Genomic DNA, 57,209 nt, shown 5'->3' on the forward strand with positions numbered 1-57,209 from the left:
ACCTGTACCCGTTATGCCACTCACAAGAAGAAGGGGTTTGCATGAATAGCCTGAACGCCTCACTGCACCACGTCGATCTGCTGGATGCCGAGCATGACGCTGAATATTTCGAATACAGCAAGGCCGCGAATCCGATCAGTGCCGGGTTGATTTCGCGTATTCCTTACCAGAACTTTCCATCCTCGCTGTATGACACTGGCCCTAGCCGTCTTGTCCCTTTAGACCTGAGTGAGGCGCTGGGCTGCGAAGGGCCGGCAACCGGGCCGGGGCTGCTGGCGAATTTTATCCGGCTCAATGCCGGTGACCACCTGACCTTAGCCCCCACGGCGACGTCCCAGGTGTTGTATGTCATCGCCGGACGCGGTGAGTTGGTGCAAGGCAATGTGGCGTTTGAATGGGAAAAAGGCTGCTTTATTGCCGTGCCGGGGCTGGAAGAGCTGCAACTGAGTGCCCATGAAGACGCACGTTTTTATTACGTTCACGATGAGCCACTGTTGCGTTATCTGGGCGTCACGCCCACCCAACAGCACTTCAGCGCCACGCTGTACCCGGCCCAAACAGCCAACGCCAAGCTGCGTGAGGCGGCGGATGACCCACGGGCGCAGGACCGGAGCCGGATCAGTATCTTGCTGGGCAATCGGCATTTTCCCCAGACACGCACGGTGACCCATGTGTTGTGGGCGATGTACGGGATTTTGCCCACCGGTTCAGTGCAAAAACCCCATCGCCACCAATCCATTGCACTGGATTTCATCATTGATTGCCCGGCCGGGTGTTACACCCTGGTGGGCACGGACATCGACGAGAACGGGCAGATCCGTAATCCGACCCGGGTCGACTGGGCGCCGGGCCTGGCGTTTGTCACGCCGCCCGGTTACTGGCATGCGCACTTCAACGAGTCGGACGATGAGGCCTTTCTTATTCCTATTCAGGACGCAGGCTTGCAAACCTACCTGCGGGCGCTGGATATCCGTTTCAGCTGACGCTCAGAGCTGCCAATAGGCCGGGCTGCCGACCCGCTCGACCATGAAGTCGATGAAACAGCGCACCTTGGAAGACACGGTGCGCTTGGGCGGGTACACCAGCCACAGCGACGCAGGCACGTGCGTCGCTTGTACCTGCCACTGCGCAAACCATTGAACCAGCGCGCCCGAGGCCAGTTGCCCGGCCACCAGCCAGTCGGGCAAGCACGCCACGCCCAACCCTTGTTCGACCGCCCGCAACTGCGCTTCCAGGTCATTGATCCGCAAAGGCCCCGCCACCGCCACGCGCTGCACCCCGTGGGCAAAACCTTCTGCGGGCACGAAAAACACCTCATCCGGCAGATTGCCATTCAATAACACGCCACTCAGCTCTTGGGGCGTTGCCGGCGGCGCGTGTTGCCGGGCATAGGCCGCACTGACGCACACCAGCGTGCGCTCATTGGCCAGCTTGCGCGCCTTGAGGGAGGAATCGGGCAAGACCCCGATGCGCACGGCCAGATCGACCCCCGCATTGATCAGGTTCACGTGGTGGTCGTCCAACGTGAGGTCCAGTCGGACTTCGGGATGGCGCGACATGAACTCACCGAGTACCGGCAGGATGTGCTGGCGGGCGAACGCCGGGGGCAGATTCAGTTTCAACAGGCCACGCGGGTGCTGATTAAGCGAAGACGTTGCCTGTTTGGCGTGGTCCAGCGCGTCGAGCACGCGCAACGCATGGTGCAGGAACGTCTCTCCGCCTTCGGTCAGGCGCAAGGTACGGGTTGAACGGTTGAACAAGGCAATGCCCAGATCCTGCTCAAGGTCCTTGATGTAACGCGAGACCGTCGAGGCTTTGATCGACAGTTTTTCGGCTGCCCGGGAAAAATTATTGGCCTGTGCCGCCTCAACAAAAGCACTCAGCGCTGCGAAATAGTCCATGTCAGGCCTGCACTAAGGAAAAGTCGCCCAAGGCTATCAGATTCACCCGTTGGATCGCGCAAACCGCCGGGAATTTCGGGTTGACCCTTCGGGGTATCGACTATATGGTGTGCCAAGAAACACAAAGACACACTACATGATGTGTTTTTAGCGTTTGACTCACTCTATTCCACGAGCCTGTTCGTGGCCGTACCCGCCTCCTCCGCAAGGAAACCCCTATGTTGAATTGGGACAGTTCTGACAACGAAGCCTCTGGCACATCAGCAGTGCGACCCGCCTCGCCTGCGCTGGATGCACTCAACCGCGTCGGCGATCAGGAGGCGGCCAAAGCACGTCAGGCGACAGCTAACGATACACCCGCCACGCTGCGCGCCAAGGCCGCGCTGAACCAACTGGACATCGCAGAAGGCCTGGCCGAGCTGGAAGGCGCCTCTGCACGGGTAGCGGTCGATGAAAAACGCATGATCAACTGCCGCGCCGACCTCAATCAGTTGGTGCCGTTCAAGTACGACTGGGCCTGGCAGAAGTACCTGGACGGTTGCGCGAACCACTGGATGCCGCAAGAAATCAACATGACCGCCGACATCGCCCTCTGGAAAAGCCCTGAAGGGCTGACCGATGACGAGCGCCGCATCGTGATGCGCAACCTGGGGTTCTTTTCGACGGCCGACTCGCTGGTGGCCAATAACCTGGTGCTGGCGGTGTATCGGTTGATTACCAACCCCGAGTGCCGGCAATACATCCTGCGCCAGGCCTTTGAAGAGGCGATTCACACCCACGCCTACCAGTACTGCATTGAGTCGCTGGGGATGGACGAAGGCGAAATTTTCAACATGTATCACGAGATTCCCTCGGTCGCGAAAAAGGCCACCTGGGGTTTGAAGTACACGCGTTCGATCTCCGATCCGACGTTTGAGACCGGTACGGTCGAGAACGACAAAGAGTTGCTCAAGAACCTGATCGCTTACTACTGCGTGCTGGAAGGTATTTTCTTCTATTGCGGGTTTACCCAGATCCTGTCCATGGGGCGGCGCAACAAAATGAATGGCGTGGCGGAGCAGTTTCAGTACATCTTGCGCGACGAGTCCATGCACTTGAACTTCGGCATTGATGTGATCAATCAGATCAAACTCGAAAACCCGCACTTGTGGGACGCCGAACTTAAAGATGAAGCCGCGCAAATGATCTTGCAGGGCACGCAACTGGAAATCGAATATGCCCGCGACACCATGCCTCGCGGCGTATTGGGCATGAATGCGGCCATGATGGAAGACTATTTGAAGTTCATCGCCAACCGCCGCTTGTCCCAGATCGGCTTGAAAGAAGAATACCCCGGCACCACCAACCCGTTCCCGTGGATGAGCGAAATCATGGACTTGAAGAAAGAAAAGAACTTCTTCGAAACCCGCGTCATCGAGTACCAGACGGGCGGCGCGTTAAGCTGGGACTGAGCCTATCGGCCCGGTGAGGCCCTCACTTTTTTCAAACTGATACTTATGTGTAGCCAGAAAATCAAAACCCCGTGCGTGGGGCTGTGCTCAACGGTTTTTGGTGACCTTGTGTGCAGGGGATGCAAACGTTTTCACCATGAAATTGTGGGCTGGAACGGGTATTCGGAAACGGACAAACAAGCCGTATTGTGGCGGCTTGAGCACTTGCTCGACCGTGTTACCCAAGGGTTGGTGGATGTGTTCGACGAGGCCTTGCTCAAGGACCAACTAACCCGGCGCAGGATTCAACTGCGACCTGAGCATTCCATTTATTACTTGGCGTATCAGGTGATTTGGCGCGGTGCGGACACGATCAAGCGCATCGAAGACTACGGCATACGGCTTGCGCCGCAAATCCGGGGCATGTCGCTGGTGGACGTTCGGGCTTTGATCGACAAAGAGTTCTTTGTGCTGTCCGAGATGCATTACCAGCGCATCCAGACGCAGGCGCTTTAACACGCGCGGCAGACAGTCAAGACGGTGGGCGCCAGTTGGCTGGCACCCACCGTTGAGGCGTGTGTCAGCCGCCGATGACGTTAGACAGCCTTACCGGCTGCAGGTCGAAACGGTCTGCCAGAAACGGCGTCACGTCCAGCGGCAAAGGCTCATTGCGCACCAAGGCGTCGAGCATGACGCCGGTGATGGCTGACGTCAGGATGCCCGTGCGAAAGTGACCGCAGGCATTCAAATACCCCTCCACCCCCGCCATCGGCCCCAGAATCGGCAGTTCATCCGGCGAGCCCGGGCGCAATCCAGCCCAGGTGCGCTTGAGGTTGACGTCCTTGAGTTCCGGTATGCAACGCATGGCGCCCTGCACCAGACCGCTGATTTCCGGGAAGGTGGTGGTGACGTCGAAGCCTTTGTCTTCGGTGGTGCTGCCGATCAGGATTTCACCGTTGTCCTTCTGCGCCAGGTAGCAATCGCTGGTGGTCAGGCAGCCGTTGAGCAACTTGGGCATGCGCTCGGTGAGCACAATCTGGCCCTTGACCGGGGCCACCGGGATGCTCATGTCAGTGGCCATCACGCTCAATTCGGCCGCCCACGCACCCGCCGCGTTAATCAGGGTTTTGCTGTGGAACACCCCTTCATTGTCGGTGCGCACGCCGATGACTTTCGAACCCTGGCGCAACACGCCGGTGACGTTGGTGTTGAAATACAGGTCCACGCCATTTTGGCGAGCGCCTTCGGTGTAGGCGTCCGTGAGGCGGAACGGGCTGACCTGGTGGTCGCACAGAAACTCCAGTGCGCCCAGGGCATCGTGGCTGACACTCGGCTCCGCCTCGCGCAGCGCGGCCTGGTCGAGCCAGCGCACTTCATGGGCCAAATGCGGAATATGGGCGACGATGTGCTCGGCGTAGAGGCGGTCTTCGTCGTCATAAATCACGTACTTGAGCCCCGTGCGCTCGAACTTGAAGTCCATGCCGTGTTTTTCTTTGAGCTCCTCATGCAGGCCCGGGTACAGCGCGTTGGACTGCAAGGCAAAGTCGAAAAAGCAGTCCGGCAGGATGTGCGGCGTGCTGGAGTCCACCACCACTGCAGAGCCCTGGGCTTCACGCTTGCGTTCGGCGGACATCATGCGGAAAAAAATCACCCCGCAGCCCAGTCCCACCGACTCGCCGATGGCCCACAGGCCGCCCGCCGAGGCGCGGCTGGCATTGCCGGGGCGCTTGCAGTCGATCATGGCGATTTTCAGGTCTTTGCGGCGCGACAGGTGATAGGCGATTGAGGCGCCGATCACCCCGCCACCGGCGATGACTACGTCATAGGTCTTGATCATGTCAGGCATCCTTGCAGGCATTGGTGAAGGCCGAAAATGGCACGGGTTCCAGCGGGAAGCGCGGGCGCAACCAGCCCACATCCTGGCGCCCGGTGGCGTCGCGCAGACGGTCGCTGCAATAGCCGACGCACATGCGCCCCTGGCAATCGCCCATGCTGACCCGGGTGCGCATTTTCAATCCGGCCATGTCTTGCACTCCCTGACTCAGGGCCAGGTCGATGTCGGCGCGGGTGACGTGCTCGCAACGGCACACCACCGTGTCGGCCTGTGGCAAGTCAATCTGACGGGTGCCGCGCTGGGTGTAACGGTCAATCCCGCCGCGAAAGCGCACGATGGTGTTGAGCTTGCTCAGGTAGGCCCGCCGCTGATCGAGGGCCTGCTGTTCGCTGAGCACCTCGCGCTGCATCAGGATCGAGAGGGCCGCGATGCGTCCGGTCAGCATGGCAGCTTCACCGCCACGCAGGCCGGTGACGTCCCCTGCCAGGTGAATCGCCGGCTGGCTGCTTTGCTGCCAGCTGTTGGCGGTGGCCGCCAGATAGCCGTCCACGTTGTAGGCGTGTTCGAGCCCCATTTGCTGGGTGAGCTGGGTACGCGGAATGAAGCCGTAGCCCACCGCCAGGGTGCGAGCTGTCACTGTCTGAGCCTTGCTCAGGTCTGCCTGCCAGTGGCTGTCGTAGGGCGCCACCTTGACCGCTTGCACCTCACCGTCGCCCATGGCCTCAACCACCCCCCAGCCATACCGCACGGTAATGCCATGGCGCTTGAGGTACACCAGCATGCTCAGGCCATCGAGGAACAGTTGCGGCTGATTGAGCAGCGCGAGGCTTTCTTTGGCGATGCGGCCGAACTCACAGGCTTCATACACGCCGGCCACTTCCACGCCCGCCGCGTGCAATTGGCAGGCGACCAACATTAACAGCGGCCCTGTACCGGCTATCAACACCGGGCCTTTGGGCTTGACCACACCGCTTTTGATTTGCAGTTGCAGACCGCCGAGCATGATCACGCCGGGGGTGGTCCAGCCCGGAAAAGGCACGCTGCGCTCATGGCAGCCTGCCGACAGCAGTAACTGCGGGAAGGCGATTTCCTGCACCTGCTCGTTAGCATCCAGCAGTTGCAGGCGCTGTACGCCCTGACCGCCAATCACCCGATGGTTGAGCCGCACATCGACATGCCGGGCAATCGCGGCGAATTCATCATGCAACGTGTGCAGGGCTTGCTTGTAACGCTCGCCCAAATAGTCGAGCTCCACGCCTTCGCGCAACGGCCCGCGATAAACCACACCGCCCAGGCGCGAGGCTTCTTCCAGCAAGGTGCTCTGCACACCGTGCTGCGCCAGTTCAATGGCAGCCGACATGCCGGCCGGGCCACCACCGACGATCACAGGATTAAGGCTCATCGGGCTTTCTCCTGTTCTGCGACCCGGTTTTGCCCGGTTTCGACCTTCATGCCGGGGCGCACCACGGTCTGACAGGCCCGGCGTTTATGCCGCCCGTCAATATTGACCAGGCAGCAATAGCACACGCCCATGCCGCAATAGGCGCCGCTGGCCTGACCATGGTCGTTGGCCGACACCTGACGTACGCCGACGGCGTTCAAGACACTGAGTACAGTCTCGCCTTGCGCGGCGCTGACCGCCTGGCCATTGAGCAGGATGGTCATGTCCGCCTGCATTAAAGGTTGAATGTCGTACTGCCGGTTCAAATCATCCATTTTCTTATGTTGTCCTTTGTATGAACTGCTTAGCGCGGGCCTCCGGGTGTTAGGCAGCCAGAGGTCTTGGTCACTGGGAACCAAGACCGGAACGTTAGACGATTCGTAAAAATAAGCATTGATGCAGGCCAATAGATCCGCTCCATTTTTCGAATTTGCGACGGAAAGCCCTTACACTGATGGCCCTTTGCTTGTTGGCACGCTCCATGGACCTCGATCTGGCTCGCACCTTCCTTGAGATTGTTCGCTACGGCAGCCTGGCCAGCGCTGCCCAGAACCTGCATGTCACCCAGACCGCCGTCACGGCGCGGGTGCAAAAACTCGAAAGCCTGCTGGGGGTGACGCTGTTCATCCGCAACCGCGCGGGGGCCAAATTAACGCCCGAAGGCGAAGCGTTTGTGGTGTATGCCAACCAGCTTCTGCACACCTGGGAAGCGGCACGGCGCGATTTGCCGCGCCCCGAAGGGCTTGACCAGGTTCTGCATATCGCAGGCGAGGTCAGCCTGTGCAACCCGCTGATCCTGAGCTGGACCCAAGCCTTGCGCCAGCACCTGAGTTCCCATGCCGTGCGGGTGCAGATTCGCGATGGCGAGCATTTGTTGCGGCAAGTGGAAATGGGCTTGCTGGATGCCGCGCTGGTGTACCGGCCTGCTTACTGGCCCGGCGTGCAGGTGGAACAGTTGCTGGAGGAAAAGCTGATCCAGATCCGCCGCCCCGCGAGGCCTGATCCCTATGTGTACGTGGACTGGGGGGAGGATTTCCGCCTTCAGCACGATGCCGCCCTACCGGAAAAGGCGCGGGCTGCCGTCAGTTTCAACCTCGGGCCGGTGGCGCTGCATTACATCCTTGAGAACGGCGGCAGTGGCTATTTCCGCACGCGGGTGGTGCAAAGCTACCTCAACAGCGGCGCCCTGGAGCGGGTGCCCAAAGCGCCTGAATTCAGTTACCCGACCTATCTGGTGTACTCACGCGAGCGCGATTGCCCGGCCTTGCAACAGGCGCTGGAATTGCTGCGCGACATCGTCAAGCTGGACGGCGACTGGTCCCAGCGCTGGGGGCCGGAAGTCTGATCCGGCCTGCGCCAGGATGAAACCTGCGGCACCTGAAACCTTTCAGCTTTGCAGTCGCGGCGCTATCCCTTAGGCTGCTGCAACGCGCAATAACAATGACAACACAGGTGACCCATGTCCGACCTCACCCGCACCGACGCTGGCTGGATGGCTTGCCAGACCCATCATCAATGGCTGCATGATCAGGGCCGACGGCTGGTGGACTTCGCCCGGGCCGCCCGGGTGACGGATGGTTTTACCAGTCTCGACTCCTTTGGCCAGCGCCCCGATCACGCCTTGGCCGACACCATGACCACGGCACGCATGGTGCACAGTTTCGCCCTCGCCCACCTGCAAGGTTTACCTGAATGTGCCCAACTGATTGATCACGGCCTGGCGGCACTGGCAGGGCCTTTACGCGACGCCCGTCATGGCGGTTGGTTCGCCACCGCGCACGCCCACGATGGCAACACCCGCAAGCAAGCCTATCTGCATGCCTTTGTGGCACTGGCCTTCAGCTCGGCCGCGGTGGCTGGCCGACAAGGGTCTGCCGAATTACTCGGGGATGCCGTGGAGCTGCTGGAAGACACGTTCTGGAGCGAAGCCGAAGGCGCGTTGCTAGAGTCTTTCACCGGTGACTGGAGCGCGTGCGAAACGTATCGCGGTGCCAACAGCAACATGCACGGCGTCGAAGCCTTTCTGGCGCTGTCCGATGTGCTGGACGAAAACCTGTGGCTGGACCGCGCCCTGCGGATCGCCGAGCGGGTCATCCATGTACAGGCCGCTCAAGCCGGGTACCTGCCGGTCGAACACTTTGATGAGCACTGGCAACCGCTGCCCGACTACAACCGCGACCATCCGGCCGACCCGTTCCGCCCCTTCGGCAAAACCCCGGGCCATGCCTTCGAATGGGCGCGTCTGTTGTTGCATCTGGAAGCGGCGCGCACACGACGTGGCATGCCGACACCCGATTGGCTACTGGACGATGCCCGGCAGTTATTTCACAGCGCATGCCAGCATGGCTGGAATGCCGACGGCCAGCCCGGCATCGTGTACACACTGGATTGGGACAACCGGCCGGTGGTTCGCGAACGTCTGCACTGGACCCTGGCCGAAGCCTCGGCAGCGGCCGCTGCGCTATGGCAGCGCACGGGGGAAGCGGAATATGAGCAGTGGGGTCAACGCTTCTGGGATTTTATCGACCTGCACCTGATCGATCGGGAGCACGGCAGCTGGCATCACGAACTGGACCCGCACAACCGGCCTTCGGCCCGTATATGGCCGGGCAAACCGGACCTCTACCACGCGTATCAGGCTACCCTGCTGCCGCGCCTGCCGTTAGCGATCAGTCTGGCCTCAGCCCTGGCACAACAACCCGGACGCCAGCACGCCCAAACCGACTAAAAAAGCCAACAGCGCGTGTTGCAGGGCTTTATGCCGGGAGAAGAAGGAACGCCCGTCCAATGCGCGCTGCACCAGCTTGAGCAGGTCGGGGTCGGCCGCGGGCGTGCGCGGGTTGAACCGTTGCACATTGGCGACGCGCAGCCATGCAGCGAGGTGCTTGGGATTTTCAGCCAGCCAGGCTTTAAACACCTGACGTTCCGACGGGCAGGCATGACCGGATTCAAGCAACAACATCCAGTCAACAGCCGCACGGGTAATGGGGTCAACGCTGCTTTTGCTCATAGGGACTGTGCCACTCGAACAATTCATAAAGACAACCGGACTCAAATAGTAATAAGTCGCATTATCGTGATATCAAGCTGAATTGCAAGGTGACACAGGCCTCACCGGCATGACAGACGCATCCGCGTTTAGCCGCCTGCGCGGGTCAACGTCCGCCGGCCATGTCCACAAAGGTGCCGGTGGCGTAGGACGCTTTGTCGGACAGCAGCCAGACGATCGCCTCCGCGACTTCTTCCGGGCGCCCGCCCCGACCCATGGGAATCATGGATTCGAGTTTGCTGACCCGGCCCGGATCTCCGCTCAGCGCGTGGAAGTCGGTGAAAATGTACCCCGGTCGCACCGCGTTGACGCGGATACCCTCACCCGCCAGCTCTTTTGACAGGCCAATGGTGAAAGCGTCCAGTGCGCCTTTGGACGCCGCATAGTCGACGTATTCGCCCGGCGACCCCAACCGGGCAGCCACCGACGACACATTGACGATGTTGCCGCCCTGGCCGCCATACCGGGGCGACATGCGCAGCACCGCGTGCTTGGCGCACAGGATCGGGCCCAGCACATTGGTTTTGAGGGTGTGCAGCACGCGGAACTCGGACATCTCTTCAAGCCGCGACTTGTGCCCCACCGTACCGGCATTGTTGACCAGCGCCGTCACCGGCCCCAGTTCCTGATCCACCCGCAGGAACAGGCTGATGACTTCGTCTTCATTGCTAACATCGGCCCGCACGCTGATGGCCTGCGCGCCCAGTGCCCGAACCTGCTCCAGCACCTCATGGGCCGCCGCGTCGTCCGCCAGATAATTAATGCAGATTTTGTAACCCTGCCGGGCAGCCAGCAGCGCCGTCGCTGCGCCAATGCCACGGCTGCCACCGGTGATCACGATGACTTTGTCCATAAATACGCGTTCCCCATTCACGGTGTAAACCTGCGGCCAGAATAACCGGGCGTTACGCCTTTGTCAGTTCGCGGCGTCAGGAGCCGCGCAGGTTTGCTGAACGCGGTGGATGTCGGACATGAACTGTTGCGCAGGCTTGGGGTGCCCCAACAGGTAGCCCTGCAACGCATCGCAACCCAGCGTGGTCAGGAAACTTTGCTGGGTGTCGGTCTCCACCCCCTCGGCCACGATCCGCAAGCCTAATGCCTGACCCAACGCCACAATGGCCGACACAATGGCCGCATCATCACTGTCGTGTTCCAGGTCGCGGACAAACCCGCGGTCGATCTTGAGCTCGTTGGCGGGCAAGCGTTTGAGGTACATCAGGCTTGAATAGCCGGTGCCGAAATCGTCGATGGACAGGTCGACGCCCATCAGGGACAGCTGCTGCAACACCGTCATGCTGGCATCGGCGTCGTTCATGGCCGTGGTTTCGGTGATTTCCAGGGTCAGGCTATTAGCCGGTAATTGATGTCGGGCCAACGCACAGGCCACGCTGTCGACCAGCCCCTTGTGACAAAACTGCAACGCCGAAAGATTCACCGCCACCCGCCAGTGGCTGTAACCCTGGTCGAACCACACCCGCATCTGGCGACAGGCTTCGTTGAGCACCCACTCACCGATAGGGATGATCAGACCGGTTTTTTCCGCCACGTCGATAAACGCATCCGGCATCAACAACCCTTGCTGCGGATGCTCCCAGCGCAACAGCGCCTCGGCTCCGATCGGCTGACCGGTGCTGGCATCCATCTTGGGCTGATAATGCAAACTGAACTGCTGCTGCGCCAGCGCCTGACGCAAGTCCTGGAGCAATTGCAATTGCTTGCGGGCATTGGTGTTCATCGACACCTCGAAAAAACTGTAGCCGTTCTTGCCTGCACCTTTGGCGTGGTACATCGCCGCGTCGGCGTTCATGAGCAACTCTTCAGCCGTCACGCCATTACCGGGGTACAGCGCAATGCCGATGCTTGCGGAAATTTGCAGTTGATGCTCATCCACCTGAAACGAGCGCGACAGCAGGCTGACCTGCCGCGCAGCCACCTGCGGCGCGTCATTGGCCTCGGTCAGTCGCACCAGCATGACGAACTCGTCGCCACCTATGCGCGCCAGCGTGTCCTGACCCCGCAACTCTTGACGCATACGCAGCGCCACTTCGCGCAGCAAGCGATCGCCCAAGTGATGACCAAAGGCATCGTTGACGGGTTTGAAGCCATCCAGGTCGATGAACATCAACGAAAAACAACCGCCCTGTTCCGCCACTTTGCGCTGGGCCTGCCCGATGCGGTCGGCCAGCAGGATGCGATTGGGCAAGCCGGTCAAGTTGTCGTGCAAGGCCAGTTGGGTCAGCTCTTCATTGGCCAGGGTCAGGGACTGCGCCAACGCGGCGGTCCGGGCGTCCAGTCGGGCATCAAAGATCGAGGTCAGCAGCGCGATGGTCATCACCGCCAGGCTTGCCACCAGCACCAGATTGTCCAACCCTTTGGCGCTCAGCCCGTTCAGGGCTGCGCCGCAAAAACTGCCCTCAGGGAAGCTCGCCGCCGCCATGCCGGTGAAATGCATGCCAACAATAGCCAGCCCCATGACCACTGCGGCCCCGGCCCGGGCCAGACGCACATAGGGCGTTTGTTGACGCAAACGGAACGCTATTATCAGGGCGGCCGCCGACGCCGCCACGGCGATCACCAGCGATAAACCAAATAACGCAGGGTCGTAGTCGATCCCCGGCTGCATGCGCAACGCCGCCATGCCGCTGTAGTGCATGGCGCTGATGCCCGCGCCCATGATCAGGGCGCCATAGAGCAGTTGCAGCGCCGGCAGCCGCGGTTGACTGACCAGCCACAAGGCAAACCCCGATGAAAGAATCGCCACCAGCAACGACCACAGTGTCAGCCCGAGGTCGTAGCCCAGCTCAATGGGCAAAGACAGCGCGAGCATGCCGATAAAATGCATCGACCACACACCAAACCCCATCGCCAGCGCACCGCCCCCCATCCATAGGTAAGCGGCACGGCCGCGCGCCGTGGCGATGCGACCGCTGAGGTCAAGGGCGGTGTAGGAAGCAAGAATGGCCACACATAAAGAAATCAGAACCAACGCGGGGGAGTAACTTGCCAAAACATGGACCTTCTGCAGAGCGCTAGCCGAACGGCATCCATGCACCGTGAAAAGTGCGCGATTGTACTGATTCCACGGGCAAACGCACGTACAGACATAGGCTAAATGCCAGCATCTGACGAGCTGGCACCGTCCCCCCTTCCGATCAGTCGCGAGGAGCCATTTCGTGAAGCCGGAAATCACACTTGGCATGCTCGATATAACGCGCCACCGCAGCCGATTTTTCAAAGCGCCGGTGGATCAGCGACAACCACGACATAACCTCACAGCCCTCGATCGGGCGATAGACCACGCCGGGCAAGTGGATGTGCCCGACCACCGAGGCAGGCACCACCGCCACCCCCTGCCCCAGCGACACCAGCGCGATCACCGCCACCAACCCGCCGGGTTGCGGGCCGAGCCTGGGGGCGAAACCGCCTTGACGGGCGACCTGCAACGTCCCGCTGATTTGCTCGGGCAACACAAACGTTTCGTTTTGCAGATGTTCGGGGCTGATGACCTTTAAACGTGCCAGCCATGCGTCTGCCGCCAGCGCCAGGACAAAACCTTCCGCATTCAGGCGAACCGCCTCCACCCCGTCGGGCAACGCCATGGGCGAGCGCACGTAGCCAATATCGAAGCGGCCTTCAGCCACCATCGTTGGCAAATTCGCCATCGGCGCTTCGCGGACCGAAATGCTGACCTCGGCCGATTCGCGGCAAAAGCCCTGTACTTGGCGCTGTAAAACCCCGGAATAGACTGCCGACGCGACATACCCCAACTCGATATGCCCGGTCTCGCCGCGACCAGCCCGCTGTGCGTGGCGCCCGGCCCGTTCGAACTGACTGACGGTGGCTTGCGCCTCGGGCAATAACGCCTCGCCGGCCTGGGTCAGGCTCACCTGACGTTGCTCGCGCACAAACAGACGCACCCCCAGCTCGGCTTCCAGATCCTGCACTTGCCGACTCAGGGTGGGCGGCGCAATGCCCAGCACCTCGGCCGCTCGGGTGAAATTGCGTTGCTGCGCAACCGCCAGAAAATAGCGGAAATGACGTATGTCCATGGATGCATTAGCTCATAGGTAATGAAGTCTCGGCCGACGCCTAACCGACCCGCCCCGGCACAGCGTTACCCTGTGCCGACCGTCACACTAGAGAGCCGCTTCTATGTTCGTCAAATCAAGACCTGCCGTGCCGCTCAGTCACTTCGCGCAGCCGCTCGTCTGCTGCATTGCCTCTCAGGCAATCCTGCGGTTGCCTCGGGAGCCCAGACCATGAAGCCTGTCAGCCCGCGCCTGACCCTGCTGACCGCTTCCGGGGTGTGCTCCCTGATCGTGCTCGACACCAACATTGTGGCCGTCACCCTGCCGAGCATCGCGCAAGACCTGGGGGCCAACTTTGTCGACATCGAATGGGTGGTCAGCGCCTACATGCTGGCCTTCGCCGCGCTGTTGTTACCGGCCGGGAGCATCGCCGACCGCTATGGCCGCAAAAAGACCCTGCTTTGGGGCCTGTGCATTTTCATCCTCGCGTCCATCGGCTGCGGGGCCGCGCCGACCACCCTGCTGCTGGACATCGCCCGCGCCGTCAAAGGGGTCGGCGCCGCGCTGCTGCTGACCTCGGCACTGGCCTCGATCGGCCACGCGTTTCATGACGAGGCGGAACGCGCCAGGGCCTGGGCATTTTGGGGCGCGTGCATGGGGGTGGCCATGACGGCCGCGCCCACGTTGGGCGGCCTGATCACCGAATACCTGGGCTGGCGCTGGATTTTCTACCTCAACCTGCCGGTGGGTCTGCTGCTCATGGCGTTGGTCAACCACGCCATTGCCGAATCCCGGGACCCGCAATCCGCGCGGCTCGACCCGTGGGGCAGCCTGGTGTTCAGCGCCAGCCTGTTATGCCTGATATGGGGCTTGATCGAAGCCAACCGCATTGGCTGGAACAGCCCGCTGACCTATGCACGGATCGTGGGCGGGGTGCTGCTACTGGGGTTGTTTGTGTGGGTCGAGTCGCGGCAAAAGCGCCCGATGATCGACCTGCAACTGTTCCGCCACCCGCGCTTTATCGGCGCCCTGCTCGGCATGTTCGCCTACGCCGGTTGCGCACAGGTGATGATGACCCTGCTGCCGTTTTACCTGCAAAACGGGTTGGGGTTCAGCGCCGTACACGCGGGGCTGGGCATGTTGCCCTTTGCTGTCACCATGTTGATCGGCCCGCGCATCGGTGCCCGCCTGGCCAGCCGTTACAGCCCGGCCACGCTGATGGCGACGGGCCTGACACTGGTGGGCTGTGGCAACCTGCTCAGCGCCTGGGCCGTGGAGCACGGCGGCTATCTGAGTTTCGCCCTGACCACCGCCGTGACAGGCGCAGGCGCCGGTTTACTGAATGGCGACACGCAAAAAAACATCATGGCCTGCGTGCCGCGCGACCGTGTCGGCATGGCCTCGGGCATGAGCACCACCATGCGTTTCAGCGCCATTGTGCTGGCCATTGGCGTGCTCGGCGCGTTGCTCGGCAGTCACACCGAACAGCACCTCAATGCCAGCCTTGCAGCCGATGCCCCGCAATGGAAGGATCACACCCACGCCATCGCCTCACGGGTCGTGGCGGGAGACCTGCACGGCGCCGTGAGCGCGTTGCCGCTGTCAGTCCAACCCCGGATTCAGGCGCTGGCCACGCAGGCTTTTGTGAACGGGTTCAGCGTGGTGTTATGGGTCGCCGGGTGGCTGGGGTTACTGGGCGCACTGGTGGTGGGGACCTTGATGCGTCAGCCGATCCCGCCACTGGCGCTCGTCACCCGCCCGCTTTAGAGCCCTTGCACGGGGTCAGGCAGACGGAAAAAACCGCCCTGCCTGACGCCCCGCTGAACATGAAGAAATATTAAGAAACGTTTCAGCTTTTTGCGGGCAAAATGTGCCATCGCCATGACGGCTTATCAGGTGACGGTATGACCCGCATTTTGACCATTGAAGACGATGCCGTAACGGCGAAAGAAATCGTGGCTGAATTGAGCAGCCACGGGCTGGATGTCGACTGGGTGGACAATGGCCGCGAAGGCTTGGTACGCGCCGTCAGCGGCGACTACGACTTGATCACCCTCGACCGCATGCTCCCCGAACTGGACGGGCTGGCGATTGTCACCACCCTGCGCACCATCGGCGTCAGCACACCGATTTTGATGATCAGCGCCCTCTCCGATGTCGATGAACGCGTGCGCGGGTTGCGGGCCGGGGGCGACGACTACCTGACCAAACCCTTCGCCAGCGACGAAATGGCGGCCCGGGTTGAAGTCCTGCTGCGGCGCAAAAGCCCGGCCGACAAATACGAGACCTCGTTGCGCGTGGCCGATCTGGAACTCAACCTCATCACCCGTGAAGCCAGCCGCGCCGAGCACCCGCTGAGCCTGCTGCCCACCGAGTACAAGTTGCTGGAGTTCCTGATGCGCAACACCGGGCAGATCCTGTCGCGGATGATGATTTTTGAAGAGGTCTGGGGCTATCACTTTGACCCGGGCACCAACCTGATCGACGTGCACATCGGGCGTTTGCGCAAAAAGATCGACCCGCCGGGCCAGGTGCCCCTGATTCGCACCGTTCGAGGCTCGGGTTATGTCATTGCCGAACCCCTCTAAGGGCTGGCGTTCTTCCAGCAGCCGGTTGCTGGCGCTGTACAGTTTTTTGTTCGTGGCCTGGAGCTGCATCCTGATGGGGGTGCTGTATTACGAGGTGTCGGACTACCTTGGCAATCTGGCCAAGCATTCCTTGATGCAGCGCCAACATCTGTTTTCGCGTTTTCAGGGCGAACAACTGGACGAGGCGCTGGCCACCAGCCTGACGTTTGATTTGCGCACGGTGGATGCGTATGGACTGTTCGACGCGCAACACCGTTCCCTCAGCGGGCCGATCCAGGTCATCCCGGCCGACCTGTCCCTCGACGGCCAGATCCATGAGCTGAGCACCTGCGTCGACGCCGACGACCCCAACCTGCCGCAAGACAGCTGCGACGCCGTGGCCACGCAAACCCACGACGGCCGCTGGCTGGTCCTGGTGCGCGACAACGGTTCGCTGTTCGCGGTCACGCGGATCATTTTGCACGCCCTGTTTTGGGGGCTGTCGCTGACCATCATCCCCGGCATCGCGGGTTGGCACCTGCTACGACGTCGCCCCTTGCAGCGCATCCGGGCGATTCAGGCCAGCGCCGAAGCCATTGTCGCGGGGGATTTGACCTACCGCTTGCCGCTGTCCAATCGGCGTGACGAACTGGACATGCTCGCCGCCATCGTCAACGCCATGCTCGACCGCATCGAGCGGCTGATGCACGAAGTCAAAGGCGTGTGCGACAACATTGCCCACGACTTGCGCACCCCGCTGACCCGTTTGCGCGCGCAACTGTATCGCATCCAGCAGCAAGCGCCGGAAGGGTCGCCCGAGGCCCTGCAAATGGATCAAGTGATCGCTGAAACCGACACCTTGATGGCGCGTTTTCGCGGGTTGCTGCGCATTTCCGAGCTCGAAGACCACCAACGCCGCTCGGGCTTTGTGCAACTCGACCCGCAGCCACTGCTGCAAGAACTGTATGACTTTTACCTGCCGCTGGCCGAAGAAGGCCAAGTCACGCTGTTGCTGGACGCATCGCCCACCTTGCCGGGCCTGACCGGGGACCGCGCGCTGCTGTTTGAAGCACTGGCCAACCTGTTGAGCAACTCGATCAAATTCACCCCGCCCGGCGGTGAGGTGACACTGCGCGCCGTCAACGACGAAGGCTGCGTGCGCATTGACGTCCTCGACACCGGCCCGGGCATTCCCGAAGCCGAGCGCGAAGCTGTGTTCCAGCGGTTTTACCGCAGCGACGACAAATACGGCGGGTTCGGCCTTGGTCTGTCTATCGTCGCCGCCATCGTCAACCTGCACGGTTTCAGCCTCGAGGTGGACAACCGCCCCGGCGGCGGCGCAAAGCTGAGCCTGCACTGCCGCCAACGCCCGATCAGCGCTCAGCCCCGGTAACTGTCAGGCAGCATCAGTGTCGGTGGATGGATGGCGCACGTGCCCAGCAATGAGGGCTTCAAGCACGCCCACTTGACCCTGGTGTTTCTGGACCGGGATCTGCGTGGGGTTGGACAGTCTTTGCGCAGCCGCTTTTGACCTTGAGGCTCGCGCCTGAAGGTCAACTCTAAAACCATGCATATTCCTAAATAGAATATCCAAATCGTTTTATATTCTTTTTTAAAAGCTAAATTTCCTGCAAGACTCTCGTCATAACGATTCCAACTCATGATGAGAACGAAATGAAGAAAATCACTGCCCTCACCGCATTGACCCTGGCTGTTTTGTCAGGCTTGGCCCACGCCGATCGTCTGGACGACATCAAAAAATCCGGTGTGCTGCGCGTGGCGTCGTTCGACAGCAACCCGCCGTTCGGATTTGTGGATGCCAAGAGCAAGCAGATTGAAGGCCTGGACGTGGATTACGCCAAGGCCATCGCTGACAAATTGGGCGTGAAATTGCAGCTTCAGCCAACCAACCCGGCCAACCGCGTACCGCTGCTGGTGGCCAACAAGGTGGATCTGGTGCTGGCCAACTTCACCATCACCCCGGAGCGGGCCGAGCAGGTGAATTTCAGCATTCCGTATTTCTCGTCCGGTCAGCAATTCATCGTCAAAAAAGGCACACTCACCTCCCCTGAAGAGTTGAACAAATGGCGCGTGGGGGTCGACAAGGGCACGGTCAATGAAGGCGTGCTGCGCAAGAAATTCCCGGGTGCCAAGGTTGTTGCCTATGACGACACCCCGTTCGCATTCACCGCCCTGCGCAACGGCAACGTACAAGCCATCACCCAAGATGGGCCGAAACTGATCGGCTTGCTGGCCAATGTGCCGGACAAGGACAAGTACGAAGTGCCGCCGTTCACCATTTCCAACGACTTGATCGGGGTGGGCATTCCCAAAGGCGAAACGGCGCTGACCGAGGTGGTCAACCAAACGCTGGTCGAGCTGGAAAGCAAAGGTCAGGCGCAAACCATCTACGACGCCTGGTTTGGCCCGAACACGAAAACCCCGCTGGCCCGTCTCTACAAGATTGGTGACAAGCGCTAAGCCCTCCCCCCTGCATCATCGTTCAACCCGTCACGGTCAACCGGACGGGTTTGTTTGTTTCTGGATGGACGCTGTTTATGTTCGGTGAACTGCTTGCCCCGCACTACCTGCACTGGCTGCTGGATGGCTTTGTGCTCACGCTGATCCTGTCACTGCTCACTTGTCTGTTCGCCACGGGCCTCGGTTTTTTGCTGTGCCTGGCACGCTTGTCGTCTTCGCGTCTGTGGTCGTGGCCTGCCCGCGCCTATCTTTCACTGTTTCGCAACACGCCTCTGCTGGTGCAACTGTTTTTCTGGTACTTCGGCGTCACTGCGATGCTGCCCGAAGGGTGGGTGATGTGGCTTAACCAGCCACGCAGCCTGTCGTTAGGCTTCTTTGAGCTGCAATGGCCATCGTTTGAATTCATTGCCGGGTTCTGGGGATTGATGCTCTACACCGCGGCCTTTATCTGTGAAGAGTTTCGCGCCGGGGTCAGCTCGGTGCGCATCGAGCAACGGGCCGCCGGGCTTGCGCTCGGGTTCACCACCGCGCAGGTGTGGCGTTACATCGTATTTCCACAAGCGATTCGCACCGCACTGGGCCCGTTGCTGGGGCAATACATGAACGCCTTGAAAAACTCGTCGCTGACCATGGCCATCGGATTGGCCGAGTTGTCCTACGCGTCACGTCAGGTTGAAACCGAAACCTTCAAGACGTTTCAGGCCTTCGGCTTCGCCACCCTCTTGTATGTGGCCAGCATTGCGCTGATCGAAGTGATTGGCCAATGGATGGCCCGCAGCAAGTGGTACAAGCAGGGAGTGGTCTGAGCCATGGATTTTTCAGTGATTGGCGACAACCTGTCGTATTTCCTGCTCGGGGCTTATCCCGACGGGCCGCTGGGCGGCGCCGCACTCACGTTGGTGTTGAGTGTGTTGTCCGGTGTGATTTCCGCACTGTTGGGGCTGTTGCTCGGGGTCGCGCTGGTGATGATGCGCGGGTGGGGCCGCTGGGTGTTACTGGCCGTACTGGGGTTTCTGCGTGCCATTCCCGTGGTAATGCTGATTTTCTGGAGCTACTTTCTGCTGCCCGTCCTGTTCAAGGTGGACGTGCCTGCGCTGGCGACCGTGGTGTGTGCGCTGTCGTTGATCGGCGGCGCCTATCTGGCGCATTCGGTGCATGCCGGTATCAGCAGTTTGCCGCCCGGACAATGGGCGGCGGGCAAGGCGCTGGGCCTGAGCAGTTGGCAGGTGCTGCGCTTGATTATCTTGCCGCAAGCCCTGCCGATGATGCTGCCGTCCTTTCTTAACCAATGGATCTCGCTGATCAAGGACACCTCGTTGGCGTATGTGATCGGCGTGGGGGAACTGTCATTTGTGGCCACTCAGGTCAGCAATCGGGTGATGGTCCACCCGACTGAGATTTTCCTGTTTATCGCCTTGGTCTACTTCGTGCTGTGCAGCAGCCTGGACTGGCTGGCGCAGCGCTGGGTCAAGCCCGCCATTCGCTCGCACGCCACAGCGAAATAACGGGCCGTTGTCCACACTCACTCTTTAATGATCAGGCATCTTGCGCCCCTCTCAACTGAAATGAGCGGGGCGCATCAGCCATTTCTGATGTGCATGACCCGACTCTCTACACCGTCTAAAAAACTATCTAGCGGTAGTTTTTGGTCTGCTTCTGCTGAGCAGCCCCGAGGAAAAATAGTTTCCAGCCCTGATTGCCAATTATTCAGATAACTCAAGCCGGACTGAAAATCATCACTGTTCCAGATTTCCACGGCTTTATCGTAGTGTTTATGGCCTGACTTCACGGCTGTGAAGCCATATCGAATGTAATCAATATCATCTTTAACGTTGGAAACAGTTTGAAGTCGCGCATGAAGTTTTCTCAGGTTTTTAGCACCTCCATTGGCGCGCAGTAATGAACTGGCATTTGACATCGGCCTTAACGCCGTTGGGACTTTGGCTCCCGACCTGGTTGATTGTGCAGCGGCCGCGTTTGCGACACGGTTAATCGTTTTTTCCAGCGCTTTACTGAGACCTTTGTTAGCGAGTTTACCGAAGGCCCAATTGCCCCCTGAAACCATTCCAAACGCAACACTTGCGTAGGCGAACACTTGGGTCACTGTGGAATCAGGCGCCAACTCGTCCAGCACAGCCGACGTGATCGAGATCGCCGTTGAAACGACGTCATAGACCAGGCTGATAATGGACGTTAATGAAAGCGCGACAGTGGGGGCAGCCGCGCCAAATGTAAAGACAGTCAACGCTAAGGTCGCGACTGACAAACCAATCGCTACCCCCATTCTCACGCCTTGGTAAGCGGTGATATGCCCCGTTGGGTCACGGTAATTAATCGGATCTCCCAAACAATACGCATAAGGGTTGAGCCCGCCCCCGTCAAACACACTCAAACTGTCCGGGGAGTGAAAGCGCATGAGCAGCGGGTTATAAGCACGGTACCCATTACCCAGTAAATAGCACCCGGTATACGGATCGGGTAATTCACCGTTAAAACCCAACAATGAACTCATGCCATCATCAAGGGGCCGACCGCCATACGGCGTATAGGCAACACGCGCTTGCCCTTTCCTGGAAGTGGCCTGGATCACGCTGCCTTGACTGTCAGTACTCAGCAACACACATTCGGTATCGTTTTTTTGGGCCAGCGCGTGAGCCCCATAACGGATGTAACTGCGACGGTGTTCCCCTTCAAGCTCATTAATCAAAGAACCGTCATGATAAAAAAACGCCTTGGTCACCCCTTCTGCCGATGTGCTGCTTTGCAATGTATCCGAGGGCGTATAGCGATATTCAACCAGCATGGAGGAGTCGGATGCGCCGTCGACTGCAACCCCATATAAACACCCCAGCTCATCATAGATAAATACGCGACCCCGCTCGTCAGTCCGTTGATTACCATCGGCATCGTATTCAAATTGAATGCGTTGTGGGCTGTAGTCTGGATGGCTGTGCGTCACCGAACTTAACTGCGTACGGTCAACATAATCGTAGTGAAACGTGGTGATATTTTCACCGCCAATAAAGTGCGTTGTCAGGGTAAGAATATTATCCAGCTCGTCATGTTCATAAAACTGGGAAACTATGATTTTCCCCCACGCATCCACCGGTGCTTGAGGTCCGCTGCACGCATACCGATTCAATATCTGCAACAGAATATCCGCGCTCGATGACTTGCCTGACGGCTTCTGCCTTGAATTCCGGGGTAAATCGTTGGGTGCTCATAGACTTCCTCCTATGCTCAAAGCATAGGCTGGAGATGTCTACGGTGCCGGGGGCAGTCCAGGCGGGGTTATTAAACTCCTGCTCAAACTCTGCGTCCATTCTAATTCCTGCGCTTTCCTAGAGGTTTAGGGTATTGGTGCAACCCCCCAATGAACGTTAAGCGCCGTGAAGTCGCTAAATACCAGGAGGGCTGAAAACCAGTCTAGGGCACAAATAACAGCTATAAATTGCCGCCCTACAAACCTCATTTTAAAAGCAGAACGCAACCGCACTCCGTCAAGTAGCGTTACTCGCTTGAGCAGCTAGAAATAACGGAGACACGTGTAGTTACTTTCTTATTAAATTGAAAATGGAAATATGCACTCAGAAAAAAACAGAATCCCCTCTGTTACAGAATAAGTCCTGACGAACAACCGATTAATACTACAGCCGATTGATCTTATCTCGGCCTCGCCTTTTGTATTAACTCCCTCACAGGGCTGTGGGGGAGTTAATGAGACTTACGCCAGTACCCGAATCAGCACCCACAGCGGGACACATACAAACGCCAGCCACACCGCCAGACGCGGTCGATAAGGCAATAGCATCAATAAGCCAAATCCGCTCAGTGACAGCATGCCGAACCAGCCGATGGGGCCCATCGCCCAGCCCCAGGCACGCCCACAGAAGTAAAAGCTCAGGGCCAGGCTAAACCAACCCGCCCCGCGTAGCAGCCGCCGCAGATGTGCAGACGGGACTGTTTGCCACACCTGTTTGTAATGGCGCTCCAATCCCTGACACAAGCCGAGCATGCCGATATACGCCAGCGCGAAGCCCGCAAAAAAGTGAGCCACCATCTCAGTTCACCTCGGCCATGGATGCGGGCTTTTTGCGTGGCGCCCGCTCGACCGCCGGTTGCGCGATTTTCCAGCCTGTCCAGAGCAACAACGCCCCAATCACCATGGCCACCCCTTCAACCCCCAGACGACTGGGCAATGCCCACGGCGAGTTGACGGTAAGCAGACTCAACAATGGCAACGTCAGGCACATCGTGCCCGCCAGACCCAATTGCTCGCGCCAAGCCTGCATGCGCGGGCGGAATAAGGCATGCCCCAGGCTCAGGGCCCAGACGCCAAAGAACACATTCAGTTCACCCGCCGCGCGGGCGGCCATGTCCACCGGCAGCAGGCGATTGGCCCACAGCAGGCTGATGCACGCCAGGCTCAAGCCCGCCATGACGGTCACGTTGAGTGCTTCGACCCCGCGGTAAAGCACTTGGGCCACCCGGCTTTCACTGGCGTATTTGCGTCGACGCTTGACGGTAAAGAGCACCAGGCCGCTGGCGATCATGGCACTGCTGATCAACCCGCAGATGAAGTACAACCAGCGCATCGGATAGCCGCCGAACTGGGCGAAATGCATCCCGGAAATAACCCGGTGGGTCAACACACTGGGGCGCATCTCGGTGGGCCCGGACAGTTGCTCGCCGGTGACGCCGTCAAAACGCATGCCCTGCCCTTTGGCCAGTGCAATCCGGTTGCCCAGCAACGGTCGGATCATGATCTCGGCGTTGCGCTGACCGGGGTTGGAAATACTCACCCCGCCTAGCGGCCCCATGACCTCGCGCGCCTGCTTCAAGAGCGGCCCCAGCGCTATCAATGGAGCGGGTTCTACGGTGCCCGGACGCTGCACTGCAACGGCCGCGGGCGCCGGATTCTGCGCCTTGAAAAACGCCTCACGATTGCCGTCGAACAACGCGTTCATGGCCGCTGGCATGTAAATCACCAGGAATATCGCCAGCCCGCTGTAGGTAATCATCAAGTGAAACGGCAGCAGCAACACGGCGCTGGCATTGTGCGCATCCAGCCATGAGCGCTGCCCTTTGGCGGGGCGGAAGGTGAAGAATTCCTTGAAGAACTTTTTGTGGATCACGATGCCGCTGACCAACGCCGCGAGCATGCCCATGGCCATGGCACCCACCAGGTAAATGCCAAACATGCCAGGCATGTGCAAGGTGAAATGAAAGAAGAAAAAGAACATGCCGCCTGCGGTGTCGCGCACGGGTATGACCTCACCCGTGTTCGGGTCGAGGGTCACTGACACCCCGTCGCGGCGCCCGCCGGTGGAGGCTTGCAAGGCTGGAGTGCGCTCGCCGGGCAGGCTGATGCCCCACTGTTTGGCATCGGCTTTGTGTTCACGCAAATAGTCCAGCGCACGCTCGGCGGCCTGTTCGTCGCTCACGTGATGGGCAGGCAGTTCGGGTTGCATCCAGTTGTCGATTTCCTGATCGAACACCGCGAGGCTGCCGGTCAGGAAAATCACGAACAACAGCCAGCCGACGATCAGGCCGCCCCAGGTGTGCAACCACGCCATCGATTGGGTCAAGGTCTGTTTCATGTCAGTCGCTCCATCCACTGCGGCCAAAAACCGATGGCCGCCAAAGGCAGCGCCAGCACCGCCCCCATCCACGCCGACCATTGATGGCGGGCAGCAAAGGCCCAGAGGATGGCGAAGGTGTAGATCACAAAAGACAGCAGACTGGCGACGATCAGGGCGTCCACGTTGTCCAGCGGTAACAGACGCGCTAGGGCCGCGGTAAAGGCATAGGTGAAAGCATAACCGCCCACCCAGGCCGCCAGTGTTCGAGACAGAATCGGCACCCAGGCCGTTGATGCGAATTTCATAGCGTTCAATCCTTCATTCAGCGCCAGCCACGGTTTTGCCAGTGCCAGATGCAACAACGGCGCGGCGCCCGTCGAGACGGGTGTCGCGCCTATAAAGAGCGGCATTGCCCGTAGGGCAATGCACGGTCAGTCAGGTCATCAGAACGAGGTGGTCACCGAAGCGAAGTAGGCGCGGCCCGCTTCGTTATAAGTTTGTGCGCCCGCTTCGTCCGAGTTGCCTTTGCGGTACAGCTGCTTGTCGAACAGGTTGTTGATGCCGAGTCGCACGCTGAGGTTTTTGTTGAACTCATACCCGCCGCTCAGGCCCACCAGACCGTAGGGATCGACGGATTGCTGCACCGACTTGTCGAGTTCTTCGTTGGCCCGGTTATTACGTTTTGGCGCTTCTTGCTTGCCGTAGTAAGTCCCGCTGACCTGGAACGACAGTTTCTCGGTGGCGTACCAGTCCAGGGTCGTGTTGACCGTGTACTTGGGGATGATGCTCAACGGATCGCCGGTTTCCTTGTCTTTGCTCTCGATCATGTAGGTCAGGTTGGTGTTCCAGTCCAGATCGTCACGCAGGGTCACGAACAGGTTGCCTTCGATCCCCTGCACGATGGCTTTACCGCTGTTATCCCATTGGTAAACACGTCGGCCGTTGGGCAAGCGGTAGGCAGCTTCGTTACTGGCGTTGATCTTGTTCTGATAGTCGTTGCGGAAATACGTACCGCTGGTACGCCAGGTGCCTTTATCAAACGCCAGACCAATCTCTTTGTTGACGCTGATTTCGGGCTTGAGGTCCGGGTTACCGACCAGGTAGCAACCGCCGATGTTCACTTCAACCGAGCTGCAACCCGCGCCGCGGCTGTACAGCAGGTAGTTGGGGTTGGACTGGTAAAGGTTCGGGGTTTTGTAGGCCCGGGCGATGCCGCCCTTGACGCTCAACTCATCGGTGATTTGATGCGATGCGTTCAGGCTCGGGCTCCAGTTGCCACCAAACTCGTTGTGATGATCGAAACGCACCCCCGGCGTGATGATGGTTTTGGCACCTGCCTCGATGTTGTCTTCCACATAAAACGCGTAACTGTTGGCCGTGGACTTGGTTTGCGTGCGGTCCTGCCCCTCAATGCCCGGTGTACCGTCCGAACCCGGGTCCCAGCTTTGAGGGCGCAACGAACCCGGGTCATTCAGGGATTCGTATAAGTACTCGCCGCCCAGTGTCAGCACTTGCTCGGTGAATGCGCTCAGCGGCAGGTTGACTTCGCCGGTGGCGCGGGTGTTGCGCAAGCGCGATTCGAAGCGGCCCGCGCTTTCAGACGGGGCCCCTTCGCCGTAACCGGCCAGGCCTTCGTTCAGGCGGGCGTTGCGGGTCAGGTCGTGGCTCAGCGACGCTTTGGTCGAGCCCCAGTCGAACGAACCATTGTGGGTCGCCGAGAAGGTGCTGCGTTGCAGAACGCTGGTTTCCTTGCCGGTCAGGCTGTTTACGAAATCGCCGCCGCTGTTGAGCATGGTGTCGCCGGCAAAGATGTTGCCCTGGCGGCTGTAACTGGCTTCAAGGTCCAGCGATTGTTCCGGGGTGAACTGCCAGCTGAGCAAGCCGTTGATGTCTTTGTTGCGCACGCCTTCGCGACCTGCCACAACGCTGTCCGGTGATGCCTGCGCGGCGGTATTGATGCCCGCATCGTCAGCGTCGGTTTTGTTCGCACCGCCGTAGACGCGAAACACCAGGTCGTCAGTGATCGGGCCGCTGAGGTTGAAGTTGGTGCGTTTGCTGATGCCTTCGGCGTCGTCTTCCGGCGCCAGGTAGTAGGCGGTCAACGAACCTTTGAGTGTGTCGGTCGGGCGCTTGGTGATGATGTTCACCACCCCGCCCATGGCCCCCGAGCCATAACGTGCGGCGGCCGGGCCGCGCAGGATTTCGATGCGTTCGACTTCTTCGGCGGGCACCCAGTTGGTTTCTCCCCGGGTGTCGCGGTCGCCGCTCCAGCCATACCGCACGGCATTGCGTGAGGCCGAGGGCTTGCCGTCGATCAGGATCAAGGTGTTCTCAGGGCCCATGCCACGCAGGTCGATCTGGCGGTTGTTGCCACGGCTGCCGCTGGTGCTGTTGCCGGTCAGGTTGACCCCTGGTTCGCGCCGCATGATCTCTGACAAGTCGTTGGCCGGTGGGCGTTTCTTGATGTCTTCGGCGGTGATGATCGATACCCCCGGTGCCTGCTTCAGCTCTTGCGCGGCGGTGCCCAGAACGCGGGTTTCTTCAAGTTCCAGCGCTTGCAGGGTGCCGTCGACCGGCAGGTCCGTCCCTTGGACGGGAACCTCGTCACGCTCGCGTTCCAGCGCATCGGCCAGCAACGTCGGTGAGGCCAGTGCAGCAATGAAAGCGAGCGAAATCTGACTGCGTTTGAATCGAGACGACATGTCCAGTTGATCCCTTAACAATGGAGTGTGCTCAGCAGGCGCACGACGTGATGCGCCTCCGCGAGGCTCCGAAGGACCCTGCAACGATTGCGCGCCATGGCACTGCAAGGGCCGCAATAATAATCACTCTCAAATGAGAGTAAAGCGCAAAGGACAATAATCCTCATTATCCGGTTCCATATTCCACGTGCTTTCCAGCCTTTTCTTTCAAGAAAAAGATTGCCAAACACCGGTAACCCTGAGAAAAACAGCGCCCTTACGCCGCACTCCAGCCCCCTTCGCAAATTTGTTACTTATTGTGTATTTGACTGGCTTTTTAGAAAAAACACCGTCCCGAACACAGCATGAGAACCTCCAATGACCCCCGAACTGCTCATCACTGACCTGCTCATCGGCGACGGCAAGACCGCCGTCAAAGGCGCGCTGATTACCACGCACTACACCGGCTGGCTGGAAGACGGCACGGTGTTTGATTCTTCCCACGAACGCGGCAAGCCGTTCCAATGCGTGATCGGCACTGGCCGGGTGATCAAGGGTTGGGATATCGGCCTGATGGGGATGCAGGTCGGTGGCAAACGCAAGCTGCAGGTGCCGGCGCATCTGGCCTATGGTGAAAGAAGCATGGGCGCTCACATCACGTCGAACTCTGACCTCACCTTTGAGATCGAACTGCTGCAAGTGCTGACGCGAGACGATTGACGCGCGCCAGTGGACTTTGATGATTTTCCGGGAGTTGCCTGTCAGTGAACCGTTTCAGCCTGCTTGTTTTTACGTGTGTGTCCTTGGCCGTGCTCAGTGGTTGCAGCAGCCGGGACACCCGCAGTGGCCCGGTACTGACGCCTGAGCAAACCCGGGCGCGGATCGTGCAACTGTTGCCGTCCACGGTTGCCGACCGTCAGGGCTGGGCCGCCGATATTCAGGTCGCCTTTGTCGCGCAGGATCTGTCCCCTTCCGATGAGCATTTATGCTCGGTACTGGCGGTCACCGAGCAGGAGTCCACCTTTCGGGCCGACCCGCCCGTGCCGGGGTTGGCGAAGATTGCCCGCACCGAAATCAACCGTCGCGCCGGCAAGCTGCATATTCCGGAGTTTTTGGTACGCAGCGCGTTGAACATCACCTCGCCCACCGGCAAAACCTACAACCAGCGTCTCGACGCGGCCCGCACCGAGGGCCAGTTAAGCGCCATTTTCGATGACTTTATCGGCATGGTGCCCTTGGGCAGCACGCTGTTTGGCAGCCTCAACCCGGTCCACACGGGCGGCCCGATGCAAGTGAGCATCGCCTTTGCCGAGCAGCGCGCGAAGCAATACCCGTACCCGGTGGCGCATTCAATCCGCCAAGAAGTGTTTACCCGACGCGGGGGCATGTATTTCGGCATCGCCCATTTGCTGGGCTACCCGGCGGATTACCCACAGTCGCTGTACCGCTTCGCTGACTTCAATGCAGGCTGGTATGCCAGCCGCAATGCCGCTTTTCAGAATGCCGTGAGCCAGGTGTCGGGCATCCCGCTGGCACTGGATGGCGACCTGACGATTCCCGGTTCCTACGCCATAGGGTCTACCGAACGTGCCGTACGGGCACTGGGCAAGTCACTGGACATGAATGACAACGCTATTCGGCGTCAGTTGGAAAAAGGCGAAAGCCTGGCCTTCGATGAGACCGACCTCTACCGCAAGGTGTTCGCGCTGGCAGATCGCCAACAAGGCAAGCCGCTGCCGCGTGCCGTGCTGCCAGGCATCACACTCAAAAGTCCAAAGATCACCCGCAATTTGACCACCGCCTGGTTTGCCCAACGGGTGGATGAGCGGCGTCAACGCTGCATGAATCGCGCGGGTGCGGCGCCCATCCAATAGCGGTCTTACACCGTGTACTGCTTGAACAGCTCTTCCTTGATGATCAGCAGTGCATCTTCGTAATAGCGTTCGCCCCGTGCTTCGCAGAGCAACACCGAGCGTACGCTGCCCTCGCCTTCGCTGGGGGTGTGTTCACACGTCAGGTAAAACTCGGCGGTCTCGGGCTTGAATTCCAGGTAATAAAACAGCTCGCGACCTTCGCGGTGCCAATAGCCTATTTCTCTGCGCATGGGGTTCTCATATACGGGATGTCAGGGGGCAAACGCTGCAGCGCCAGGCTCAGTTGCTGAATGCTGGGGGCGGCGGTCAGGCTGATTCGCACGGCGTTCAAGGGCGCTGATTTAACCGCAAACACCTGTGAAGGCACCACCTCGATGCCTGCCGCGCGAAACGTCTGCACCAACGGTTCGGCCTCGACCGGGGCGTGTAGCCAGATGTGCGGCGAGGCGAAGCGGGTCTGGTACATCCCGCGGCCCATCAGGTTTTTTGCCAGCCGCCAGCGGCGCTCTACCTCACGGGTTTGCCAATCGACACGCTGATGGGCAATGCCTTCACCGATCCAGTGACAGGCAATGGCCAGCGTCACCGGCGAAAGCCCCCAGTGCGCGGCCTGGGCATGCGGGTCGATGCGCGCCAGTACCTGCGGGCGGGCGGCGATCCAGCCCAGCCGCAAGCCTGCGCCGACCGTTTTGGACAGACTGGTAATCAGCACGCCCAGCTCCGGCAAGAACTGGCACAGCGGCGGGCTGTCGGTCAGGGCGCCGTACACATCATCTTCAATCACGTACACACCGTGGCGCCGGGCAATCTGCGCAATGGCCTGCTTGCGCTCCACCCCCATGACGGCCGATGTCGGGTTTTGCAAGGTCGGTGTGAGCACCGCGATCCGCGCCCCCGTGGCGCGGATCATGCGGTCAAAGTCGTCTGGCACGATGCCCTCTTCGTCCAGTGCGACCCCGTGCAGCGGCAAACGTAGCTGCGCACAGGCGGCCTTGATACCGGGTGCGGTCAGGGCTTCAACCAATACCGGTTCGCCTGCCTGGCACAGTGACAACAGCACCGTGAACAATCCCTGCTGCGCGCCGGTACACAACATCAGGTGATCGACGGGCAGTTCCAGCCCCCGCCCGCGCAACCAGGCAACCCCTTGCGCCCTGGCCTGCAACAGGTCGGCCGCACTCACGTAGTGTTGCAGGCGACTGGCCTGACGGGTGTCGAGCAACCAGCTCAGCGCCTGGGCGTCGCGCTCGGTGTGCAGGTCGATAGCAGGCAGGTTGGTGCGCAGGTCGATGCGCGAGGGCTGATCGTCAACCTGTTGCAGCTTGAACAACGTCGCTTCCTGGCTGCTGGCCAACACGTAGGTGCCGCGCCCCACTTCGCCTGACACCAGATGCCGACGCGCGGCCTCGCGATAGGCTTGCATGGTGGTACTGGGGTTCCAGCCCAACGCCCAGGCCAGACGGCGCTGGGGCGGCAAGCGCTCACCGGGCTGCAACTCGCCACAGGCAATGGCGCGGGTGATCGCTTCGACCAACGCCAGATAGCGCGGTGCTTGAGTGTCGTTGAGGGTGGGCATCCACATTTATTGTTGGCCATGCAATATAAGGATCGGCCCATACAATGTGCTGTGCTTAGAATCGAGTCAAACCTTCGATCACGGTGCTCCTCATGTTTGACTTGAACAGCCTGCGTCTCGCCGCCCACGACGTCCATCAGACCCTGGCCCCCACGCCACAGCTGGCGTGGCCTTTATTGGCCGAACGGCTGGGGGCGCAGGTGTGGGTCAAACATGAAAACCACACCCCGACCGGCGCGTTCAAAGTGCGCGGCGGCTTGCTGTATGTACAAGGCTTGCTCCACCGCGAACCCGACACACGAGGTCTGGTGACCGCCACGCGCGGTAACCACGGGCAAAGCCTTGCGCTGGCGGCGCGGCATATGGGGCTGGCGATCAGCATTGTGGTGCCGGTCGGTAATTCGTCTGAGAAAAACGCCGCGATGCGGGCATTGGGCGCGCACGTGATCGAGTCTGGCAAAGACTTTGACGAGGCCCGAGCCGAAGCAGCGCTGCTGGCGCAAGCCCATGGTCATCATCTGGTGCCCGCGTTCCATCCCGACCTGATCCGCGGGGTCGCCACCTATGCGCTGGAGCTGTTTGAAGCCGTGAGCGATTTGCACACGGTGTATGTGCCGGTGGGCATGGGTTCGGGTATCTGCGGATTAATTCGCACCCGCGACCTGCTGGGCCTCAAGACCGAGATCGTGGGCGTCGTGTCCCAGCATGCCGATGCCTTCGCCCAGAGCGTTGAGCAAGGCCGTGTGGTAAGCACCGAGACCGCCCACACCTTCGCTGACGGCCTGGCCTGCCGTCAGCCCTTGCCCGACGCACTGGCCATCATCGCTGAGGGCGCAGCCCGGGTGATCCGCGTTTCGGACCGCGAAATTGCCCACGCCATGCGGGTCTATCATGAAACCACGCACAACACCGCCGAAGGTGCAGGCGCTGCAGCGCTGGCGGGTTTGATTCAGGAGCAGCCCCGGCAGCAAGGACGGCGCGTGGCGGTGATTTTGAGCGGCGCCAATATTGACCGGCAGCTGTATGCCGGCATTCTGGCTGAAGGGTTCGACGACTGAAACCACGACGACAAGGACGCACCATGACCTGCACGATTGAACACGCCCGACCCGCGGATGCACCCGCCATCAGCCAGCTGATTATCAGAACGTTGCGTGTGTCCAACGCCCGTGATTACACGCCGCAAGTCATTGCGCAGGTGGAACAGCACTTCGCCCCGGCCTCAATCCTTGACCTCATGCAGCAACGTCAGGTGTACGTCGCGCGTGCCGATCAGCAACTGATCGGCACCGCCAGCCTTGATGGCTCAGTGGTGCGCAGTGTGTTTGTAGACCCCGACTGGCAAGGACGCGGCGTGGGTCAGGCCTTGATGGCGCAGGTCATCGCGGTGGCGAGGGCTGCATGCCTGAGCGACGTGCAGGTCCCGTCTTCGGTCACGGCCCAAGCGTTCTATGCCGGTCTGGGCTTTCAAAAGGTGCGCGACCAGTACCATGGCGAGGAACGCACCATCGTTATGAACCTGTCTCTGAACGGGCCGTCACCGGCTCACTAAATTTCATCCCCTGCGACAAATTGTCTTTATTTGTGCCGGAAACAGGCTCAGAATAAAAACTGTACTGTACAGTACCATTCTAAAACCTAAACCCGCAGCGCTTCCAAGGCCTTGGCTGCCGGTTGCCGGGATCACCGCAATGAAAAACGTTAAACCAGAGGCCCCTGCCTCTAAAGGAAGACACCTGATACTGGGCATCTTCGGTATTTTGCTCGCGCTCAGCGGGCTGTTTCTGGCAGTTGCAGGGACGCGACTGATCACCCTGGGAGGATCGTGGTACTACCTGCTTGCCGGGCTCGGCATGCTCGGATCGGGCGTGCTGTATATCCGTCGAAAACCCGCTGCAACCGGGATCATGGCCCTGGTAATGGTCGCCACTGTGGCCTGGGCATTGTGGGAAGTCGGCTTCACGTTCTGGCCGATGGTGCCGCGCCTGGCGCCGTTCCTGGTCATCGGCCTGTTGGCATCCCTGCTGCACCCGTGGCTCACACAGGGTCGCCAGCGCGCCGCCAGTTATACCGGCAGCGCCGTGTTTGCCGCGCTGCTGGCCGTGGGCGCCAATGCCCTCTTCACCCCGCACGGCGTGCTCGAAGGCAAACCCCTGCCCGTTGCACAACCGGGCACGGACATCCCTGAAGAGCAGGTGGCGGACTGGAGCCACTACGGCAGCAACCCGGCCGGGACCCGCTACTCGGCACTGGATCAAATCACCAAAGACAACGTCGATCAGCTACAGGTCGCGTGGACCTATCGCACCGGAGAAATCGCCGAAGGCGCGTCGGAGTACCAGAACACGCCGATCCAGGTCGGCAACACCGTCTATACCTGCACACCGACCAGCAAGGTGATTGCGCTGGATGCCGATTCCGGGGAACAGCGCTGGATGTTCGACCCCAAGCCGCACAACATCAAAACCTGGAACCGCTGCCGGGGCGTGAGCTACTACGAGCCCGCCAAGGTTGAGCACCCGTTGGTGTTTACCGACCTCAAGCCCGCTGCCACTGCGCAAGGTGGCGTCTGCGCCCGGCGCATTGTGCAAGTGACCATGGACGCACGGCTGCTGGAAATCGATGCCCAAACCGGTAAACCCTGCGAGGACTTTGGTGATAAAGGCGCCGTGGACCTGACCCAGGGCTTGGGCAAGGTCATGGAAAACGTCCCCTATTACGCCTACACCTCAGCACCTACGGTGTCGCGCAACCTGATTATCCTCGGCGGCTGGGTCTTTGACGGGCGCTCGACCGATGAGCCGTCGGGCGTGGTGCGCGCCTTCAGTGCCGACACCGGTGAACTGGTCTGGGCCTGGGACCTGGGCAACCCGGCCATCACCAAACTGCCGCCTGAAGGTCAAACCTACACCCGCAGCACGCCGAACATGTGGTCCAGCCCGGCCTTCGACGACGAATTGGGTCTGGTGTACCTGCCCACGGGTAACCAGCAACCGGATTTCTGGGGTGGCGCCCGTCCGGAACTCACCGAGAAATACTCGTCTGCCGTGGTTGCGCTGGACATGGCCACCGGCCGCGAACGCTGGACGTTCCAGACCGCGCATCACGACATCTGGGACTATGACGTAGCGTCCCAGCCAGCCCTGTATGACGTGCCGGACGGCAAAGGCGGCAAGATCCCGGCGCTGATCCAACTGACCAAGCGCGGGCAAATCTTCATGCTCGACCGCCGCACCGGCCTGCCGATCGCCGATGTCATCGAGAAACCGGTGCCACAGGCGCATGCGGCGGGCGACTGGGTGGCGAAAACCCAGCCCTACTCGGTCGGCATGCCCACCTTCGGCGCACAACCACTGACCGAGAAAGACATGTGGGGCGCGACGTTCTTCGATCAGTTGATGTGCCGTATCGACTTCAAGAAGCTCAACTACCACGGTGAGTTCACCGCGCCGAGCACCGAAGACACGTTGATCTACCCTGGCTACTACGGTGGCTTTAACTGGGGCGGCGCGGCCATTGACGAGAAAAGCGGCTACCTGTTCGTCAACGACATCCGCATCCCGCAGGTGGTCAAACTGGTGCCGCGTGACAACGTCGACCTGTCCCACCTCAAGTCCGGACATGGCGTGGGCAGCACCTACCCGATGGACGGCACGCCGTTCGTGATTGACCACAAAAGCTTTAACTCGCCCCTGGGTATTCCCTGCCAGAGCCCGCCGTGGGGAGTCTTTGCCGCGGTGGACCTGAAGACGCGCAAACAGGTCTGGGAGCGTCCGGCCGGGACAGTGGAAGACGCCGTGATCAATGGCGTGCGCGCCAAGCTGCTGATTCCGCTGGGCATGCCGACCTTGGGCGGCGGTGCCGTGACCGGCTCGGGGATCGTGTTCTATGCGGGGACACAGGATTACTACCTGCGGGCCCTGGACATGGCCACCGGCAAAGAGCTGTGGAAGGGTCGCTTGCCGGTCGGGGGTCAGGCCACGCCGATGACCTATCGTTCGCCTGAAACCGGGCGTCAATATGTGGTGATCGTCGCAGGTGGCGCGCGTCAGTCTCCAGATCGCGGGGATTACGTGATAGCGTACGCGCTTCCCGAAAAAGAGTAGTTCCCATGCCGCAGTTGCACCGTTCCCCGACTTCAACCCCGACCCGGAGTGAGGACCGACGGCGCAACCTGCTGATCACGGCAAGCGAACTGTTTTTGCAACAGGGCTACGATGGCCTCAGCATGGACGCCATCGTCGCCGCGGCAGGCGGCTCCAAAGCCACGATTTACCGCTACTTCGGCAGCAAGCAAGCGCTCTTGGTGGCCGTGGTCGAGTACCTGTGTGAAGACTTCATCATTGACCTCAAGCAACTCGACACCTCGGGTGTCGAGTTGGCCCGCGGTCTGGAAATGATCCTCGAACAGCTGGTGGCGGTGGTCACCAGCCCTCGCCATGTCAGCTTCTACCGCCTGGTGGTCAACGGCTCGGCCCATGTCCCGCAAGTGGGGCAAACCTGGTACGAGCACGGTCCCAAATTCTGGCACCAATTGATCGCCAACCTGCTTCAGGAGCAGCGCCAGCGCGGAGCGATCGCCACCGATGCGTCAACCAGCGAAGTGCCCGCGATCCTGTTCGATGCCTTGTTCTCGCACCTGACGACCCGCACCGTGATGCTGGGCCAAACCTGCACCGCCAAAGCGTTCCAGCCCATGATCCAGGAACTGATCGCCCTGGTGATGCGCCGTCTGCAAGTCGCTTGAGCACTGCGCGGCGGGCATGGCGGCAAACCCCGGGCAATCTGTCTATGCTCTTTTCAAGCACTGCAACGCAGCCTGGCTACCTGTGGCACGCGCTCCGAAGGGATGAAAGCCCACGTGGCGCAGAGCGGCGGTACTCGACGCTGGTTGGGAACAATCACACCACGCTTCTCGCGCCTTGCCCTGCATCCCGTGGGTTTTCGTCGCGACGGCTATAAAACGGGAACAGACCCTGGCCCATGACCCCCTCCGTACCGATCCGACCTGCTTGCCCGCCCGGCGTGTGCATCTGCGAGCGTGACGCATTGCTGGCCAGGGACGACGCCGACCTGCGGATTTTCAAATTGACCCGTCAGGCGGAAAAAGAGCTGCTGCAACGGCTGGAAGACATTCATGACCTCGACGAGTTGCACCATTTGCAACGGCGCATGCACGAACAACTGGGCATCCGGCTCGACATTGAGCCCGGCTTCAATGAAGTGCGCACCATGCGCGGGATTGCCATCCGCCTGGCCGATCAGCCGGGCCTGTGCCGCAAAACCCGTCAGGCGATCCCCGCCGCCATACGGCGAGCCTTGGAGAAGCGCCCGGAAATAGCCTATCGCCTGCTCGACGGTCACGACCTGTTGCGCGATACCTGAATCGCTGTGCGATACCTTATGTCCAATATCCGGTTTTTAGGCATTCCCGGAAGAATTCGCTTGCCTTGACCAGAGGCCTGAAATATAAGCCCGTGTTTCACATCAATAGAGTCACACCATGAGCACCGGATTCACCGAGGACGAAATGCGCAGAGCGCTCGGCCTTGATACACCCACTCCCGCCCCGGCCCCCCAGCCTGAACCTGAACTGCCACCCGTCGCACCCGCCCCCGTCAAGGCCGCGCACCGGGCTCCCGTGAAGCGCAGAGGCCCCGTGTTGCGCGTCACCATGAACGTCAGCAAGGAATACGACGGCGAAGTGACCCAGTTCATTCATGACTCAAAATCCCTGAGCCGGTTTGATGCCGAGCAAGAAGCCAAAAAAGCCCTGGCCAAAGCCAAATTTAAATACTACGAATTGGCGTCGATCGTTAAAGTCGATTGATTCATTGAGCCCGCGCACGGGTCAAACACCGCGTCAAACGAGATTCTGCGCGTTTTTTTCAGCGCGCAACCCAAAGCGCCCGCTACAGGAAACCGTCCATGAACACCCAACCTTTGAACGCTGCCGACTTCACCTCGCTTGAAGACACGCTGCTGAAATACGGCGACGACCATTCTGTCCTCAACCCGAGCGAACTCGACGGCTACTTCACGGCACTGGTTTCTGGCCCGGCGCCGGTGGACATTGCCGAGTGGTTCCCGGCGATTTGGGGGGGGCAAAACCCTGAGTGGGAAACCCCGGAAGAGGCCCGACAATTCATTGACCTGTGCGTGCGGCACCTCAACACGCTGGCTCGCCAACTGGCGCACGACAGTCAGGGATTTTTGCCGCGCTTCGAACAGACCGAGCATCAGGGTCTAACCGTGACACTGGCAGAAGAATGGTGTTTCGGGTACCTGCGCGGTGTCGCCATTGCCCACTGGACACCCTTGCCAGCCATTCAGGCGGGGTTGCTGAGTGCTATTTCTGACTGCGCTGAACAGGACAACTTTGAACTGCCGGCCGATCTGGACGTCGCCGCGCATCAGCACCAGGTTAGCGAACTGGCCCCCGCCGCCCGCGCTTTGCATGACTACTGGCTGAGCCAGCGCTGAGCCGCCGGCCCCCGACCTACCCTCACGCACAGACCTGCAGAAAAGGCCCATGACGCTTCTTACTCATTTTGATACACCGATCAGCGAACCCATCAGCAGCCAGATTTTGCAACGGGTGGTGGACCAGCTCACCGAGCTGAGCATGATGGAAATCACGCCCAGCAACCTGCTCTACAACATCTATCAGTACGCCATCGGCTTCGAAGTGCATTTGTATCTGGAGGCGCTGGACGGCACCAAAGGGATTGCCGTTGAACTGATCGTCGCCACGGACGAGCAGGCGCCGGACAGCGTGACCGGGTTTGTCCTGTATCTGCCCGTGAAGGACGACCCCCAGGCCTGCGGTATCGCCTACATGGCCGCCAATACCCCGGACGTCACCCGGGCGATGGTGCAGGAAGTCACCCGCCGCTACCCCCACACCGAACTCACCTGCAGCGTGCGCAACGTGGCGCCATTTGAAGCACTGGGCTTTCAGGTCATAGGCGCTCGCGGCCCGCAGGTGGTGATGAACACCCGCGACCACGGCACCGACGGGCTGATGGCCGTGCTGGATGTGTCGGCGGTCTACAGCACCACCGAAGTGCGGCAGATTCACACCTACCTGCTCAACCGTCACGGCAAAAAAGCCATGATCGACGCCGAAAAAAAGCGTGACCGTCAAATCGACCAGCTCACCGCCAAGGCACGCGCCTTCGTGGCCGAACGCACGCGCTGACAGGCCGTTGCCAAACGGGGGGTGAAATAACGCATCATGTGCGCAGTCCGTTCAGAGGAAACCTGCATGCGCGTTCCCGTCACCTTCACCCGCCTGGCCGCTTTCACCTGCGCCTGGCTCGTGGCTTGCTCGGCCGTGGCCAGCGAAGAGTCGCAACTCGTCGAGTCGATCAATACCTATCGCAGCCAGCCTCACAAGTGCGCGGGGCAGGTCTCCCAGGAACTGCCGCCACTGACCGCTGATGCGCGCCTGATCTTGCCTTCCGGCAACTTTGGCGACCTGCAGCAAGCGCTGGCCAGCAATGCGTATCCGCTGGTCAATGTGCAGGCCATTAGCCTGTCAGGCCCGCGTGATGCGCAGGCCGCGATGCAAGCCGTTCAAGAGAGCTTCTGCAAGGTGGTTCTCGACCCGCAATTCGTGGACATCGGTGTCAGCCGCAACCAGCGTGAGTGGCGCATCGTGCTGGCACGGCCCTTGTTGACCGGTCGCCTGGGGGATTGGCAAACCGAGGGCCAGAAGGTACTGGCGCTGATCAATACCGCCCGCGCCCAACCGCGCCAATGCGGCACGCAGGCGTTTGCCGCAGCCGCCCCGTTGACCTGGGACGCCACACTGGCCATCGCCGCTGAAAGCCACACACGTGACATGGCCAATACCAATTATTTTGATCACATGAACCGCGATGGCAAAACGCCTGGGGACCGTGCAGAACTGGCGGGCTATAGCGCGCAATTGATCGGGGAAACTATTGCCGCCGGGCAAGACACGCCGAACAAGGTGGTCGATGGCTGGCTGGCCAGCCCCGGGCATTGCGCAAACGTGATGAATCCGCAGTTTCAGGCGCTGGGCGCGGCCTATGCGGTCGATCCGAAAAGTGATGCGGGGATTTACTGGACCGCCCTGTTCGGTACGCCGTGAATCGGCGTCCACTCATTCAGCGGGCGTAGTATCGAAGGGCGTCAAGCGTCACAACTGAAAGTGGCCCCGCCCAACAGTGTGGGTCGGGGCCGCTTTTTTTACAGGGCCATATCAGCGGCCGGGTTGCTTGGCGCTGGCTGTGCCGGCGCTTGAGCTGGAGCTTGCTGAGCAGCCGAGGCTGCCGGGATTGCCGGTGGAGGCGTCAGTTGCAGGGTTTCAGCCGTGTAGGCCCATTCCTGCGCAACGCGCTCTGGCGAACCGTTCAGCTTGGTGCCATAACTCGGTACGATCTGGTGCAGCTTGGCTTGCCACTCAGGCGAGGCCACCTTGTCCTTGAACACGGTTTCGAGCACGGTCAGCATGATCGGTGCCGCAGTGGAGGCACCCGGCGAAGCGCCGAGCAGGCCTGCAATGCTGCCATCTTTGGCGCTGACGATTTCGGTGCCCAGTTTCAGCACGCCGCCCTTCTCTTCGTCACGCTTGATGATCTGCACGCGCTGGCCGGCCTGCCACAGACGCCAGTCTTCAGACTTGGCATTCGGGAAGTACTCTTTCAACGCGTTGAAACGGTCTTCGTCCGACAGCATCAACTGACCGGCCAGGTATTCAACCAAGGGGTATTGTTCGATACCGACTTTGGTCATTGGCCAGAAGTTGTGGGTGGTGGTGCTGGTCAACAGGTCGAAGTAAGAACCTTCTTTCAGGAACTTGGTCGAGAACGTCGCGAATGGGCCAAACAGGATCACACGCTTGCCGTCCAGCACGCGGGTGTCCAGGTGAGGCACCGACATCGGTGGCGCGCCAACCGACGCTTTGCCGTAGGCCTTGGCCAAGTGTTGCTCGGCCACCGTCGGGTTCTCGGTCACCAGGAACGAGCCGCCTACCGGGAAGCCTGCGTATTCCTGAGCTTCAGGAATGCCGGACTTCTGCAGCAAGTGCAGCGCACCGCCGCCCGCGCCAATGAACACGAACTTGGCATCGGTCTGGGACTCGGTGCCGTCCTTCAGGTTTTTGTACACCACGCGCCAGCTGCCATCTTCATTGCGCTTGATGTCTTTGACTTCGCTCGACAGGCTCAGCGAGAAGTTAGGCTGGGCTTGCAGGTGAGCGGCGAACTGACGAGTGATTTCGCCGAAGTTCACGTCCGTACCGATCGGCGACCAGGTGGCGGCGATCTTCTGGTTCGGGTCACGCCCTTCCATCATCAGCGGGACCCATTTTTTGATCTGGTCCGGGTCTTCGGAGTACTGCATGCCAGCGAACAGCGGGCTCGCCTGCAGTGCGTCGTAGCGCTTTTTCAGGAACTTGATGTTGTCATCGCCCCACACAAAGCTCATGTGCGGCGTGGAGTTGATGAACGAGCGCGGGTTCTTCAGCACGCCATTCTTGACCTGCCAGGACCAGAACTGACGGGAAATCTGGAATGCTTCATTGATTTCAATGGCTTTCGGGATTTCGACGTTGCCGTTCTTGTCTTCCGGGGTGTAGTTCAGTTCGGCCAGTGCCGAGTGACCCGTACCTGCGTTGTTCCAGCCATTGGAGCTTTCCAGCGCCACACCGTCCAGACGCTCGATCATCTGCATCGAGGTGTTCGGTTCCAGCTCATTGAGCCACACGCCCAATGTGGTGCTCATGATGCCGCCGCCAATCAGCAAGACATCCACGTGTTTGGTCTCGGCTGCCTGCACGGAGGTCAACCCCATGCTCAGCGCGAGGCCCAGTAGCCCCTTGTTCATTTTTTTTAACATGTTGTAGTACCTAAGATAAAACATCATCTACCCGGCACGCGGTTCATGAGCAATACCGGCTCACCACAGGCTGATCGCCTGCAATCGAGCCCTCAGGCCTTGAACGGATAGATGGATAAAGGCCTATGCACAACTATAGACCTCACGTTTATGTACCTTGGGTGCTGATCTCTTATTAATTATTGGCTTCAGCGACTTGGGTGACATTGATGATAAGTGTCAGCTATTGATGGCCACGGCTTGAACGAATTGCCTGCGCCCAGCTCCTTCGCAACCACCAACCGTTTCGCTATTCCCTTGCATCCGGCCGCCTCGCGGTTCCTTCCGGGGAACTGCGTGAACATGAGTATTCAGGGTGGCCAGCCTCAAAACCGCGACATTCTACCTCAGGTGGCCCTTTGGGCGAAAACGCATCTTTTGCGGTTTTTTCAGGCAGCTGAATCGTTTGCGACAAGGGGTTGCCCACGATTTGCCGCCCCCGCTCACACACACGGGCGCAATCAACGGCCCGGCCGCGCAAGGCTTGGCGTATGATGGCCGGCTTTTGCGCACTGCCAGCCCACAGGAAGATTCATGTCACTGAACAAACGCAATCAGGCCCAAATCGAACGCCGCCTGGTGAAAGCCCTGACCGAGGCTTGCGAAATCGCCAAACATCAAATCGACGGGTTTGTCTGGCTGACTCACGCGGTCGACTACGACGCATTTCCCGCCAGTCTCAAAGTGGTCTGGGTGTTCGATACGCAAAACAACAAGGACTTTGCCCTGGCCGATGGCGAAGCCGGTTACATGGTCGAGCTGACCGAAAAAGCGTTCGACAAAGCCAATGTCAACGTGCGTAACGTGGCCACCCATGTGTACTTCGATTCCGAGGAAGAATGCCAGCGCACCGACGCCGGGCACTGGCCGCAACGTCTTGCGCGCAAGGGCGCAGGTCGCAAGTAAAACGTGGCCAAAGACATCGAAAACCCGTGCGTGGCCACCTGCAAGCTCAGCGGGGATTTATGCGTGAGCTGCGGGCGCAGCAAAGAAGACATCAGAACGTGGCGGCGCATGAAGCGCCCGGAGAAAATGGCCGCCGTGCAACGCGCCAGCGCCCGCCTGAAAAACCTGCAAAAAAAGAAAGGCTAAGCCGCCTCTGGCCACCGTCACGCGCCAGAGGCTGGGCCGTTCACCGGCTCAGGTTAACGCTGGCGCAGCGCATTGACGTCACCCTTGCCCGCCGTTTCGCGCAAATATTCTTCCATCGAGTCATCCAGCGCCTGCAACCAGCGTGTGTGATGCGGCACCGCTAACGTGCCGGTCATGACCGAACGGTAGGATTTGTCGCGATAGCCCATGATGTCGCGCTTCTTGTCAGTCTTCCATTTGAGGAAGATCTGATTGACCGCGTCGATATCAAAGGACGGGTAATCCGTGTGCTCGATCAGGTGCTTGATGTAACGGCCCTGGAACTCGTACATCGAGGCGGTGGACTGCAAACCCTCTTCCTGCTCGCGCCACGTGGCACTGTCGGCCTGCATCTCGGACTGTTCAGGCAGGGTGATGCGACCCAGGATGTAATCGCGCACAAACCAGGCCTGGGCATCAAACAGGTTGAAGCTGTACCACAGGTCTTGCATACCGAGGTAAATCAACTGCGGGTTGTGCTCCCAGATCACGCCTTTGTACAACCCCAGCGGCCACAAGCGATTACCGGTTTTGAGGGCCAGCTCATCCGGCAGAAACGCAAAGTGATGCTGATAGCCGGTGCACAGGATGATGGCGTCCACCCGCTTGCTCGACCCATCGGCAAAATAAGCGATGTCACCCTCGACCCTGTTCAACAGCGGACGCTCTTCCCACCCCTTGGGCCATGTGTACCCCATTGGCTGTGTGCGGTAGGTGCTGGTGATCGAGCGCGCGCCGTATTTGTAGCATTGGGAGCCGATGTCTTCGGCCGAATAGCTGCTGCCTACGATCAGCAGATCCTTGCCCTGAAATTCCGTCGCTTCGCGAAAGTCATGGGCATGCAAAATGCGCCCGGAAAAACGCTCGAACCCGGCAAACGCCGGGACCTGCGGCGTGGAGAAGTGCCCGCTGGCCACGATCACGAAATCAAATGTATCGGTCGTGCTTCGCCCGTTGGCGTAGTCGTAGGCGGTCAGAGTGAATTGCCGCGATACGGGGTCAAACGTGACCTGTTTGACCGCCGTATTGAAACGAATGTAATCGCGCACCCCGGCCTTTTTGACCCGGCCCTGAATGTAATCCCACAGCACTTCACGAGGCGGATACGAAGAAATGGGTCGACCGAAGTGCTCATCGAAACTGTAGTCCGCGAACTCCAGGCACTCCTTGGGACCATTGGACCAAAGGTAACGGTACATGCTGCCGTGCACCGGTTCGCCGTGCTCGTCCAGGCCGGTGCGCCAGGTGTAGTTCCACATGCCGCCCCAGTCGGCCTGCTTTTCGAAACACACCACATCCGGCATGGCCGCACCCTTTGCATGGGCTGACTGAAAGGCACGCAGTTGCGCCAGACCCGACGGGCCTGCACCAATAATTGCAACACGAGTAGACATCGAATTCCCTCAACAGATTGAACGCTGAATCAGTGAAAAACTCTCGCGCAAACACGCTCCAGGCGCGTGGCGAGACGGCGGCGATCAGGGATCAAACGGGAGGGGGAGGCACTGTGCGGCTGCGCGGGCGAGTGACTAAAGCGTCTCGCAGCGACGTAGGGGGCAAATGAAAACGCGTCGCCAGGGTCTGGCAGAACGTGGCCACTAAAACAGGCAGGGTGTGCAGCTGGATCGGCCTGGTTCCGTCATTGCGTTGCGCAGGCGGAAGGCCGAAAGAGTCAAAGATACGTGTGGTCTCATGCATGGGGCTTATTAGCCTCTTTTGGTTATGAATGCCTTTTTAGCTATAACGGATGGAGATAGGGATTACAAGGTTGAAGGGTATTTCAGACACCCTGCCGAGCAGAAAGACAGACATCAACGCTTGTGGGTGATTTTTTCTAAAATCTGCGAAATCTGCTCGACTGAGTAAGGTTTAGGCAGGAACTCGAAGCCATCGTAACCGTCGAGCGCCAGTTCTTCGCTGTAACCGGAGGCCAGAATGATCGGCAAATCGGAGCGGCGCCTGCGCATCTCCCTGGCCATTACTACACCCGTCATGCCCGGCATGACCACATCCGAAAAAACCGCATCAAACGCCATGGCCTGCGGCCCGATCATGTGCAGGGCCTCTTCGGCATGGGTGGCCCAGGCCGTCTCATAACCCAGGTCCTGCATGATCTGCTGGGCAAATCGACCGACCTCAAGGTTATCTTCCACAAGCAACACGCGCGGCTTCTCGGCTTCAGGGTCGGGGCAGCATGCAGGCGCGCACACGCCGGATGCATCGTCCGTCAGCGCCTGCGCGCTGGCTCGCGGCAGGTACAGGGTGAAGACCGAGCCCTGATCGAGGACACTGGCCACGTCCACATTACCGCCGGACTGCTTGGCAAAACCGAACACTTGCGACAGCCCCAGGCCCGTGCCTTTACCTACTTCCTTGGTGGTGAAAAAGGGCTCGAAAATCTGCGTCAGCATGCGCGAGGAAATCCCGATGCCGGTGTCGGTCAGCGAAATGGCCACGAAGGGCTCGTCGGAGCCTGCATGCCCCCGGATCGCGGGCAAGGTGGTGGTGTCATTGAGCCGCAACAGGAGCGTGCCCTGCCCCTCCATGGCATCCCGTGCGTTAAGCGCCATATTGATTAACGCAGTCTCGAACTGGCTGGCATCGGCGCGCACATAGCAGGTCTCGGGCGGCAATTGGACCACGACGTTGATTCTGGCCCCGGTGATGGTCTCCAGCATGTCACCGATGTCACGGATGCGTTGACCGATCTCGAACACCTGCGGGTTGAGCGGCTGGCGCCGGGCAAACGCCAGCAACTGTCCGGTCAATTTGCTCGCCCGCTCAACCGTATCCGAGACGGCATTGACATAGCGCTCACGGCGCACATCCGACAGGTTCGGCATGCGCAGAAAATCCACCGACGAACGAATGATGGTCAGCAGATTGTTGAAATCGTGGGCTACGCCGCCGGTGAGCTGACCGATGGCTTCGAGCTTTTGCGACTGGTGCAGCGCCGCCTCGATGTGCAGCAAGCGGGCGCTGCGCTCCTGGACGCGTTCTTCGAGGGTGGTGTTGAGCTGTGCCAGCTCAGCCAGGCCTGCACGCACCGCCGCATCAGCCCGCGCGCGCTCAATGTGCGCCCACGAACGCTCCGTGACTTCACGCAGCAAGGCCACGTCCTGGGGCGACCACAGTCGGGGCGAGGTGTCGTGTATCGCCATCAGCGCAGTCAGGCGTCCGCCCTTGATCAACGGCAGGCAGAGGGTGGCCTTGACGCCCAGCGCGGTGAAACTGGCGGCAGCGTGTGCCGGCAGTTCTGCCTGCGCATCGTTGATCACCAGCGGCTTGCCCGCTTTCAAGCGAGACACCGCGTGCTGGCCGAACTCACTCAGGCTGTATTGGCCCACCAGGCGGGTGGCGCCGTCCGCCAGCCAGTTATCGCGAATGAAAAACGTGTCCTCGTCCGCTTCCATATCCGCGTAGGCGCAATGGGTCACGCGCAAAGCATCTGCGAGTGTGCTCATCGTGATGGCGAGAATTTCCTGCGGGTCATGGGCATTGACCACGGCATGGCTGATCGCGTCGAGTACCGACAGACGCTGGGTCATGTACACCGTCGTTGTGGTCTCGGTCACCGTGTCGAGCATGCCGACCACCTTGCCGGCCGAATCGCGTATCGGGCTGTAGCAGAAGGTGAAATAGGCCAGCTCAGGGCGCGGGCTGCGATGAATCACGACAGGGAAATTTTCGATATACGTCGCTTTACCGGCAAAAGCCAGGTCGGCAATGGGACTGATATCAGGCCAGGCTTCTTTCCAAATATCACTGAACGCCCGCCCGAGCGCCTCTGGCTTGCTGCCCAAAATGGGCACGAACCCGTCGTTGTACAGGGTAATCAGGCATGCGCCCCACACGATGCACTGCGGAAAATGCGAATCCAGCATCAAGGCTACGCTGGTTTTCAACACATCCGGCCACTCGGTCAACGGCCCTAGCGGCGTACTGGCCCAATCATGCGTCCTGATTCGCTCAGCCATCGCGCCATCGTGTTGAAGCCAGTCAGTCATTACGCCGTTACTCTGATTACTGCCATTGATCGGTGAAACGCCGCCGATGATAAGCCAGCCGCACAATTTGTGCCTGACTTGACGCCGGATAACCGCGCACCCTTTGTCATACTTTGAGACAACCGCATGACCATACAGGTTCTACTCATGCAGCTCGCGGGCTAACATGCCGCGCTACGACTAATGGCCATACGCCGTTAGCGACCTGAATCAACAGTCATAACAGAGGGATTGAACGGTGAAAATTGTACTTGCGTTGTTATTGAGTGCGGCAACCCTGCTGGCTCAGGCAGCCAATGTGGGCGATACATTGACGCCGTGGACGCTTAATGACCAGTTTGACCAGCCTTATACCCTCGACCAGAACACCCGGATCCTGCTGGTCGCGCGCGACATGAAAGCCGCTCAAATGGTCAAGGCAGCGATTGAAGACCAGCCAAAAGGTTACCTGGAAGCCCGCCATGCGGTGTTTCTTGCCGATGTCCACGGGATGCCCTCGCTGATCGGCAAGCTGTTCGCCATTCCCTCCATGAAGGGATACAACTACCGCGTCGTGCTGGACCGTGACGGCAAAATTGCCGACCAATACCCCGGCGCCAAAGAGCAAATCCTGTTGTTGCAGTTGGACAACGGAAAACTGGTGTCACAGCAGGCCTTTACCACCGCCACGGCATTGCGCGAAGCGCTGGATAACGCACCGACCCGCTGATTGACAGCCCCCCCCCGACTCGCACAGACGTCGCCCACCCGGTAAAGGCATCGCGGCGCCTGTGTGCGGTATTCAGCTCTGCTTCAATTCAAAGCCGCGTCCGTTCCACGTATAGATCTCGACACTTTCAACACTCGGGCAGCACCGAGGGTCATCCGGGCCACTGGTCAGGGTGCTCACGGCGACGCGCGGGCCTGTAGAGGCCTTGATGTCGGTTGCCGCCCCTGACACCACAGAATGGCCCTGATACACCCAGCCAGCCCCTGAGCGGTAGAACCCCGCCAGGCTTTGGTAGGAGCCGTTACCGCCCCCCTGCCCTTCGACAGTAAACAGCACCACGGCGTCAGGCTGACCGTCTTCATTCAGGTCCATGTATATAACCTGACGGTTATCGGTGTATTCCGCCCCTCCATCCTTGGAGATTTCCATCGCAATCACGTCACTGATCGCAGCCTCCAATGCGGCATCCGCCTGAGTGGCGTCAGACTCGACACCCTTGGTATCGGCGGCCGGAGCGTATTTTTCAACACCTTTTTCAGTCAGGCTCAGGCCCTGCTGCTTGCCCTTGGCAATGAACTCAGCGATCAACGCGCCGTGCATTTCTTTCAGGTCCTGACCGGAAAATTCCATCATTCCCTTACCGCTGAAGGGCTGTGCATCGCCCAAGAACCAGCGTGAGAACATGCCGGGTCGCACCGACTCCAGCTTGTCGACCAGTTGATCGGTTCGCTGCTCAACCAGGCCGGTCCAAAGCTTGCCAGCATCCTTACCCAAAGATTCGACCCACTCATCTTCTTGAGCCAGCCAGGCTGACTTGGCTTCTTCCAATAACAGGATGTTGTAGTCGATCGTTTTACTCACACAGGTATTCGTGAAATTACCCATGCACTCCTGACGCAATGCATCACGCGCCATCGACAGTTTCACATCGCTGTACACCCCGCAGCCTGACAACAGAACGATCAGGCCAATCGTCGAACCCATGCGTTTCAAGGTGCTCTCCTTAACGCTTGGACACCTCCAAGCGACACTCCATTTATTTAGTCAGGCACACGGCCACCGCCGTAGTTATCGGCAGGCGCAAGAAGCGCTTGAGTTGTCAGGGGTGGCAGGGGAACGCGGAAGGAAGGAATTGCGGGCATAAAAAAAGCCGCTATCGCTAGCGGCTTTTCTTGTATCTGGCTCCACGACCTGGACTCGAACCAGGGACCCAATGATTAACAGTCATTTGCTCTACCAACTGAGCTATCGCGGAATGGCGTCTATCTTACTGATATAAAAAGAGAAGTCAACACTCTCGATGACTTCTCTTGGCATTATTCAGATGACCTGAACAATGGCGTCGGTAACCACCTCAATGTTGCGCTGGTTCAAAGAAGCCACGCAGATCCGACCGGTGTCGAGGGCGTAAATGCCGAACTCGGAACGCAGGCGCGCCACCTGCTCAACGGTCAGGCCCGAGTAAGAGAACATGCCGCGTTGACGCGCCACGAAACTGAAATCGTTCCCTGGCGCCTTTTTGGCCAGCAGCTCGACCATTTGCAGGCGCATGCCGCGAATGCGCAGGCGCATTTCTGCCAGCTCGTCTTCCCACATGGCGCGCAGCTCAGGGCTGTTCAGCACAGCCGCCACGATGCTTGCGCCGTGGGTCGGCGGGTTGGAGTAGTTGGTGCGGATCACGCGCTTGACCTGGGACAGCACGCGGGCGCTCTCGTCCTTCGACTCGGTGATGATCGACAACGCGCCGACCCGCTCGCCGTACAGCGAGAACGACTTGGAGAACGAACTGGAAACAAAGAAGCTCAGGCCGGACTCGGCAAACAGACGCACGGCGGCGGCGTCTTCAGCGATGCCGTCACCAAACCCCTGGTAGGCCATGTCGAGGAACGGGATCAACTGCTTGGCCTTGACCACGTCCAGCACGTTCTGCCAGTCGGCCGGGGTCAGGTCGACACCGGTCGGGTTATGGCAGCAGGCGTGCAGCACCACGATGGAGCCCGCCGGCAACGCGTTCAGGTCTTCCAGCATGCCCGCACGGTTCACATCGTGGGTGGCGGCGTCGTAGTAGCGGTAGTTCTGCACCGGGAAACCCGCGGTTTCGAACAGCGCACGGTGGTTTTCCCAGCTCGGGTCGCTGATGGCGACCACAGCGTTGGGCTGCAATTGTTTGAGGAAGTCAGCGCCGATTTTCAGTGCGCCGGTCCCGCCTACCGCCTGGGTGGTGATGACCCGGCCAGCGGCCAACAACGGCGACTCGGCGCCGAACAGCAGTTTTTGAACGGCCTGGTCGTAGGCGGCAATACCGTCGATGGGCAAGTAACCGCGCGACGCGTGTTGAGCGACGCGAATGGTCTCGGCTTCGACAACGGCACGCAAGAGTGGAATTCTTCCCTCTTCGTTGCAGTAAACACCGACCCCCAGATTCACTTTGCTGGTTCGGGTATCGGCGTTGAATGCTTCGTTGAGGCCCAGGATAGGATCGCGTGGTGCCATTTCGACAGCGGAGAACAGGCTCATTATTACGGCGGCTCTGAATAGGGAATGGAGGGGGTGACAACGCTCCAGCCGATTGCACTAGAGCGGTGCACAAACGGGGAGCAAGTATAAGCCCGAACACGATTGGGGCAACAGGCGATTCCCGGATTTGCTCAAGTATTTCCGTTTATTTTCAGGCCACTGGTCTAATTGCAATCCGGGCCTGAATCGCCCTGTCAGCGACACGCCTTGAAACAGTCAGTCACCACCACCATATTTAGCCGTATCCTGTTTTTTTCCTGCGGCATGCGTCGTATGCAGTCTTTCTCGCGCTTTAAAGGTCCATGCCTTTATAGAGGCGAATCCAGAGGTCAGATATGTCCGATTTTCAGCTCGTTACCCGCTTTGAGCCCGCAGGCGATCAACCCGAAGCCATTCGCCAGATGATTGAAGGCATCGAAGCCGGTCTGTCACACCAGACCCTGCTCGGGGTGACCGGTTCGGGCAAGACCTTCAGCATCGCCAACGTGATTGCCCACGTGAACCGCCCGACCCTGGTGCTCGCGCCCAACAAAACCCTGGCGGCCCAGCTATATGGCGAGTTCAAGTCGTTCTTCCCTAACAACGCCGTGGAATACTTCGTTTCGTATTACGACTACTACCAGCCCGAAGCGTACGTGCCCTCCTCCGACACCTTCATTGAGAAGGACGCCTCGATCAACGATCACATCGAGCAGATGCGACTGTCCGCGACCAAGGCGCTGCTGGAGCGCAAGGACGCGATTATCGTCACCACGGTGTCGTGCATCTACGGCCTGGGCAGCCCCGAAACCTATTTGAAAATGGTGTTGCACATTGACCGCGGCGACAAACTCGACCAGCGCGAACTGCTGCGTCGCCTGGCTGACCTGCAATACACCCGCAACGACATGGACTTCGCCCGCGCCACATTCCGCGTGCGCGGCGACGTCATCGACATCTACCCGGCCGAATCCGACCTCGAAGCCATCCGCATCGAGCTGTTTGACGATGAGGTCGAGAGCATCAGCGCCTTCGACCCGTTGACCGGTGAAGTGATCCGCAAGATGCCGCGCTTCACCTTCTACCCCAAAAGCCACTACGTGACCCCGCGCGAAACCTTGCTCGATGCCGTTGAGGGCATCAAGGAAGAGCTCAAGGAGCGCCTCGATTACCTGCGCGCCAACAACAAGCTGGTCGAAGCCCAGCGCCTTGAGCAGCGCACCCGCTTCGATCTGGAAATGATCATGGAGCTGGGGTACTGCAACGGCATCGAAAACTACTCGCGCTACCTGTCGGGCCGTGAATCCGGTGCCCCGCCGCCTACCTTGTTCGACTACCTGCCGCCCGACGCGCTGCTGGTGATCGATGAGTCCCACGTCAGCGTGCCGCAGGTCGGCGCCATGTATAAGGGCGACCGTTCACGCAAGGAAACCCTGGTGGAATACGGCTTCCGCCTGCCGTCGGCGCTGGACAACCGGCCCATGCGTTTTGACGAGTGGGAGCGCATCAGCCCGCAAACCATTTTTGTCTCGGCCACCCCCGGCAACTACGAAGCCGAACATGCGGGCCGGGTGATCGAACAGGTGGTGCGTCCGACCGGTCTGGTGGACCCGCAAATCGAGATCCGCCCCGCCCTGACCCAGGTCGACGATTTGCTGTCGGAGATCACCAAGCGCGTGGCGCTGGAAGAACGCGTGCTGGTGACTACGCTGACCAAGCGCATGTCCGAAGACTTGACCGACTACCTGGCGGACCACGGCGTGCGGGTGCGCTACCTGCACTCGGACATCGACACCGTGGAACGGGTCGAGATCATCCGCGACCTGCGTCTGGGGGTGTTTGACGTGCTGGTGGGGATCAACTTGCTGCGTGAGGGCCTGGACATGCCGGAAGTGTCGCTGGTGGCGATTCTCGACGCGGACAAAGAAGGCTTCCTGCGCTCCGAGCGTTCGTTGATCCAGACCATCGGCCGTGCGGCGCGAAACCTCAATGGCCGGGCGATCCTGTACGCAGACCGCATCACCGGCTCCATGGAGCGGGCGATCGGCGAAACGGAACGGCGCCGGGAGAAGCAAATCGCGTTCAACCTCGCCAACGGCATCACCCCCAAAGGCGTGTTTAAGGACGTGGCCGACATCATGGAAGGCGCGACCGTGCCGGGCTCGCGCAGCAAAAAACGCAAAGGCATGGCCAAAGCCGCCGAAGAAAACGCCAAGTACGAAAACGAACTGCGTTCGCCCAGCGAAATCAGCAAGCGGATTCGTCAGTTGGAAGAAAAAATGTACGCCCTGGCCCGCGACCTGGAGTTCGAAGCCGCGGCGCAAATGCGCGACGAAATCGGCAAGCTGCGTGAGCGTTTGTTACAGGTGTAAGCCGGGCGCCAGCGGTTACAGACGGCCATGCACCGCCTGGCGCCGCGGCGCCTGCCCCGAATAAGCAAGGATATTTCCCCGCGTCGCACCGACGCGACCGACAAGGATGACCATGACAGCCGCCGTTACCCAAAAGCCCCTCGTTCCAGGACGCCTTGAACAGAGGTCGACCCGTCTGGCGTTCTTTATTGCCGGGTTCGGCGTGGCGGCCTGGGCGCCGTTGGTGCCCTATGCCAAAGCCCGAGCGGGCCTGGACGAAGCCACGTTGGGCCTGCTGCTGCTATGCCTGGGGGCCGGTTCGATTCTGGCTATGCCCATCGCGGGCATGCTGGCGTCCCGTTACGGCTGCCGCAAGGTCACCATCGCCGGCACGCTGCTGATTTGTCTGGCGCTGCCCCTGCTGGCCACCGCCAGCACCGTCGCGCTGCTGATTGCCACACTGTTTGTGTTTGGGGCCGGTTTGGGGGTCGTGGATTCCACGGTCAACCTGCAAGCCGTGATCGTCGAACGCGCCAGCGGCCGCAACATGATGTCGGGCTTCCATGGCCTGTTCAGCGTGGGCGGGATTGCCGGTGCGGCGGGGGTCAGCGCCTTGCTGGCGCTGGGGCTTACGCCGCTGTGGGCAATTGCCGTGGTGATTGTGCTGTTACTGGCTGCGCTGGCCAAAGCCGCACCGCACCTGCTGCCGTATGGCAGTGAAAGCAGTGGCCCGGCCTTTGCCATCCCCCACGGCGTGGTGCTGTTTATCGGGGTCCTGTGCTTCATCGTCTTTCTGGCCGAAGGCGCGATGCTCGACTGGAGCGCCGTGTTCCTCAGCGCTGAAAAACACATCGGGGATGCTTATGCGGGCTTGGGCTATGCCGCCTTCGCCGTGACAATGACCGCCGGACGCTTGCTGGGCGACACCCTCGTCAGGCGCCTGGGGCCGACCCGGGTGATCGTGCTGGGGGGGTCGCTCGCGGCGCTGGGCCTGGCGCTGGCCACGCTGGCTCCGGGCTGGGAAGTGGCGCTGCTCGGTTACGCGCTGGTGGGCGCCGGGTGCTCCAACATTGTGCCGGTGCTGTACTCCGCCGTGGGCAAGCAAACCGTGATGCCCGAACACATCGCCGTGCCGGCGATCACCACGCTGGGCTACGCCGGGATCCTCGCGGGCCCTGCGGCCATCGGGTTCGTCGCGCACGCCAGCAGTTTGAGCGCGGCGTTCCTGATAATCGCCGCCCTGCTGGTGGCCGTGGCCATCAGCGGGCGGATCTTGCGGGTGTGAAGCCGTTACGACGGCGCGTTTAAAACCCGACGCTCGCCTGCACGAAGAACGTGCGCGGCTCGCCCAGGTACATCCCCGAGTTATTGTCGCTGGAGCGCGTGAAGTACTGCTGATTGAACAGGTTCTTGATCCCCGCCCCGAGCTTCAGGTTCGAGGCTTGCGGCCCGAAGTCATACCCGACGCGGGTGGCCCAGGTGGCATAACCCGGTATATCGCCGTACTGGCCGTCCGCGGTCGGCTCGGTGATGTAGACCCCGCCAGTGCCCGGCGCCCGCTGTTTGGACTGGGCAAACATGTCCAGGTTGTAAGTCCAGCGATTAACCGCATAGCGCATGCCAAGGTTAAGCACGTGTCGCGAATACAGCGGTAAGTCGCGCCCCTTGAAGTTGAGAATGTCGCCTTCGGACGTGGCCTTGGTGTAGGTAAACGCCGCATTCACGGTCAACCCGTCCAGACGCGGGTCCAGACTGGCCAGGTCGTAGTGGACTGACGTCTCCAGCCCTTGGTGCTTGGTGGCCCCCAGGTTGGTCCAGCCAATGTCGTTGCTGATGTATTGCAGCTCGTCGGCAAAATCAATGTAGAACAGCGTGATTTCCCCGCCCCACACGCCGTTGTCGTAACGCGTCCCCAACTCGTACGTCTTGGCCTTCTCGGGCTTGAGCCCCGCCGCTGTCTGATCGCCAACGCCGCCCTGCCCCAGCTGGAAATACTGCAAGCTGCCAAACGAAGTTTCGTAGTTGGCGAACAGCTTCCAGGCGTCAGACAGGTGGTACATCACGCTCAACGCCGGTAGCGCTTCGTTGCTGTCGATGCTGCGTTTCTTCTCTTGCACCGGCTTGCCTTTGGCGTCCAGTACAGGCCGGTCGTGCCATTGGGTACTGATGCGCTCAAAGCGAATACCCGGCGTCACGGTCCAGTTGCCCACGTCGATCTTGTCGTCGATGTAGAACGCGTTGGCCTCGGTGCCGCCAGTGCGGTCCTGATGCGCATGACCGTCACCCTTGGGCCCGACCACCGGCACGTTGTTGACCAACTGCAGCTGACTCGCCTGTTCGTGCATCGCTTCTTTCAAATAGCGATAGCCGACCCCGACTTCCTGAGTCACGGGGCCAAGGGTGAACACGCGGGACAGGCGCGGCTCGATGCCGAAGGTGTGGTAATTGCGCGGGTAGGACACCAGCGTGTCCAGGTTGCGCGAGGCAATGGTGCTGCCGCGAAAGCTGTCGGTGTAGTAAGTCAGCACTTCAAATTGGGTCTGCTCGTCGATCTGGCGCAGGTACTTGAAGGACACGTCCTTACGCCGACCGCTGAAGCCGTCATAGTCGCGCACCGACTGATACGGGTCGGCATCGAACTGCGCCTGGGTCAGGCCGCCCGGCATGTCGGCCGTGGCGTCGTAGTAATGAAAATTGAGGCTGAAGTCGTCCTGGTCGGTGGGCGCCCAATGGGTTTTGAGCAACACGTCATCGATGTCGTTGTCGTTGTTGCGCGCGCGGTAACCATCGCCCTTGACCCCGGAGTACAAGAGCGCGGCGCCAATGCCATTGTCCGCCGTGCCTCCCAGAAACGCGGTTTCCATGTGTTTCCAGCCGCCACGCTCCGAGGTTTCGAGGGTGGTGCCGACTTCACCCTGAAAAGTTTCGGGGATGGCGCGGGTCACGAAGTTGATCACGCCCCCCACGTTCTGTGGCCCGTAACGCACCGAACCGGCACCGCGCACCACGTCGATGCTGTCCAGGTTGCCCGCCGAAATCGGCGCCATCGACAACTGCGGCTGGCCATAGGGCGCGAAGGCCGCCGGGATGCCGTCAATCAGCACCGTGGAGCGTGGCGACAGGCGCGAGGTCAGGCCGCGCACCCCCACGTTCAGGGAAATATCACTGCCGCCGGTGCCGTTGGAATCCTGCACTTGAACGCCGGGGATGCCCTTGAGCACATCGCGCACATTCATTGCCCCTTGTTCGACCATCGCTTCGCGGCGCACCACGGTGCGGGCGCCCGGGTGGTTTTGCACCACCGCCTGATTGGCATCGCCCAGCCAGTCGCCCACCACTTTCACATCCAGCGGGGCCAGTTCAAGGGTGCCGCTGGCTGACGAGGCATGGCTGACCGGCGCTTCACGCAGGGTCACGGCATCACCGTCCAGGGCGTAACTCAAGCCGCTGCCTTGCAGCAGTTGCGCCAGCGCCTCTTGCGCAGACAGCTTGCCGTTCACCGCAGGCGCCTGTTTGCCCGCCACCATGTCCGGGTTGAAAAACACCTGCAAGGCGGTCTGTTGGGCCCATTGGCTCAACGCACTTGCCAGCGGCTGGGCCTGAATGTGAATGGCGCCGGATGTGTCCTCCCCGGCGACTGCAACAGGCAGAGCAGCATTGACGGCCAGCGCCAGTGCCAAGGGCAGCCAGCACGCCCGGCCACCACGAGGCGGGGTACTCAAAGCGCAGTTGAACGAAGAGAAGCGCCCACGAAGCTTGTTATTTTTCACGTCGAGTCTTGCCCTATTGATCGCATCTGAAGTGCGACTGTTAATGCAAACCAGTCTCAGTTGCTCAAGAAGACGAAGAACTCAAAAAAAACCTGAATTCAGCGGGCAATTATTTCCTGACTGCCGTCTTCGCGGGCGCGAATCGCCACCGGCAGGATCTTGGGCAATGCCCTGAGCAGTGCGTCGGTGTCATCCACCTTGAACACACTGGACACACGCAACTGCGCCAGCGCAGGGCTACTCACCTGCAACGGCTGTGCGCGATAGCGCGACACTTCGGCCGCCACTTCACCGAGGGTCGCGTTATCAAACACCAATTGGCCTTTGCGCCAGGCCGTCAGTGCCTGAGCGTTCACAGCCTGCACCGCCGCGACGTGCCCCTGGGCACTTACCTGTGTGCCCTGACCGGCCGTCAGGTTGACCCGGGTCTGCGGGTCGACGCCCTGCACCTGCACATGGCCCGACTCAACGGCCACCCGCGCCTGCTCGCCATCGCGGCGGACATCAAAGCGGGTCCCGGTGACCGTGATCTGCCCCGGACCCGCCTGCACCACAAACGGTCGGGCGCTGTCATGGGCCACGCTGAACATGGCTTCGCCTTCGCTCAAGTCCACATGGCGTCGGTCAGCCTCGAAACTGACCTGCACCCGGCTGCGGCTGTTGAGTTCGAGGGTGGAGCCGTCGGGCAATGTCACTACGCGCCGTTCCCCCGGCGCAGTGGCAAAGGCCGCCTGATAAGACGATGAGGACAGTTGATACCCCCAAAAACCGGCCCCGGCCGCAAGCGCCATCAGGCTGGCCGCCAACCCGTAACGCAACAGACCGCGCCGCCTGAGCGGCGCTGACGGGGTTGCGCACAGGGCCTGCAAGCGCGACGCAGGCAGTGTGTCGAGGGCCGACCACATGTTCAACAACCACTGGTACTCGGCTTCATGGCGTGGGTCTTGCCCGCGCCAGGCGGCCAGCTCGCGCTGCTGCCCGGCCGTCAGGCTGCCCGCTTGCGCCCGCGCAAACCACGTGGCGGCAGCCTCGCGCACGCAGGCATGGTCGCCCGCGCCCGGCGTCTCTGGGTCGGTGGTGGGACGATCACACTCGCCAGTTGAGCGGATCACGGAGCCTCCACGCGTTCACGCAGATGGCGCAGGGTGCGGATCATATATTTTTCCACCATGTTTTTGGTCAGCCCCAGCCGCTCGGCAATTTCGGCCTGGGTCAGCCCTTCGATCTTCTGCCACACAAACACCTTGCGGCAGTTGAGGGGCAACTCCTGCAAGGCCCTTTCGACCGACTCGGCCAACTGCAACGCACGCATGAACTGCTCCGGGTCGCCTGTCTCCGACGCGCTAGGGGGCATGGTTGCCCGTTCCTTGGCGTCGCGGCGTTCTGCGCGGCGAAAGTCGTCGACCGCAATATTGCGGGCGGTCTGATGCAGATAGGCACGCGGCTGCTCGACCGTGGCCGAATCGGTTTCGAGCACGCGCACGAACGTGTCATGGGCCAGGTCCTGTGCCTGCTGACGATTGCGCAGGCGGCGAGTCCAGGTGCCAATCAACTCTTCGTAATGTTCAAAAAAGCCCGTTTTACGGGGCGGCTTATGGGTCATTGCCATGGGCTGCGAAGGCGGGGCGCGAATAGTAATGCTTCCTATTATGCCCAGCAATCATTACGTCCTAACGCTGCACGCTCGCCAGCAATCGCTGCTCCACCTGAAGGCCGCGTGCAAACCCGAACCCGCGTGCCGTGAGCAAACCGACCAGTCCCATGAGGGCGCAGAACGCCACGCAGACCCACGGGCTCCACGGCATCAGCGCAATCAGCAACAGGGGCGTGGTACTGGCCCACAGTGCGTAAGCGATGTTGTAGGTGAAGGAAATCCCCGACACCCGAATCGGTGCGGGAAACAACCCCACCATCACCGACGGCACCACCCCGACGATGCCGCAGGTCAGCCCGGCAAACGCATAGGCCAGGCCCGGCAAGGCCCACTGCCCCACCAGGCTGGCGTACAGCACGCCAATGCCCAGCGGCAGCAACAGGCTGTACAGCACGATACTGCGCCACACACCGATGCGGTCCACGATCAACCCGGCCAGCACACAGCCCAGATTCAGGAACACGATCCCCAGACTGCTGAGCGCAAAGGTGTGACGGGCGTCCATGCCAAAGCGCTGCTGCATGACGGTCGGGGTAATCACCACAAACACCACCACCGCACTGGTCAGCACACACGTCAGCAATGCCGCTGGCAGCAAGGCTCTTCGATGGTCGCGTAGCACCGTGCGCAGCGGGAACGGCGCCCTGCCCTCGTTGCGTTCGCGCAGCGCCAGAAACACCGGGGTTTCGCTCAGCCAGCGGCGCAACCACACGCCAATAACCCCGAATACCCCGCCCAGCA

Annotated in this window: 51 protein-coding genes, 1 tRNA gene and 1 pseudogene (1 of these 53 cut by a window edge); 27 read left to right on the forward strand and 26 right to left on the reverse strand. The window is 60.4% G+C overall.

The window, feature by feature from the left end; all coding sequences use genetic code 11:
• Window positions 1–41: 41 nt before the first annotated feature.
• A complete protein-coding gene (locus V6F78_RS05995) occupies window positions 42–983 on the forward strand; it encodes a cupin (RefSeq protein WP_332726825.1) in 942 nt (313 codons plus the stop codon).
• Between the two features lie 3 nt (window positions 984–986).
• Here V6F78_RS05995 and V6F78_RS06000 read toward each other — a convergent pair whose 3' ends face one another.
• Complete coding sequence (locus V6F78_RS06000; RefSeq protein WP_332726826.1) at window positions 987–1,901, reverse strand: LysR family transcriptional regulator; 915 nt, start codon at window positions 1,899–1,901, stop codon at window positions 987–989.
• Between the two features lie 218 nt (window positions 1,902–2,119).
• Between V6F78_RS06000 and V6F78_RS06005 the strand changes: the two genes are divergently transcribed.
• Both V6F78_RS06005 and V6F78_RS06010 read left to right on the forward strand, forming a co-directional pair.
• Window positions 2,120–3,352 carry a ribonucleotide-diphosphate reductase subunit beta gene (locus V6F78_RS06005; protein WP_047294329.1) on the forward strand — a complete coding sequence of 411 codons (1,233 nt, stop codon included), beginning with the start codon at window positions 2,120–2,122 and terminating at the stop codon, window positions 3,350–3,352.
• Between the two features lie 45 nt (window positions 3,353–3,397).
• A complete protein-coding gene (locus V6F78_RS06010; RefSeq protein ID WP_047275605.1) occupies window positions 3,398–3,847 on the forward strand; it encodes a DUF1289 domain-containing protein in 450 nt (149 codons plus the stop codon).
• A 64-nt stretch (window positions 3,848–3,911) separates the two neighbouring features.
• On the opposite strand, the gene hcnC is transcribed toward V6F78_RS06010, so the two are convergent.
• Genes hcnC through hcnA form a run of 3 tightly spaced genes read right to left on the reverse strand, consistent with a single transcriptional unit; the run spans window position 3,912 to window position 6,881 of the window.
• A complete protein-coding gene (gene hcnC, locus V6F78_RS06015) occupies window positions 3,912–5,168 on the reverse strand; it encodes a cyanide-forming glycine dehydrogenase subunit HcnC (protein WP_047294331.1) in 1,257 nt (418 codons plus the stop codon).
• A gap of 1 nt (window position 5,169) precedes the next feature.
• Entirely contained in the window at window positions 5,170–6,567 is a 1,398-nt protein-coding gene (gene hcnB, locus V6F78_RS06020; protein ID WP_047294333.1) for a cyanide-forming glycine dehydrogenase subunit HcnB, read from the reverse strand.
• The gene (hcnA, locus tag V6F78_RS06025) at window positions 6,564–6,881 is read right to left on the reverse strand and encodes a cyanide-forming glycine dehydrogenase subunit HcnA (RefSeq protein WP_047275611.1); all 318 of its coding nucleotides are present in this window, start codon (window positions 6,879–6,881) and stop codon (window positions 6,564–6,566) included. Before hcnA ends, hcnB begins: the two co-directional genes overlap by 4 nt.
• A gap of 206 nt (window positions 6,882–7,087) precedes the next feature.
• On the opposite strand from hcnA, the gene V6F78_RS06030 reads away from it, so the two are divergent.
• The gene (locus tag V6F78_RS06030) at window positions 7,088–7,951 is read left to right on the forward strand and encodes a LysR family transcriptional regulator (RefSeq protein ID WP_047280922.1); all 864 of its coding nucleotides are present in this window, start codon (window positions 7,088–7,090) and stop codon (window positions 7,949–7,951) included.
• Window positions 7,952–8,065: 114 nt separating this feature from the next.
• A complete protein-coding gene (locus tag V6F78_RS06035) occupies window positions 8,066–9,334 on the forward strand; it encodes a D-mannose isomerase (RefSeq protein WP_047294334.1) in 1,269 nt (422 codons plus the stop codon).
• On the opposite strand, the gene V6F78_RS06040 is transcribed toward V6F78_RS06035, so the two are convergent.
• The 4 genes from V6F78_RS06040 to V6F78_RS06055 all read right to left on the reverse strand — a co-directional run bounded on the left by V6F78_RS06040 (window position 9,287) and on the right by V6F78_RS06055 (window position 13,704).
• Window positions 9,287–9,616: a DUF4880 domain-containing protein gene (locus V6F78_RS06040; protein ID WP_047275615.1), complete on the reverse strand. Its 330-nt coding sequence runs from the start codon at window positions 9,614–9,616 to the stop codon at window positions 9,287–9,289. The two genes, V6F78_RS06035 and V6F78_RS06040, sit on opposite strands and share 48 nt — an antisense overlap.
• A 145-nt stretch (window positions 9,617–9,761) precedes the next feature.
• Window positions 9,762–10,508, reverse strand: coding sequence for an SDR family oxidoreductase (locus V6F78_RS06045; RefSeq protein WP_047275617.1), 747 nt, complete (start codon window positions 10,506–10,508; stop codon window positions 9,762–9,764).
• A gap of 63 nt (window positions 10,509–10,571) precedes the next feature.
• Window positions 10,572–12,662 carry a putative bifunctional diguanylate cyclase/phosphodiesterase gene (locus V6F78_RS06050; protein WP_332726827.1) on the reverse strand — a complete coding sequence of 697 codons (2,091 nt, stop codon included), beginning with the start codon at window positions 12,660–12,662 and terminating at the stop codon, window positions 10,572–10,574.
• Between the two features lie 145 nt (window positions 12,663–12,807).
• A complete protein-coding gene (locus V6F78_RS06055) occupies window positions 12,808–13,704 on the reverse strand; it encodes a LysR family transcriptional regulator (RefSeq protein ID WP_047280800.1) in 897 nt (298 codons plus the stop codon).
• Between the two features lie 210 nt (window positions 13,705–13,914).
• Here V6F78_RS06055 and V6F78_RS06060 point away from each other — a divergent pair, with 210 nt between their 5' ends.
• The 6 genes from V6F78_RS06060 (at window position 13,915) to V6F78_RS06085 (ending at window position 20,236) form a co-directional block, all read left to right on the forward strand.
• The gene (locus V6F78_RS06060; RefSeq protein ID WP_314400762.1) at window positions 13,915–15,450 is read left to right on the forward strand and encodes an MFS transporter; all 1,536 of its coding nucleotides are present in this window, start codon (window positions 13,915–13,917) and stop codon (window positions 15,448–15,450) included.
• A gap of 137 nt (window positions 15,451–15,587) precedes the next feature.
• Complete coding sequence (locus tag V6F78_RS06065; protein WP_047276418.1) at window positions 15,588–16,271, forward strand: response regulator transcription factor; 684 nt, start codon at window positions 15,588–15,590, stop codon at window positions 16,269–16,271.
• Window positions 16,249–17,643, forward strand: coding sequence for a sensor histidine kinase (locus V6F78_RS06070; RefSeq protein ID WP_332726828.1), 1,395 nt, complete (start codon window positions 16,249–16,251; stop codon window positions 17,641–17,643). The genes V6F78_RS06065 and V6F78_RS06070 overlap by 23 nt, the downstream gene beginning before the upstream one ends.
• A 281-nt stretch (window positions 17,644–17,924) precedes the next feature.
• A complete protein-coding gene (locus tag V6F78_RS06075) occupies window positions 17,925–18,731 on the forward strand; it encodes an ABC transporter substrate-binding protein (protein WP_047294341.1) in 807 nt (268 codons plus the stop codon).
• 77 nt (window positions 18,732–18,808) lie between these two features.
• Window positions 18,809–19,537, forward strand: coding sequence for an amino acid ABC transporter permease (locus V6F78_RS06080; RefSeq protein ID WP_047276392.1), 729 nt, complete (start codon window positions 18,809–18,811; stop codon window positions 19,535–19,537).
• Between the two features lie 3 nt (window positions 19,538–19,540).
• Window positions 19,541–20,236 (forward strand): amino acid ABC transporter permease, encoded by a 696-nt coding sequence (locus tag V6F78_RS06085; protein ID WP_095008669.1) that lies wholly within the window; start codon window positions 19,541–19,543, stop codon window positions 20,234–20,236.
• 74 nt (window positions 20,237–20,310) lie between these two features.
• Here the strand turns inward: V6F78_RS06085 and V6F78_RS06090 are convergent, their stop codons facing one another.
• From V6F78_RS06090 to V6F78_RS06115, 6 genes and pseudogenes are all read right to left on the reverse strand, one after another.
• Window positions 20,311–21,534, reverse strand: coding sequence for an RHS repeat-associated core domain-containing protein (locus V6F78_RS06090; RefSeq protein ID WP_332726849.1), 1,224 nt, complete (start codon window positions 21,532–21,534; stop codon window positions 20,311–20,313).
• Window positions 21,535–21,871: 337 nt separating this feature from the next.
• Window positions 21,872–21,955 (reverse strand): annotated as a pseudogene (locus V6F78_RS06095) (transposase); the annotation flags it as partial.
• A gap of 500 nt (window positions 21,956–22,455) precedes the next feature.
• Window positions 22,456–22,791 (reverse strand): DUF3325 domain-containing protein, encoded by a 336-nt coding sequence (locus V6F78_RS06100; RefSeq protein ID WP_047294356.1) that lies wholly within the window; start codon window positions 22,789–22,791, stop codon window positions 22,456–22,458.
• Between the two features lies 1 nt (window position 22,792).
• A complete protein-coding gene (locus V6F78_RS06105) occupies window positions 22,793–24,331 on the reverse strand; it encodes a PepSY-associated TM helix domain-containing protein (RefSeq protein WP_094991140.1) in 1,539 nt (512 codons plus the stop codon).
• The gene (locus V6F78_RS06110) at window positions 24,328–24,618 is read right to left on the reverse strand and encodes a hypothetical protein (RefSeq protein WP_047275640.1); all 291 of its coding nucleotides are present in this window, start codon (window positions 24,616–24,618) and stop codon (window positions 24,328–24,330) included. The genes V6F78_RS06105 and V6F78_RS06110 overlap by 4 nt, the downstream gene beginning before the upstream one ends.
• A 138-nt stretch (window positions 24,619–24,756) precedes the next feature.
• Window positions 24,757–27,015, reverse strand: a complete 2,259-nt coding sequence (locus V6F78_RS06115; protein WP_094991139.1) for a FepA family TonB-dependent siderophore receptor — start codon at window positions 27,013–27,015, stop codon at window positions 24,757–24,759.
• Window positions 27,016–27,372: 357 nt separating this feature from the next.
• Here V6F78_RS06115 and V6F78_RS06120 point away from each other — a divergent pair, with 357 nt between their 5' ends.
• Entirely contained in the window at window positions 27,373–27,714 is a 342-nt protein-coding gene (locus V6F78_RS06120) for an FKBP-type peptidyl-prolyl cis-trans isomerase (protein ID WP_094991138.1), read from the forward strand.
• Between the two features lie 38 nt (window positions 27,715–27,752).
• Window positions 27,753–28,868, forward strand: coding sequence for a DUF1615 domain-containing protein (locus tag V6F78_RS06125; RefSeq protein ID WP_371264294.1), 1,116 nt, complete (start codon window positions 27,753–27,755; stop codon window positions 28,866–28,868).
• Between the two features lie 5 nt (window positions 28,869–28,873).
• On the opposite strand, the gene V6F78_RS06130 is transcribed toward V6F78_RS06125, so the two are convergent.
• A complete protein-coding gene (locus tag V6F78_RS06130; protein ID WP_332726829.1) occupies window positions 28,874–29,098 on the reverse strand; it encodes a hypothetical protein in 225 nt (74 codons plus the stop codon).
• Window positions 29,083–30,450 (reverse strand): aminotransferase-like domain-containing protein, encoded by a 1,368-nt coding sequence (locus V6F78_RS06135; protein WP_169839514.1) that lies wholly within the window; start codon window positions 30,448–30,450, stop codon window positions 29,083–29,085. Before V6F78_RS06135 ends, V6F78_RS06130 begins: the two co-directional genes overlap by 16 nt.
• An 86-nt stretch (window positions 30,451–30,536) precedes the next feature.
• Here V6F78_RS06135 and V6F78_RS06140 point away from each other — a divergent pair, with 86 nt between their 5' ends.
• From V6F78_RS06140 to V6F78_RS06180, 9 genes are all read left to right on the forward strand, one after another.
• Window positions 30,537–31,502: a threonine dehydratase gene (locus tag V6F78_RS06140; protein WP_095008854.1), complete on the forward strand. Its 966-nt coding sequence runs from the start codon at window positions 30,537–30,539 to the stop codon at window positions 31,500–31,502.
• Window positions 31,503–31,525: 23 nt separating this feature from the next.
• Complete coding sequence (locus V6F78_RS06145) at window positions 31,526–31,996, forward strand: GNAT family N-acetyltransferase (RefSeq protein WP_094991136.1); 471 nt, start codon at window positions 31,526–31,528, stop codon at window positions 31,994–31,996.
• 139 nt (window positions 31,997–32,135) lie between these two features.
• Window positions 32,136–34,550 (forward strand): membrane-bound PQQ-dependent dehydrogenase, glucose/quinate/shikimate family, encoded by a 2,415-nt coding sequence (locus tag V6F78_RS06150; RefSeq protein WP_332726830.1) that lies wholly within the window; start codon window positions 32,136–32,138, stop codon window positions 34,548–34,550.
• 5 nt (window positions 34,551–34,555) lie between these two features.
• Window positions 34,556–35,191 carry a TetR/AcrR family transcriptional regulator gene (locus V6F78_RS06155; RefSeq protein WP_052893286.1) on the forward strand — a complete coding sequence of 212 codons (636 nt, stop codon included), beginning with the start codon at window positions 34,556–34,558 and terminating at the stop codon, window positions 35,189–35,191.
• A 236-nt stretch (window positions 35,192–35,427) separates the two neighbouring features.
• Window positions 35,428–35,829: a hypothetical protein gene (locus tag V6F78_RS06160; protein WP_048375005.1), complete on the forward strand. Its 402-nt coding sequence runs from the start codon at window positions 35,428–35,430 to the stop codon at window positions 35,827–35,829.
• Window positions 35,830–35,947: 118 nt separating this feature from the next.
• Window positions 35,948–36,274, forward strand: coding sequence for a hypothetical protein (locus V6F78_RS06165; protein WP_047294376.1), 327 nt, complete (start codon window positions 35,948–35,950; stop codon window positions 36,272–36,274).
• Between the two features lie 98 nt (window positions 36,275–36,372).
• Window positions 36,373–36,927, forward strand: coding sequence for a UPF0149 family protein (locus V6F78_RS06170; RefSeq protein WP_332726831.1), 555 nt, complete (start codon window positions 36,373–36,375; stop codon window positions 36,925–36,927).
• A 49-nt stretch (window positions 36,928–36,976) separates the two neighbouring features.
• Complete coding sequence (locus V6F78_RS06175; RefSeq protein WP_169839509.1) at window positions 36,977–37,645, forward strand: GNAT family N-acetyltransferase; 669 nt, start codon at window positions 36,977–36,979, stop codon at window positions 37,643–37,645.
• Between the two features lie 66 nt (window positions 37,646–37,711).
• On the forward strand, window positions 37,712–38,563 hold the full coding sequence (locus V6F78_RS06180; protein ID WP_047276364.1) for a CAP domain-containing protein: 852 nt from the start codon (window positions 37,712–37,714) through the stop codon (window positions 38,561–38,563).
• A 98-nt stretch (window positions 38,564–38,661) separates the two neighbouring features.
• On the opposite strand, the gene mqo is transcribed toward V6F78_RS06180, so the two are convergent.
• On the reverse strand, window positions 38,662–40,311 hold the full coding sequence (gene mqo, locus V6F78_RS06185; protein ID WP_047275666.1) for a malate dehydrogenase (quinone): 1,650 nt from the start codon (window positions 40,309–40,311) through the stop codon (window positions 38,662–38,664).
• Between the two features lie 573 nt (window positions 40,312–40,884).
• Between mqo and V6F78_RS06190 the strand changes: the two genes are divergently transcribed.
• Window positions 40,885–41,256, forward strand: coding sequence for a hypothetical protein (locus tag V6F78_RS06190; RefSeq protein ID WP_047275668.1), 372 nt, complete (start codon window positions 40,885–40,887; stop codon window positions 41,254–41,256).
• A 3-nt stretch (window positions 41,257–41,259) separates the two neighbouring features.
• Window positions 41,260–41,442 (forward strand): DUF1289 domain-containing protein, encoded by a 183-nt coding sequence (locus tag V6F78_RS06195; RefSeq protein ID WP_047275669.1) that lies wholly within the window; start codon window positions 41,260–41,262, stop codon window positions 41,440–41,442.
• A 53-nt stretch (window positions 41,443–41,495) separates the two neighbouring features.
• On the opposite strand, the gene V6F78_RS06200 is transcribed toward V6F78_RS06195, so the two are convergent.
• Complete coding sequence (locus V6F78_RS06200; RefSeq protein ID WP_095008645.1) at window positions 41,496–42,875, reverse strand: NAD(P)-binding domain-containing protein; 1,380 nt, start codon at window positions 42,873–42,875, stop codon at window positions 41,496–41,498.
• 417 nt (window positions 42,876–43,292) lie between these two features.
• Window positions 43,293–45,488 carry a GAF domain-containing hybrid sensor histidine kinase/response regulator gene (locus tag V6F78_RS06205; RefSeq protein WP_094991346.1) on the reverse strand — a complete coding sequence of 732 codons (2,196 nt, stop codon included), beginning with the start codon at window positions 45,486–45,488 and terminating at the stop codon, window positions 43,293–43,295.
• Between the two features lie 238 nt (window positions 45,489–45,726).
• Here V6F78_RS06205 and V6F78_RS06210 point away from each other — a divergent pair, with 238 nt between their 5' ends.
• Window positions 45,727–46,197, forward strand: coding sequence for a hypothetical protein (locus tag V6F78_RS06210; RefSeq protein WP_047275674.1), 471 nt, complete (start codon window positions 45,727–45,729; stop codon window positions 46,195–46,197).
• 72 nt (window positions 46,198–46,269) lie between these two features.
• On the opposite strand, the gene V6F78_RS06215 is transcribed toward V6F78_RS06210, so the two are convergent.
• The 3 genes from V6F78_RS06215 to V6F78_RS06225 all read right to left on the reverse strand — a co-directional run bounded on the left by V6F78_RS06215 (window position 46,270) and on the right by V6F78_RS06225 (window position 48,714).
• Complete coding sequence (locus tag V6F78_RS06215; RefSeq protein WP_094991334.1) at window positions 46,270–47,190, reverse strand: hypothetical protein; 921 nt, start codon at window positions 47,188–47,190, stop codon at window positions 46,270–46,272.
• A gap of 186 nt (window positions 47,191–47,376) precedes the next feature.
• Window positions 47,377–47,452, reverse strand: a tRNA-Asn gene (locus V6F78_RS06220).
• Window positions 47,453–47,517: 65 nt separating this feature from the next.
• Window positions 47,518–48,714, reverse strand: coding sequence for an amino acid aminotransferase (locus V6F78_RS06225; protein WP_094991335.1), 1,197 nt, complete (start codon window positions 48,712–48,714; stop codon window positions 47,518–47,520).
• 335 nt (window positions 48,715–49,049) lie between these two features.
• Between V6F78_RS06225 and uvrB the strand changes: the two genes are divergently transcribed.
• Both uvrB and V6F78_RS06235 read left to right on the forward strand, forming a co-directional pair.
• Window positions 49,050–51,065, forward strand: coding sequence for an excinuclease ABC subunit UvrB (gene uvrB, locus V6F78_RS06230; protein WP_047275701.1), 2,016 nt, complete (start codon window positions 49,050–49,052; stop codon window positions 51,063–51,065).
• Between the two features lie 112 nt (window positions 51,066–51,177).
• The gene (locus V6F78_RS06235; protein ID WP_047277043.1) at window positions 51,178–52,329 is read left to right on the forward strand and encodes an MFS transporter; all 1,152 of its coding nucleotides are present in this window, start codon (window positions 51,178–51,180) and stop codon (window positions 52,327–52,329) included.
• A 19-nt stretch (window positions 52,330–52,348) separates the two neighbouring features.
• On the opposite strand, the gene V6F78_RS06240 is transcribed toward V6F78_RS06235, so the two are convergent.
• From V6F78_RS06240 to V6F78_RS06255, 4 genes are all read right to left on the reverse strand, one after another.
• Complete coding sequence (locus V6F78_RS06240) at window positions 52,349–54,766, reverse strand: TonB-dependent siderophore receptor (RefSeq protein WP_332726850.1); 2,418 nt, start codon at window positions 54,764–54,766, stop codon at window positions 52,349–52,351.
• A gap of 146 nt (window positions 54,767–54,912) precedes the next feature.
• Window positions 54,913–55,851 carry a FecR family protein gene (locus tag V6F78_RS06245; RefSeq protein ID WP_332726851.1) on the reverse strand — a complete coding sequence of 313 codons (939 nt, stop codon included), beginning with the start codon at window positions 55,849–55,851 and terminating at the stop codon, window positions 54,913–54,915.
• A 71-nt stretch (window positions 55,852–55,922) separates the two neighbouring features.
• Window positions 55,923–56,417 carry a sigma-70 family RNA polymerase sigma factor gene (locus V6F78_RS06250; protein ID WP_047282834.1) on the reverse strand — a complete coding sequence of 165 codons (495 nt, stop codon included), beginning with the start codon at window positions 56,415–56,417 and terminating at the stop codon, window positions 55,923–55,925.
• A gap of 67 nt (window positions 56,418–56,484) precedes the next feature.
• A protein-coding gene (locus tag V6F78_RS06255) for an MFS transporter (RefSeq protein ID WP_169859367.1) crosses the window boundary here: on the reverse strand, window positions 56,485–57,209 show its 3' portion. The gene runs 595 nt beyond the window's last position; only the last 725 of its 1,320 coding nucleotides appear in the window; its start codon lies off the right edge, out of view; the stop codon is at window positions 56,485–56,487.

The sequence above is a fragment of the Pseudomonas sp. ESBL9 genome (assembly GCF_036668715.1).
Taxonomy (GTDB): Bacteria; Pseudomonadota; Gammaproteobacteria; order Pseudomonadales; family Pseudomonadaceae; genus Aquipseudomonas; species Aquipseudomonas lundensis.

What these genes read in the sequence shown, in the direction of transcription:
- hcnB (WP_047294333.1), bottom strand. Translation starts at nt 6,567, where the DNA reads ATGAGCCTTAATCCTGTGATCGTCGGTGGTGGCCCGGCCGGCATGTCG.
- V6F78_RS06105 (WP_094991140.1), bottom strand. Translation starts at nt 24,331, where the DNA reads ATGAAACAGACCTTGACCCAATCGATGGCGTGGTTGCACACCTGGGGC.
- V6F78_RS06115 (WP_094991139.1), bottom strand. Translation starts at nt 27,015, where the DNA reads ATGTCGTCTCGATTCAAACGCAGTCAGATTTCGCTCGCTTTCATTGCT.
- V6F78_RS06120 (WP_094991138.1), top strand. Translation starts at nt 27,373, where the DNA reads ATGACCCCCGAACTGCTCATCACTGACCTGCTCATCGGCGACGGCAAG.
- V6F78_RS06100 (WP_047294356.1), bottom strand. Translation starts at nt 22,791, where the DNA reads ATGGTGGCTCACTTTTTTGCGGGCTTCGCGCTGGCGTATATCGGCATG.
- V6F78_RS06135 (WP_169839514.1), bottom strand. Translation starts at nt 30,450, where the DNA reads ATGTGGATGCCCACCCTCAACGACACTCAAGCACCGCGCTATCTGGCG.
- V6F78_RS06205 (WP_094991346.1), bottom strand. Translation starts at nt 45,488, where the DNA reads ATGACTGACTGGCTTCAACACGATGGCGCGATGGCTGAGCGAATCAGG.
- V6F78_RS06060 (WP_314400762.1), top strand. Translation starts at nt 13,915, where the DNA reads ATGAAGCCTGTCAGCCCGCGCCTGACCCTGCTGACCGCTTCCGGGGTG.
- hcnA (WP_047275611.1), bottom strand. Translation starts at nt 6,881, where the DNA reads ATGGATGATTTGAACCGGCAGTACGACATTCAACCTTTAATGCAGGCG.
- V6F78_RS06040 (WP_047275615.1), bottom strand. Translation starts at nt 9,616, where the DNA reads ATGAGCAAAAGCAGCGTTGACCCCATTACCCGTGCGGCTGTTGACTGG.
- V6F78_RS06080 (WP_047276392.1), top strand. Translation starts at nt 18,809, where the DNA reads ATGTTCGGTGAACTGCTTGCCCCGCACTACCTGCACTGGCTGCTGGAT.
- V6F78_RS06175 (WP_169839509.1), top strand. Translation starts at nt 36,977, where the DNA reads ATGACGCTTCTTACTCATTTTGATACACCGATCAGCGAACCCATCAGC.
- V6F78_RS05995 (WP_332726825.1), top strand. Translation starts at nt 42, where the DNA reads ATGAATAGCCTGAACGCCTCACTGCACCACGTCGATCTGCTGGATGCC.
- V6F78_RS06045 (WP_047275617.1), bottom strand. Translation starts at nt 10,508, where the DNA reads ATGGACAAAGTCATCGTGATCACCGGTGGCAGCCGTGGCATTGGCGCA.
- V6F78_RS06200 (WP_095008645.1), bottom strand. Translation starts at nt 42,875, where the DNA reads ATGTCTACTCGTGTTGCAATTATTGGTGCAGGCCCGTCGGGTCTGGCG.
- V6F78_RS06035 (WP_047294334.1), top strand. Translation starts at nt 8,066, where the DNA reads ATGTCCGACCTCACCCGCACCGACGCTGGCTGGATGGCTTGCCAGACC.
- V6F78_RS06160 (WP_048375005.1), top strand. Translation starts at nt 35,428, where the DNA reads ATGACCCCCTCCGTACCGATCCGACCTGCTTGCCCGCCCGGCGTGTGC.
- V6F78_RS06145 (WP_094991136.1), top strand. Translation starts at nt 31,526, where the DNA reads ATGACCTGCACGATTGAACACGCCCGACCCGCGGATGCACCCGCCATC.
- V6F78_RS06130 (WP_332726829.1), bottom strand. Translation starts at nt 29,098, where the DNA reads ATGCGCAGAGAAATAGGCTATTGGCACCGCGAAGGTCGCGAGCTGTTT.
- V6F78_RS06090 (WP_332726849.1), bottom strand. Translation starts at nt 21,534, where the DNA reads ATGCTGGTTGAATATCGCTATACGCCCTCGGATACATTGCAAAGCAGC.
- V6F78_RS06070 (WP_332726828.1), top strand. Translation starts at nt 16,249, where the DNA reads ATGTCATTGCCGAACCCCTCTAAGGGCTGGCGTTCTTCCAGCAGCCGG.
- V6F78_RS06075 (WP_047294341.1), top strand. Translation starts at nt 17,925, where the DNA reads ATGAAGAAAATCACTGCCCTCACCGCATTGACCCTGGCTGTTTTGTCA.
- V6F78_RS06010 (WP_047275605.1), top strand. Translation starts at nt 3,398, where the DNA reads ATGTGTAGCCAGAAAATCAAAACCCCGTGCGTGGGGCTGTGCTCAACG.
- V6F78_RS06110 (WP_047275640.1), bottom strand. Translation starts at nt 24,618, where the DNA reads ATGAAATTCGCATCAACGGCCTGGGTGCCGATTCTGTCTCGAACACTG.
- hcnC (WP_047294331.1), bottom strand. Translation starts at nt 5,168, where the DNA reads ATGATCAAGACCTATGACGTAGTCATCGCCGGTGGCGGGGTGATCGGC.
- V6F78_RS06225 (WP_094991335.1), bottom strand. Translation starts at nt 48,714, where the DNA reads ATGAGCCTGTTCTCCGCTGTCGAAATGGCACCACGCGATCCTATCCTG.
- V6F78_RS06235 (WP_047277043.1), top strand. Translation starts at nt 51,178, where the DNA reads ATGACAGCCGCCGTTACCCAAAAGCCCCTCGTTCCAGGACGCCTTGAA.
- V6F78_RS06140 (WP_095008854.1), top strand. Translation starts at nt 30,537, where the DNA reads ATGTTTGACTTGAACAGCCTGCGTCTCGCCGCCCACGACGTCCATCAG.
- V6F78_RS06085 (WP_095008669.1), top strand. Translation starts at nt 19,541, where the DNA reads ATGGATTTTTCAGTGATTGGCGACAACCTGTCGTATTTCCTGCTCGGG.
- V6F78_RS06030 (WP_047280922.1), top strand. Translation starts at nt 7,088, where the DNA reads ATGGACCTCGATCTGGCTCGCACCTTCCTTGAGATTGTTCGCTACGGC.
- V6F78_RS06190 (WP_047275668.1), top strand. Translation starts at nt 40,885, where the DNA reads ATGTCACTGAACAAACGCAATCAGGCCCAAATCGAACGCCGCCTGGTG.
- uvrB (WP_047275701.1), top strand. Translation starts at nt 49,050, where the DNA reads ATGTCCGATTTTCAGCTCGTTACCCGCTTTGAGCCCGCAGGCGATCAA.
- V6F78_RS06000 (WP_332726826.1), bottom strand. Translation starts at nt 1,901, where the DNA reads ATGGACTATTTCGCAGCGCTGAGTGCTTTTGTTGAGGCGGCACAGGCC.
- mqo (WP_047275666.1), bottom strand. Translation starts at nt 40,311, where the DNA reads ATGTTAAAAAAAATGAACAAGGGGCTACTGGGCCTCGCGCTGAGCATG.
- V6F78_RS06250 (WP_047282834.1), bottom strand. Translation starts at nt 56,417, where the DNA reads ATGACCCATAAGCCGCCCCGTAAAACGGGCTTTTTTGAACATTACGAA.
- V6F78_RS06165 (WP_047294376.1), top strand. Translation starts at nt 35,948, where the DNA reads ATGAGCACCGGATTCACCGAGGACGAAATGCGCAGAGCGCTCGGCCTT.
- V6F78_RS06055 (WP_047280800.1), bottom strand. Translation starts at nt 13,704, where the DNA reads ATGGACATACGTCATTTCCGCTATTTTCTGGCGGTTGCGCAGCAACGC.
- V6F78_RS06155 (WP_052893286.1), top strand. Translation starts at nt 34,556, where the DNA reads ATGCCGCAGTTGCACCGTTCCCCGACTTCAACCCCGACCCGGAGTGAG.
- V6F78_RS06065 (WP_047276418.1), top strand. Translation starts at nt 15,588, where the DNA reads ATGACCCGCATTTTGACCATTGAAGACGATGCCGTAACGGCGAAAGAA.
- V6F78_RS06005 (WP_047294329.1), top strand. Translation starts at nt 2,120, where the DNA reads ATGTTGAATTGGGACAGTTCTGACAACGAAGCCTCTGGCACATCAGCA.
- V6F78_RS06180 (WP_047276364.1), top strand. Translation starts at nt 37,712, where the DNA reads ATGCGCGTTCCCGTCACCTTCACCCGCCTGGCCGCTTTCACCTGCGCC.
- V6F78_RS06170 (WP_332726831.1), top strand. Translation starts at nt 36,373, where the DNA reads ATGAACACCCAACCTTTGAACGCTGCCGACTTCACCTCGCTTGAAGAC.
- V6F78_RS06150 (WP_332726830.1), top strand. Translation starts at nt 32,136, where the DNA reads ATGAAAAACGTTAAACCAGAGGCCCCTGCCTCTAAAGGAAGACACCTG.